Raw genomic sequence first — 49,822 nt, forward strand, 5'->3', positions numbered from 1 at the left:
TGGGGGCGGTGCCGGGTGCCGCGCCGCCATGCAGCTGGTCGAGCAGGGCCTCGAATTCGTCGTCCTCGATCATCGCGTCCGCCGACGGCGCAGGGGCAGGCGGCGGTGCCGCCGCGGGCGCGCCCTGCAGCTGATCGAGCAGCGCCTCGAACTCGTCGTCGCTGATCAGGTCTCCGCCGCCCGACGGCGACGCGGCGGCCGCCTGCGGCTGTGCCGGCGCAGCGGCCAGGCCGAACTGCGCGATCAGTGCCGGCGGCGCGTGCTGCGGCGCCGCGCCGGCGGAGACCGCGTCCAGCATCGCCTGCAGCCAGTCGATCGACTGCTGGGCGGCATCGAAATGACGCTCTTCCAGGCGCGCCTTGTCGCTGCGCACCGCGCCCAGGGTCTCCTCGGCGGCATGACACAGTTCCACGATCGGTTCGATGCCGAGGAAGCCAGCGCCGCCCTTGAGGGTGTGGAAGGCGCGGAACACGGCATTGAGCTGCTCGCGATCGCCCGGATCCTGCTCGAGCGCGACCAGTTGCTCGCCGAGCCGGTCGAGCAATTCGCGCGCCTCGACGATGAAGTCCGCGGCGATGTCCGGGGAGATCGCGCTCATCGCTACAGCCCCAGCCCCGACAGCAGTTCGTCGGCGTCGTCCTGGCTCACGCCGTGGCGGTCGACGCCGGGCAGGGCCGGGCCGCTGGCGCGGGTGGCGTCCGCGTCCGGCTTCGGCGGAAGCCCCAGCGCGCCGAAGCCCTCGTGCACGCGGCGCACGATCGAAGCCACCCGGCGGATGATCTGCCCGGTCAGGTCCTGGTAGCTCTGCGCCAGGGCCATCTCGCCCAGCTGCCCGCGGATCTGGGTCACCAGTTCCTCCTGGGCCGGGGCAAGGCCGGTCTGGCGCAGCTGCTCGACCAGGCCGCGGCAGGCCTCGGTGAGGTCGAGGGTGCGGTGGCTGGCAAGTTCGGTCATCGCCACCACGTGGTCCAGCCGCGCGCAGGCGTCGTCGAGCTCGCCGGCGGTGGCGGCCCCGGCGGCCGGCAGCTCGCCCAGCGCCTCGTCCAGTTCGCGGGCCAGGCGCCCCAGTCCGCGCACCAGCGGGCGCGCGCGCGCCTTGGCCAGGACGTCCACCTCGCGGCGCCACGCGGCCTCGTCGCCGCTTTCCAGCGCCTCGAGCGCGGTTCGGAGCCGCTCGATCAGGGCGGCATGTTCGTTGACGGTGTCCATCACGCGGCCGCCCCCAGCCGCTCGAAGATCTTCGAGAGCTTCTCTTCCAGAGTCTGCGCGGTGAACGGCTTGATGATGTAGCCGTTCACGCCGCACTGCGCGGCTTCGATGATCTGCTCGCGCTTGGCCTCTGCGGTCACCATCAGCACCGGCAGCGCGCGCAGCGCCGCGTCGGCGCGGATCTCGCGCAGCAGGTCGATGCCGGTCATGCCCGGCATGTTCCAGTCGGTGACCACGAAGTCGAAAGGCGCCTGGCGCAGTGCCGCCAGCGCGCTGTGGCCGTCCTCGGCCTCGGCGGTGTTGGTGAAGCCGAGATCGGCGAGCAGGTTGCGGATGATCCGGCGCATCGTCGAGAAGTCGTCGACGATCATGATGCGCATGTTCTTGTTCACTTGAGGCTCCAGTACTGAAAGGGGTGCAGGCAGGAAGGATCAGTCGTCGTCGCCGCCGAGGCCGGCGTCGGTCGCCTCGAACGCCTTCAGGCGTCCGCGCAGCCGCAGTACCGCCTGGCCATGGATCTGGCACACGCGCGACTCGCTCACGCCGAGCACGGCGCCGATCTCCTTGAGGTTGAGTTCCTGCTCGTAGTACAGCGACAGCACCAGCTGTTCGCGCTCGGGCAGCTGGCCGATGGCGCCGGCCAGTTCGCGGCCGAATTCGCTGCGCTCCAGGGCCCGCTCCGGGGTGGGGCCGCCGCGCGCGCTGGTCTCGACCTCGCCGTGGTCGTCGATGTGCGAATCCAGGCTCAGCACCTGGCCGCGCGCGGCGTTCTCCAGCAGCCGCTGGTACTCGGGCAGCGGCATGTCCATGCGCGCCGCGACCTGCTGCGCGCTGGCGGCGCGGCCGGTTTCCTGCTCGATGCTGCGCACCGCGGATGCGGCCTCGCGGGCGCGGCGGTGCACCGAGCGCGGCACCCAGTCGCCGCGGCGGATCTCGTCGATCATCGAGCCGCGGATGCGGATCGAGGCGTAGGTCTCGAACGAGGCCCCCTGGTCGGCGTCGTAGCTGCGCGAAGCCTCGATCAGGCCGATCATGCCGGCCTGGATCAGGTCGTCGACCTCGACGCTGGCGGGCAGCCGCGCGGCGAGGTGATGGGCGATGCGGCGCACCAGTTCCGAATGGCTGGCGACGTAGTCGCCGGCGGTGGCGCGCTGGACTTCTTTGTATTGCTGGGCGGCGACGTTCATGCCGGAGCTCCCTGCCTGATCATGCGTTCGACGAAGAATTCGACGTTCCCGCGCGGGGCCGCCGGCGCCTGCCAGCGGGAGGCGCGGCGGGCGATCTCGCTCAGCGCGCGCGCGGACGGACTTGCGGGGTAGGCGCGGACCACCGCCTGCTGGCGCTGCACCGCCAGGCGCAGCCAGTCGCACTGCGGCACCGCACCGAGATAGTTCAGCGAGACGTCGCCGATGAAGCGCTCGCAGACCCGCGACAGCTTGTCGTACAGCGCGCGTCCCTCGTTCTGGCTGCGCACCATGTTGGCGATCACCTGCACTCGGTTCACGCCGCGCTCGCGCGACAGCACCTTGATGAGGGCGTAGGCGTCGGTGATCGAGGCCGGCTCGTCGCAGACCACGATCGCCGCATCCTGCGCGGCCTGGCAGAAGGTCAGCACGCTGTCGGTGATGCCGGCGGCGGTATCGACCACCATCACGTCGAGGTCGCGCTCGAGATCGCTGAACACGTTGACCAGGCCGACGTGCTCGGCCGGCCGCAGCTCGGCCATGTGCCGCCGCCCCGAGGCGGCCGGCACCACCAGCAGGCCGGCCGGGCCTTCGATCAACACCTGCTCCAGGCTGCAACGCCCCGAGACCAGGTCGGCCAGGGTGTACTGCGGCGACAGCCCCAGCAGCACGTCGACGTTGGCCAGGCCGAGGTCGGCGTCGAGCAGCAGGGTGCGCTTGCCGAGCTCGGCCAGGGCGACGGCCAGGTTGACCGAGACATTGGTCTTGCCGACGCCGCCCTTGCCGCCGGTCACCGCCAGGGTGCGGATCGGCTGCATGGCGGGGGCGTCGAAACGACGGGACTCAGGCGACGACATGGTCGAGCTCCGGGGAGTTGGGGCGGTCGGCGGCGCGACGAAGATCCTCGAGGCGCAGTACCAGGTGGGCGGCGTTGGCGCGATGCAGATCGCCGGGCACCTGCTGGCCGTCGGTGATCCAGGTCAGGGGCAGCTCGTGGTCGACCACGGTCGACAGGGCGCTGCCCAGCCGTCCGGTCTCGTCGAGCTTGGTCAGCACCACGCCCTGGGGCCTGGCACCGTGGAACCGGCGCACCACCTCGTCGAGATCGGCGTGGTGCGAGTTGGCCGGCAGCACCAGCAGGGTGCGGACCTGGCGCGCGGCGCGCAGCCAGTTGAGCTGACCGGCCAGGGCGCGGTCGCGCTGGCTGAGGCCGGCGGTGTCGACCAGCACCAGCCGGTAGTCCTGCAGGCGCTGCAGCAGCTGCAGCAGGCCGGCCTCGCTGTCGGCCTCGTGCACCGCGATGCCGAGCTGGCGGCCATAGCTGTAGAGCTGCTCGCGGCCGCCGATGCGGGTGGTGTCGGTGGTCACCAGGGCGACGTCGCGGGCCTGGTGCTGGGAAGCGTAGAGCGCCGCGAGCTTGGCGATGGTGGTGGTCTTGCCGGCGCCGGTGGGACCGACCAGGGCGATCACCCCGGCCTCGTGCAGCGGATCGACCGGGCAGATCGGCAGGCGCTTGGAGATCAGCCCGAGCATCAGCCCGCGGCCGCGATGGGCCTCGGTGTCGGCGGGGATCTGCAGGGCCACGTCGCGGGTGATCCCGGCGTCGAAGCCGTAGTCGTCCATCAGCTCCATCGCCTGGGCGCGCACCGGCGAGCCGCGCAGCCGCTCGTCGGTCAGGCGCGCCATCTCGCGCTCGATCATCTGCCGCATCTGCGACAGCTCGTTGCGCATCTCCATCAGCTGCTCGTCGCTCGCGGCCGAGACCGGCGGCGGCGCGGGCGCAGCGACGGGCGTCGGCGCGGCTGCTTCGACCGGCTGCGGGGCCGGCGCCGCCGGGACATCGGCGAAGGCCGGCGCCGGGACGTCGGCCGGGGCGTGCACCGGAGCGGAGGCGACGTCTGCGGCCGTGGGCACACGGGCAGCGGCGAGCGCGGCGGCGAATTCGGGAGCCGGATCCACGGAGCGGACAGGCGGCGGCGCGGGACGGGGCTGCGGCATCGCCGCGGCGGCCGGCGCCGCGTCCCTGCCGCGCAGCGCTGCGAACGCGTCCACCGGCGCGGTGTCGGGGAGCGGAAACACCGCCCGTTGCGGCGCCGTGGCCTGCGGCGCGGCAGGCTCGCTGCGCGCCGTGTCGAGAGCCCGCTGCACCATCGCCTCGTCGTAGTTGCTGGCGGCGACGATTTCCACGCCGTCGTCGGTGCGGCGATTGGACAGGATCACCGCGTCCGGGCCGTGCTCGGCCCGCACCATCTGCAGCGCGGTGCGCATGTCTTGGGCGACGAAGCGTTTGATCTTCATGAGGTAGGGCCGGGAATGGGGAATCGGGAATCGGGAATGGAACAAGCGGGTCGCGCCGGACTTCGGTGGAGGACCCCGCCTCGGGTCGGTTGCTTGGCTATGGTTGCGATCACTGTTCTCTTCCTATTCGCGGGGAGCGCTCTGACGATTCCCCATTCCCGATTCACGATTCCCGGCCCTGTCAACTGATCGTCCCGACCAGCTTCAACCGCTTGTCCTCGGGAACTTCCGTGTAGGCCAGCACCGAGAGCGAGGGCACGCTGTGGCGGACCAGGCGCGCCAGCGCCGCACGGACCGTCGCGGGAACCAGCACCACCGCCGGCTCGTTGCTGGCTTCCTGCCTGCCCGCGCAGTCGGCCAGGCTCTGCTGCAGCCGTTCCGCCAGGCCGGGCTCCAGCGCGGCGCCGGAGCCTTGTGCGGAATCCTGCAAGACCCGTTCCAGCGCCGGCGCCAGGGTGAACACCGGCAGCTCCGGCGCCATGCCGGTGATCTCCTGGACGATGAAGCGGCCCAGCGCCGTGCGCACGGCGGCGGTGAGCTGGGCCGGCTCCTGGCTCTGCGCGGCATGCTCCACCAGCGACTCGACGATGCGGCGCAGCTGGCGCAGCGGGATGCGCTCGATCAGCAGGTTCTGCATCACCCGCACCACCACCGACAGCGGCAGCGCCTTCGGGGTCAGGTCCTCGACCAGCTTCGGCGCGCTCTTGCCCAGGGTGGCGAGCAGCTGCTGCACCTCCTCGTGGCCGAGCAGCTCCGGGGCCTGCTCGCGCACCAGGTGCGACAGGTGGGTGGCCATCACCGTGGCCGGGTCGACCACGGTGTAGCCGAGCGACTCGGCGTGGCTGCGCTGGTGCGGCTGGATCCAGACCGCGTCCAGCCCGAACGCCGGGTCCTTGCCGGGCACGCCCTCGATGGCGCCGAACGCGCCGCCCGGATCGAGCGCCAGCAGGCGGTCGGGATGGACCTCGGCGGTGGCCACCGGCACGCCGTGTACCAGCATGCGGTAACCGGACGGCGGTAGCTCGAGGTTGTCGCGGATGTGGACCGGGGGAATCAGGAAACCGATGTCCTGGGTGAGCTTGCGGCGCACCGCCTTGATCCGGGCCATCAGTTCGCCGCCCTGGGCCTTGTCCACCAGCGGGATCAGGCGGTAGCCGACCTCCAGGCCGAGCGGATCGACCGGGCGCAGCTCGTCCCAGCCCAGCTCCGCGGGGCCGGACTGCTCCGGTGCCGGCAGCGCCGGATCGTTGGCGGCCTGCTCGGCGTCGAGGGTCCGTCGCCGCATCTTCCAGGCCGCATAGCCGGTGAGCGCCGCCAGCGTCAGGAAAGCGACGTTGGGCATCCCCGGAACCAGGCCGACCACCAGCAGGATGCCGGCGGCGATCGCCAAGGCGCGGTACTGGCCGAACACCTGGCCGGTGACCGCGCCACCCATGTCCTGGCTGCGCGAGGCGCGGGTGACCAGCAGCGCCACCGCCGAGGACACCAGCAGCGACGGCAGCTGCGCTACCAGGCCGTCGCCGATCGACAGCAGCACATAGGTGCTGGCGGCGTCGCCCATCGACATGTCGTGGCTGAGCACGCCGATCGCCAGGCCCCCGATCAGGTTGATGAACAGGATCAGGATGCCGGCGATGGCGTCGCCGCGGACGAACTTGCTGGCGCCGTCCATCGCGCCGTAGAAGTCCGCTTCCTGGCGCACTTCCTCGCGGCGCGCCTTGGCTTCTTCGCGGGTCAGCATGCCGGCGTTGAGATCGGCGTCGATCGCCATCTGCTTGCCGGGCATGGCGTCGAGGATGAAGCGGGCGGTGACCTCGGACACGCGTCCGGCGCCCTTGGTGACCACCACGAAGTTGATGATGGTGAGGATCGCGAACACCACCAGCCCGACCGCGTAGTCGCCGCCGATCACGAACTCGCCGAAAGCTTCGATCACGTTGCCGGCGGCGGCGCTGCCATCGTGGCCGTTGAGCAGGATCACCCGGGTCGAGGCGACGTTGAGCGCCAGCCGCAGCATGGTGGTCACCAGCAGCACGATCGGGAAGATGCTGAAGTCCAGCGGCCGCTGCACGTAGACCACCGCCAGCAGCACCACCAGCGACAGCGCGATGTTGAAGCTGAACAGCGCGTCGAGCACCGGCGTGGCCAGCGGCACCACGATCATCGCCAGCAGCGCCAGCACCAGCAGCGGCGCGCCCAGGCCCTGGCGCAGGATGTCGAGGATGCGCCGGGCGTCCATCGGCGGGGCGGCGGCGCTCATCGCGGCGCCGCCCCGCCGCCGTGCTCGTCGACCTCGACGTCGTTCAACTGCGGCTGCGGGCCGGCGCCGGGGCGCCAGTTGCGCAGCTGGTAGACGTAGGACAGCACCTGGGCGACGGCGGCGTACAGCTTCACGGGGATCTCCTGGCCGATCTGGCCTTCCCGATACAAGACCCGTGCCAACGGCGGCGCCGAGACCAGCGCCACCCGGTGGCGCTCGCCGACCTCGCGGATGCGCAGCGCCATCTCGTCGACGCCCTTGGCCACGATCCGGGGGGCGCGCATGCTGCCGCCCTCGTATTTCAGGGCCACCGCGTAGTGGGTCGGATTGACCACGATCACGTCGGCGGTGGGGACGTCCTCCATCATCCGCCGCTGCGACATCTGTTGCTGCAACTGGCGGATGCGGCCCTTGACCTCGGGCTTGCCCTCCAGCTCCTTCATTTCCTCGCGCAGTTCCTGGCGGGTCATCTTCAGCTTCCGCCGCCAGTTCCACTTCTGGTAGGGCGCGTCGATCGAGCCCAGCAGCGCCAGCGCCGCAGCGGTGGCCAGCATCATGGTCAGGGCGAAGCCCAGGCCGCTGCTTGCGGCCTGCTCGAGCGGCTGGTTGAGCATCGAGCGCAGCAGGTGCACGCCGGGCCACATGCACAGCGCGGCGGCGCTGCCGACCAGCAGCACGCGCAACAGCGACTTGAGCAGTTCGGCCAGGCCTTCCGGCCCGTAGATGCGCTTGAGCCCGGCCAGCGGGTTGAGACGCTTGAAGTCCGGCACCAGCGATTTGCTGGCGAAGTTCAGGCCGCCCATCAGTACCGGTGCGGCGAAACAGGCCACTACCGCCACCGCCATCAGCGGCGCCATCGCCAGCAGCAGCCGCAGCAGCAGCAGCCCGGCGTGGCCGAACATTTCGGTGGGCGCGTCGCGCAGGCCGAGGTCCGGGCTGAGCGCGGCCCGCATCCATTCCAGCGCGCCGCGCGCCATCATCCCGCCGCCGCCCAGCAGCGCCAGCACCGCGCCGCCGAACACCGCGGCGGTGCCCAGTTCGCGCGAGCGCGGCACATCGCCTTTCTCGCGCGCCTCGCGCAGGCGTTTTTCGCTGGGCTGTTCGGTCTTTTCCTGGCCGTTCTCGTTCTCGGCCATCGCCGGGCGTCCTGCAGGGGAGGGGAGGGGTCACTCCACCGTGCAAGGCCCGTGCCGTCGCGGCATGCCCCGGGGCGGCGCGCCGCCGATGGCGGGCGGCTCAGGGGGCGTAGACGCGACCGGAGGCCTCGAACGCCTGGTCGAACAGCCGCTGCACCGGCGGCCCGAGTTCGCCGGCCAGCAGCGCCAGCAGGAACATGCCCAGCAGCACCGCCACGGGCAATCCCAGCTGGATCGGGTTGAGCGCCGGGGCGGCGCGCGCCAGCACCCCGAACGCCAGGTTCGACGCCAGCATCGCCACCATCACCGGCAGCGCCAGGCCGAGCGCGCCGCGCAGCACGGCGGAGAAGAACGCAGGCGCCACCTCCAGCATCGCCTGGGTGTCGGGCAGGCCGACGCCGATCGGCAACGCCTCGTAGCTGCGCACGAGCAGCGCGATCATCGCCAGATGGCCGTTGGCGGCGAAGAACAGCAGCCCGAACGCCATGTAGAACCACTGCCCGATCACGCCGGAGTTGACCCCGCGCAGCGGGTCGCTCATCTGCGCGAACGCCAGCCCGGTGCCCTGCGAGATCAGTTCTCCGGCAAGGGCCCCGGCCTCGAACACCAGCCGCAGCATGAATCCCATGGCCACGCCGATCGCCAGCTCGCGGGCGACGGTCAGCACCGTGGCCGCGTCGAAGCCGGTCCAGTCGGGCACCGGCGGCAGGATCGGCGCCAGCGCCGCGGCCAGCGCCAGCGATGCCAGCACCCGGATCCGCGCGGGAAGCGCGCGGGTGCCGATCAGCGGCATCGCCATCAGCAGCGCGCCGACGCGCAGGCCCGTCCACAGCAGCGCCCCGATCATGGCGAAGGCCTGCTGGCCATCGATGGCCATGGCGGTGGCGGTGTCCATCAGCCGATCAGGTGCGGGATCCGCTGGAACAGCGTCACCGTGTAGTCGACCAGATAGATCAGCAGGAAGCTGCCGAGCGCGAACAGCGCCGCGGTCAGTGCCGCCGCCTTGGCGATGAAGGCGATGGTCGGCTCGTTGAGCTGGGTGGCCGCCTGCACCACGCCGACGACCACGCCGACCACCAGCACCGTCATCAGCAGCGGACCGCCGACCCACAGCGCAACCTGCAGGCCGAGGCGAAGTTCGGTGAGGGCGAGTTCGGGAGTCATCGAAGGGCCGGGAATCGGGAATCGGGAATGGAAAATCGGAAAACGAGCGCGAAGCCGGTGATCGGAATCGGAAGGAGATGGTGGAATTCGTTGGATTTCACGATTCCCGATTCCCCATTCCCGCTAGCTTCAGTTGAAACTCGCCGCCAGCGTGCCGACGGTAAGAACCCACCCGTCGACGAGCACGAACAGCAGGATCTTGAACGGCGCCGAGACCAGCATGGGCGAGAGCATCATCATGCCCATCGACATCAGCACGCTCGCCACCACCAGGTCGATGATGATGAACGGGATGAAGATCAGGAAGCCGATCTCGAAGGCGGTCTTCAGCTCGCTGGTGACGAACGAGGCCACCAGCACCTGGAACGGTACGTCGGCGGGGCCGGAGTAGGTGTCGTGGCCGGCCAGGCCGGCGAAGGTCATCAGGTCGGTCTCGCGCACCTGAGCCAGCATGAAGTTGCGCAGCGGCTCGCTGCCCAGGGTCCAGGCCGCGCGGAAGTCGATCTCGCCGTTGAGATAGGGGCCGAACCCGGCGCTCCACGCCTGCTCCCACACCGGGGTCATCACCAGCGCGGTGAGGAACAGCGCCAGACCCACCAGCACCTGATTGGAGGGCGTCTGGCCGGTGCCGAGCGCCTGCCGCAGCAGGCCGAGCACGATGATGATCCGGGTGAACGCGGTGAGCACCAGCAGCATCGACGGGATCAGGGTGATCGCCGTCATCACCAGCAGTGTCTGCAGCGGCAGGCTCACCGGTTGCTCGCCGATGTTGGCCACGGTGATGTCGGGCAGCGCCGGCAGCTGCGGCGCGGCGGCGGGCGCCGCCAGCGACAGCAGCGGCAGGGCGAACAGCAGCAGCCCGGAGAGGGCGATCGGCCAGCGGCGGAACATGTCAGGAATCCTTGCGCAGCCGCTGGGCCAGCAGCTGGGAGAAGTCGGGAAGTTTCTTGAACTGCGGCATCTGCGCCGGCGCAGGCTCGGGCAGCGGCTGCGCGAGCCGGTACAGGGTGCTCACCGAGCCGGGCCCGACGCCGAGCAGCAGCTGGTCGTCGCCGACCTGCACCACCACCGCGCGCTCCTTGGCGCCGAGCTGCAGGCTGGCGACGATACGTAGCCCGTCGGCCTGGCGAAAGCCGCCGCCCGGCATGCGCTTGAGCAGCCAGGCCAGGCCGACGATCAGGCCGAGCACCAGCACCAGGGCGAAGAACCCGCCGACCAGGCCGGGGCCCGAGGGCGCGTGGGCACCGACCTTGACGGCGGCCGGCGCCGCGGTCGTGGCTGCGGCAAGGATCACCGCAGCCTCCGGATCCGCTCGCTCGGGCTGACCACGTCGGTCAGGCGCACGCCGAAGCGATCGTTGATCACGACCACCTCGCCGTGGGCGATCAGGGTGCCGTTGACGTAGACGTCGAGCGGCTCGCCGGCACCGCGCTCCAGCTCGATCACCGAGCCGCGGTTGAGCTGCAGCAGGTTGCGGATCGGCATGCGGGTGCGGCCGACTTCCAGCGACAGCGCCACCGGCACGTCGAGGATCATGTCCAGGCTCAGGTCCTGGGCCTCGCCGCCGGCGTCGGGCTGCAGGTCGTCGAACTGGGCGGGGCTGGCCGCCATGGCGTCGTTGGGGCTCATGCTTGCGATTCCTGGGTGTCTGGGAGGCGCGCCGGCTCGGTGCCGGGCGGTTTGGTGGCGACGATCTTCACGACGTTGTTGCCGTTGGCGGTGCCGAACTCTCCGGTGAACACGGGGATGTTCTCCACGCACACCGGCACGTGACGCGGCAGGTCGATCGGCAGGATGTCGCCGACCTTCAGGCGGGTGAGCTGGCGCAGGTCGATGCGCTTCTTCGCCAGCACGCTGGAGACGGTGACCTCGGCCGACTGCAGCTGCTCGCGCAGCATCTCGTTCCAGCTGTCGTCGCGGTCGATGCGGTCGCTCTGGATGCCGGCGTCGAGCAGCTCGCGAATCGGCTCGAGCATCGAGTAGGGCAGGGTGACGTGGATCTCGCCACCGCCCCCTTCCAGCTCGACGTGGAAGCGGCTGACCACCACGTACTCGCGCGGGGTGACGATGTTGGCGAAGTGCGGGTTGACCTCGGAGTTGATGTACTCGAACTGCACGTCCAGCACCGGCGCCCAGGCCTCGGCCAGGTCGGCGAAGGTCTGCTTGAGCATCAGCTGGATCACCCGCATTTCGGTCGGGGTGAACTCGCGCCCCTCGATCCGGGTGGGGTAGCGGCCGTCGCCGCCGAAGAAGTTGTCGACCACGCTGAAGACGAGCTTGGGCTCGAACACGATCAGCCCGGTACCGCGCAGCGGCTTGAAGCGGATCAGGTTGAGATTGGTGGGCACGTAGAGCTGGTGCAGATAGTCGCCGAACTTGACCAGCTCGATGCCGCGCACCGACAGGTCGGCGGAGCGACGGATCAGATTGAACAGGCCGATGCGCCAGAGCCGCACGAAGCGCTCGTTGACCATCTCCAGGGTCGGCATCCGGCCGCGGATGATGCGGTCCTGGCTGGCGAAGTCGTACGAGGCGACCTCGCCGGGGGCGGGCTCCGGCTCGGTATCGACGACGCCAGAGTCCACGCCGTGGAGCAGCGCGTCGATCTCGTCCTGGGAGAGCAGGTCGTTGCTCATGGAGTGCCTACTGGGTGACGAAGCTGGTGAACAGGAGCGCGTCGGCGCCGGGGCGGCCGGTCTCGGCCTCGAGCAGTTGCTGCACCTCGGCCAGCGCCGCGGCCTGCAGGCGTTCCCTGCCGGCGCGGTCGGCGATGCCGGCGCTGGTCTGCTGCGAGAACAGCATCAGCAGGTGCGCGCGGATCGCCGGGGCGTGCTGCTCCAGCGCGGCGAACGCGACCGGGTCGCGGGTCATCAGCTGCACCTCGACCTGCAGGTAGCGCGGGCCGTTAGCGGGGCCGGAGAGGTTGACCACGAACGGCGGGTTGAGCGGGAAATACTGCGCCGGGGCGGGCAGGGCCGCGGCCGGGTCGGCTCCGGCGCCGCGCGCGAACAGGAACCAGGCGGCTCCGGCGGCGATGGCGACGGCCACGGCGACGGCGGCGATGACGAGCAGCTTGCGGCTGCCCTTCTTCGGGGCGGCGGTCTCGGGTTTGGCGGTGTCTGCGGCTGCGGCCACGTCGGGGTCTCGTTGCGGGGTACGCCAGACAGATGCAATCGGCGTGCCGCGACGGCGGCGGAAATCCGGCGGCCCGCGGCCGCGGGCGGAAATCCTCGTTTTCGGGTTCTCGCCCAGGAGGCGCCGCGGTACCGGAGGCGTTCGGCGCGCCGGAATCCCGACGCGGCGGCGGCCGTCGCAGCGCGCGCCGACGGCGGATGGCCTCCCGTGTAGGAGCGTGCCATGCACGCGAAGGCCGGCGCGGTCGCCCACGCCGGGAATCACCGCCAACTCGGACGAAGCCACCCGCGGCTTTCGCGGCCATGGGCCGCTCCTACAGGGCCGCGGTCGCTCGAGCCGACGGGTGGGCGTCCACCTGGACGGAGAGGCCTGTACCTGCAGGAGCGTGCCATGCACGCGAAGGCCGGCGCGGTCAGCGACACCCGGGAGCGCCGCCACCCCGGCTGGAACCTCCCGCGGCTTCGCGGCCATGGGCCGCTCCTACGGACGAGCCGCCTCGGCCTTCCGCCGGTGCGCCGAGGCCGCCGCTGCGGGACCGCCTGATGCGTGCGTCACGCGTAGGCGTCGACGAGTCCGCGAGAAGCGGGCATCGCCGGCAATGGCGGCTGCGCCGCACCATCCTCGCCGCCGCCGCCGCCGGTAGCGTCGCCCCGCTCACGCGCGGTGGCGCCGTCGTGCCGCGACTGCTGGCCGACGTCGGCGTGGGCGAGCTGGAAGCCGTGGGCGCCGAGCATCTCGCGCAGGCGCGGCAGGCTCGCCTCCAGCGCCTGGCGCACTTCGGCCTGGGCGCTGCTGAAATCGGCGCTGACGCGATCGCCATCCAGGCGGATCCGCACATCGATCGGGCCGAGGTCGTGCGGGGTGATGCGGATCTGGGCGTGGCCGACCTTCTGGTCGGCAAGCCAGTGCAGGCGCGCGCCGACGGCTTCGGCGAAGTCGTCGCCGTGCAGGTTCGGAGTCGGGGTGGGCGGCGGCGCGAGCGCCGCGGGGGCTTCGCGCGCCGCCTGTACCGGGGTTGCCGGCGCGACCAGGAAGCTGGGCGGCGGCGCCTCTCCATCCCCCCCGCCGTCGGCGAGCAAGAGCGGTTCGAACGCCACCGGGGGCGCCGCCGGGGCGGCAACGGGCGCGGCCTGTGGAGCCGGCTGCATCTGCGCGGTGGCGGCGAGGACGCCCGGCGCAGGGGGCTGCCGCGCCGTCAGCGCGGGGACTGCCGGGGCGACTGCAGCCTCTGCATCGCCGTCGGCGTTGGTCGCGGCCAACTGCGCCCACGCGACGGCAGCGGCATCGGCGTCGAGCTCCACTCCGGCGGCCGCGTCCGCCGCGCCGGCTGGCGCCAGGGCGACCAGCCCGAGCGCTGCCAGCCCCTGCGGCGGCCACGGCTGCGCGGCATTGGCGGCCGCGGCGGCGTCGGTTGCGGTCTCGTCGGCTCTCTCGTCGTCGTGCGTGGCAGCGGGGCGTGCCGGGTCGCCGGCGCCGCCGGGGCCATCGTCGCGCGCACCGGCTCGGGCCGGATCGTGCGGGCGCTGCTGCGCCGCGCGGTTGTCGCCGCCGGCGGACGGCCGCCGCTCCGGTCCGCGCTCGATCATGCGCGCGAACGGACTGGGCGCACCGTCGCCGCTACCGCCCCGGTGCGCGCCGGGACCGCGCGCCGCGCCGGTGGCCGCCTGCGCGGCCGGATCGAAGCCGGGCATGTTCATCACTGGTTTCCTTCGTTGGCGGCGATCGCCTGCGCGCGCATGCGGCGCGCGCCGAGATCGTCCATTTCGCGCTGGCTGCGGCGTTCGTCGACCTGGCGTTCCTGCGTCCGGTAGCTGGCGGCGAGCTGTTCGAGCACCTGCTTGTCGCGGCTGGCCAGCAGCAGGCGGGTGCGCTCCACCTCGACCGTGCGGCGGCTGCTGTCGACGGTGCGGCTCTGCTGTTCCACCGCGCTCTCCAGGCGCTCCAGGAACGCACGGTGGTTGGCCAGCTGCGCCGGGCTGGTCGCCGCGCTGCCGTTGCTGCCGTACTCGTCGGCATAGCGGCGCAGTTCCTCCAGGCGCTGCTCGTGCAGCGCCAGGGCGCGCTGGCGTTCGGCGAGATCGCGCGCGATGGCGTCCTCTTGCTCCTGCGCGCGCAGCAGCAGCGGGTCGATCCGGCGGGACTGCATCATGCGGGGACTTCCTCGGTTGAAGCGGATGGCGCCGCGGGCGGCGCCGGTTCGAGCAGGCGGGCGAGCGCGTCGCGGCTGTGGCCGAGGTCGGCAGCGTGGGCGACGTCCTGGCCGAGGAAGGCCATGATCTCGGGCCAGCGCTCCAGCGCCTCGTCCACGGCCGGATCGCCGCCGCGCTGGTAGGCGCCGATGGCGATCAGGTCGCGATGGCTGTTGTAGGCCGAAACCAGGCGCTTGAGCGCACGGATGCGCCCGCGCCAGGCCTCGTCGGCGATCTCGGTGACCACGCGGCTGACCGAGGCTTCGACGTCGATCGCCGGGTACAGGCCGGCATCGGCGATCCGCCGCGACAGCAGGATGTGGCCGTCGAGGATGGCGCGGGCGGCGTCGGCGATCGGGTCCTGGGGGTCGTCGCCCTCGGTGAGGACGGTGTAGAAGGCGGTGATGGAGCCCCGCCCGGCGGCGCCGTTGCCGGCGCGTTCCACCAGTGCCGGCAGCCGTGCGAACACCGACGGCGGATAGCCGCGGGTGGTCGGCGGCTCGCCGACCGACAGGCCGATTTCGCGCTGCGCCTGGGCGAAGCGGGTCAGCGAGTCCATCAGCAGCAGTACGTTCAGGCCCTGGTCGCGGAACCATTCGGCGATCGCGGTGGCGCGGTAGGCGCCCTGCAGGCGCGCCAGCGGCGGACGGTCGGCCGGAGCGGCAACCACGACCGCGCGGCGCAGGCCTTCCTCGCCCAGGGTGCTCTCGACGAAGTCGCGCACCTCGCGGCCGCGTTCGCCGATCAGGCCGACCACGATCACGTCGGCGGCGGTGTAGCGGGTCATCATGCCCAGCAACGTCGACTTGCCGACGCCGGAGCCGGCGAACAGGCCGACGCGCTGGCCGCGGCCGATCGGCAGCAGGGCGTTGATCGCGCGCACGCCGACGTCGAGCGGCTGGATGATCGGCTCGCGCGCCAGCGGGTTGATGGTCTGTCCGGCCAGGCCCACGGTGGCCTCCGAGCGCAGCGGCCCCTTGCCGTCCAGCGGCACGCCGTCGCTGTCGATCACCCGGCCCAGCAGGCCTTCGCCGACCTCGACCCGGCCGCGCCGGCGCAGCGGCACCACCCTGGCGTTGGGCAGCAGGCCGTGCAGCTCGGCGCTGGGCATCAGGTAGATCCGCTCGCCGGCGAACCCGACCACCTCGGCGTCGACCCAGCCGCCGTCGGCGACCTCGACCCGGCAGGTGGCGCCCAGCGGCGCTTCGCAGCCGACCGCCTCCAGGGTCAGGCCGACCGCGCGGCGCAGGATGCCCTCGCGGATCAGGCCGCGGCCGGCGGCCGGGTCGGGACCGGTGGCGCCCAGGCGCGTGGCCAGGCGCAGGTTGCGCGCGGCCAGCCAGTCGGCCGGGATCGCGGTGCCGCTACGGACGGCGGCAGGCGTGGCGGCGCTCATGCGCGCGCCCCGGCGCGGTGGATCACGGTCTCGAGCGCGCCGCGCAGGCGTGCATCCAGGGTGCCGTCGATGCGCACGCTCTCGGCGTGCAGGCGCAGGTCGCCGCGGGCCAGGGCGTGGTCGGCGACCAGCCGCGTGGCCGGCATCAGCGACAGCACCGGGGTCAATGCAGCGATGTCGTCGGGGTGCAGGCGCACCTCGACATCGCGGCCGGCGCCGCCAACGGCGTCGACCGCCTCGCCGACCAGCTCCGAGAGCAGCATCGGGTCGGCCTGGTAGGCGCGCCCGACCAGGCTGCCGGCGATGCGTACCGCCAGGTCGCCGAGCGCGGCGACCACCTCGTCCTCGAGCCGCGCGAGCGGGCGCGAGAAATTGTCGAGGATGCCCTCGATCTGCGCGGTCAGCCGCCGCACTTCGGCCTGGCCCTGGGCATAGCCTTCCGCATGCCCGGCTTCCAGGCCCGCTTCGTGGCCCTCGCGGCGCGCGTCCTCGGCGATCTGCTGGATCTCCTGCAGGCTCGGCGGCCGCGGGATCTCTTCCTCGAACCGGGCCGGATCCGGCGCGGCATCCATCGCCGGCGCCAGCCAGCGCACCGCAGCGCTCATACCAGCTCCTCGGCGGCACCGCCGCTCAGGGCGATGGCGCCCTCGTCGGACAGACGCCGCACGATCGCCAGGATCTCCTTCTGCGCCGCCTCGACGTCGGACAGCCGTACCGGCCCGCGCGCCTCCATGTCCTCGACCAGGATCTCGGCCGCGCGTTGCGACATGTTCTTGGTGATCTTGTCGCGGACCTTGGTGTCGGCGCCGCGCAGGGCGATGCCGAGGCGCTCGCCGTTGACCTCGCGCAGCACGATCTGCAGCTCGCGGTCGTCGAGATCGACCAGGTCGTCGAACACGAACATCAGGTCCTGGATGCGCTGGCCGAGCTGCTGGTCGACCTTGTTGATCGCCCCCAGGATCGACTGGTCCTGGCCCGAGTCCATGAAGTTGAGGATATTGGCGGCCACCTTGATCCCGCCGACATTGGACGACTTCAGGTTCTGGTTGCCGGCGAACTGCCGCTCCATGATCTCGTTGAGCTCGTTGAGCGCGTTCGGCGGGATGCCGTCGAGGGTGGCGATGCGCAGCAGCACGTCGGCGCGGGTGCGCTCGGGCATCAGCTGCAGGGTCTCGGCGGCCTGGTCGCTGTCCAGGTGGGAGAGCACGATGGCGATGATCTGCGGGTGCTCGTTGCGGACCAGATCGTAGATCGCGCGCGGGTCCATCCACTTGAGCGTGTCCAGCCCGGTGGTGTTGCGCCCCAGCAGGATGCGGTCGATCAGCCCGCCGGCCTTGTCGGCCCCGAGCGCCTGGATCAGCACGTTGCGGATGTAGTCGTCGGCGCCGACGCCGAGCGAGGTCTGGCGCTCCAGCTCGCCCTTGAAGTCGTCCATCACCCCGAGCACCTGCTCGCGGGTCACGCCGCTCATGGTGGCCATCGCCAGGCCGAGCTTCTGCACTTCCTTGGCGGCCATGTGCTTGAGCACCTCGGCGGCATCGGCCTCGCCGAGCGAGAGCAGCAGCACGGCGGCGCGCTGCACGCCGGTCATGTCGGAGGTACTAGACTGCGGCTTCATTGCCCAACCATCCCTTCACCACCTGGGCGACCTGCTTGGAATCGGTCTTCACCGCCTCGCGCGCATGACGCAGGCGATCGTCGTAGGCATCGGAGGGCAGGGCGATCGGCTGGGTCGCGGCGATCTTCGCCGTGTCCTCCGCCAGGCCGGGCACCTCGTCCTCGACCACGCTCGCCTGCTCGGTGGCGGCCTTGCGCTTGCCCGGGCCCGGGTCGCTGATCTGCCGCACCGCGGGGCGCACCACGCCGAACAGCAGCGCCACGACCACCAGCGCACCGGCCGCCAGCCGCGCGATGTCGCGCACCTGCGGTTCCTGCCACCAGTTGCCGCCGGTGTCGACGTCGTCGGCCTGCTCGCGCACGAACGGCGCGTTCATCACCGACACGGTATCGCCGCGCTCCTCGCTGAAGCCGACCGCCTGGCGCACCAGCGCCTCGATGCGCTGCAGCTCTGGCTCGCTCAGCGGCTGCAGTTCGGCCTTGCCCTCGGCGCCGGCGCGCGGCACGTGGTCGACCAGGACCGCGACGCTGACGCGGCGGATGCGGCCGGGCGGCTGGCGGGTGTGCTGGAGGGTGCGGTCGAGCTCGAAGTTGCGGGTGGCGCTGCGCGAGACGTCGCGCGGTGCGGCGGCGGGTTCCGCGGCCTCGGCCGCGGCTTCCGCGCCGGCGGCCAGCGCGGCCTCGGGCACGTTGCTGGCGGCGCCGGGCACGCCCTCGGGCCCGTCGATGCCGGCGGTCGAGTTCTCGCTGACCTGCTCGCTGCGCAGTTTGGCCGGGTCGGCGTTGAACATCTCCCGCGCCTCCTCGCTGACCGAGAAGTCCATGTCCACGGTGACCTCGGCGTTGACCCGGCCGGGGCCCGTCATCGGCTCGAGCAGCTCGCGGATGCGCTGGTTGAAGGAGGTTTCCTGGCGCCGCACCTGCTCGAACTGCAGCGCGCTCAGCGCCGATTCGCTGTCGCCGCCGGAGTTGCTGAGCAGGCGGCCGCTCTGGTCGACCACGGTGACGCGTTCCGGGGCCAGGTCGGGGATGCTGGAGGCCACCAGGTGCACGATGGCGTCGACCTGGTTGCCTTCCAGGCGGGCGCCGCTGCGCAGGTCCAGCACCACCGAGGCGCTGGCCACCTCGCGCTGGCGGGTGAAGGCGCTGGGCTTGGGGATGGCCAGGTGCACGCGGGCGTCGCGCACCGAGCGCAACGTGCCGATGGTGCGCACCAGCTCGGTTTCCAGGGCGTGCTGGTAGCGTGCGGTCTCGACGAACTGGCTGACGCCGAAGCCGGGATCGCGCTCCATCAGCTCGAAGCCCAGGCGCCCGTTGTCGGCCACGCCGGACCCGGCCAGCTTCAGCCGGGCGTCGTGGACGTGCTCCTCCGGCACCGAGATCGCGCCGCTGGCCTGGTCGAGGCGGAACGGGATCTGCGCGGCGCGCAGCAGGTCGGCGGCCTCGGACGTCGCCTGCGCGTCCAGGCCGGCGTACAGCGGGGTGTACTGCGGCTTCTGCGACCAGAAGAACACCATCAGCCCGATCGCCACGGCGGCGGCGAGCAGCAGCATCTTGCCCAGGCGCTGCGCCAGCTGCATTTGCTGCAGCCGGTCGAGCATCTGCACCGCCTTGTCGCCGGTCTTGCCGGCGTCGAGCGTGTCCCTGGAAAGCGAAATGGCCATGTGCGATCAGATCCGGTCGGTTACAGCGGCATGTTCATGACGTCCTGGTACGCCTGTACCAGTCGGTTGCGCACTTCTACGGTGGCGCGGAATGCCACCTGCGATTGCTGGGCGGCGACCATCACCTTGGCCAGGTCCGCGCCCGGCTCGCCCAGCTCGAACGCCCGGACCAGTTCGCCGGTCCGCTGCTGGGCGTTGTTCACCCCCTCCATCGCCCCGCGCAGGGTCTCGCCGAAGCTGGCGCGCCCCGGCTGCTGCGCCTGGCCCGGCGCGCCGACCCCGGCGAGACCGCCGATCGCGTCGCCGCGAGGGGCATCGGCCACCCGTGGCGGCACGGCCTGGCCCATCTGGGTCTGGTAGCTGCGGATCTGCGAGAGGACGGAATCGACCGAGTAGCTCATGGGTTGACCGGGACACGGTGGCGTCGCGCTGGACGATGCAATTCGCGTGCCGCGACCGCGCCGGGATCATGACGGCGCGGCCTCAGGCCTCGGCCAGCTCGCCGCTCTCGCGCTCGATCCCGTACTTGCGCAGCTTCTCGGCCAGGGTGGTGCGGCGCAGCCCCAGCAGCTGGGCGGCGTGCGCCACCACGCCCTCGGTGCGCTCCAGCGCCTCGCGGATCAGGGTCAGCTCGATCCGGGCCATGTGGTCGCGCAAGTCGATGCCGTCCTCGGGCAGGCCGGCGGCCGTTCCCGCGGCAGCCGCGGCCGGCACTGGCTCCGCGTCCGCGGCGGGCGCCGGCGCGGGCGCGTCGGCGACGTGCTCGCGATAGCGTTGCGGCAGGTCCTGCACCCGCACCAGGCCGCCGGGGTTGAGCACCGCCAGGCGTTCGACCAGGTTGGCGAGCTCGCGCACGTTGCCGGGCCAGGCGTAGCCGGCCAGCACCGTCAGGGTTTCGGAGGCGAACCGCACCTCGCCCCGGCCGCTGCGCCCGAGCTGCGCGGCGATGGTGGTCACCAGCGCCGGCAGGTCGTCGCGGCGGTCGCGCAGCGACGGCATCTCGATCGGGAACACGTTGAGGCGGTAGAACAGGTCCTCGCGGAACTGGCCGTCGCCGATCCGCGCCTCGAGGTTGCGGTGGGTGGCGGCGATCACCCGCACGTTGCACTTGATGGTCTGGTTGCCGCCGACGCGCTCGAAACAGCGCTCCTGCAGCACCCGCAGCAGCTTGACCTGCATCGGCAGGCTCATGTCGCCGATCTCGTCGAGCAGCAGGGTGCCGCCCTCGGCCATCTCGAAGCGGCCCTTGCGGGCGGTCAGGGCGCCGGTGAAGGCGCCCTTCTCGTGGCCGAACAGCTCGCTTTCCAGCAGCTCGGGCGGGATCGCGCCGCAGTTGATCGCCACGAACGGGCCGTCGCGGCGCGGCGACTGCTGGTGGACGGCGCGCGCCACCACCTCCTTGCCGGTGCCGGACTCGCCCAGCACCAGCACGGTGGTGTCGAAGCCGGCGACCTGGTCGATCATCCGCCGCAGGCGCTGCACCGCGGCGCTGTCGCCGGTGGGGCCGCCGCCCTGGTCGACGCCGGCCTGGTGCTCGGCGTCCAGGCGCTTGAGGCTGGCGCGGCGCAGCAGCGCCTCCAGCTGGGCGTGGCGCAGCGGCTGGTCCAGCGCCCAGATCCCGGCCTCGTGCAGGCCCTGGGCCTTGGCGAACGCGGCCGGCTCGTCCTGCAGCAGCAGCACCGGCGGCGGCAGCGTCGATGCCGACAGCCAGGCGAAGAAGCCGCGTGCGGCGTCGCCATCCTCGAGTCCGCCGACCAGCAGCGCCATCCAGTCGCCGGGACGGTGGCGCTCGGTCGGGATGTCGGCGATGTCCGCGACCCAGCGCGGCTTCATGTCCATGAACTCGAGCAGGGTGCAGACGCGCTCGGCGCGCTCGGCGTCGTTGTCGATCACCAGGATGCGGGGCTCGCTCATGACGCTTCACCTCTGTGCAGGCTTTCCAGGATCGGCATGACTTCCTGGATGTAGGAGAGTTTGCTGACGAAGTTGTCGGCGCCGGCGCGCATCGCGTGCTCGCGGTGCTCGGCGTCGTCGAAGTGGCTGGCGACCACGATGTAGGGCGGATCGTCCTGGGCCTTGATGAGCCGGGTGGCCTGCAGGCCGCCCATCTCCGGCATCGCCAGGTCCATCAGCACCACCGCCGGGCGCAGCGCCTCCGAGCGCTCGATCGCCTCCAGGCCGTTGCCGGCGGTGCCCACCACCTGCAGCCATTCGACCTTGCGGAAGTGGCGCAGCGCGGCGTTGATGAAGCCCTCGTGGTCGTCGACCAGCAGTACGGTGATGTCGTTCATCCGGTAGTGTCCTCAGCCCGCCTGGGCCATCAGCGGTCGGGGGGCGCCGCGGCGGCGCTGGCGCGCCGGGGCGATGGCGAGCTGGTCGCGGTACTTGGCCACGGTGCGGCGGGCGATGTGCACGCCGTTGCGCGCCAGCAGCTCGGCGATGGCGTCGTCGGCCAGCGGCCGCTGCGGCGGCTCGGCGTCGATCAGGCGCTTGACCATCGCCCGCACCGCGGTGCCGGAGACGTTGGCGCCCTCCAGGCGGACCGCGAAGAAGCGCTTCATCTCGATGGTCCCGCGCGGGGTCTGCAGGTACTTGCCGGTGGTGATGCGCGAGACGGTGGACTCGTGCATGCCGATGGCGTCGGCGACCTCCTTCAGGGTCAGCGGCGCCATCGCCTCGTCGCCGCGCTCGAGGAACCCGGCCTGGCGCTCGACGATCACCCGCGCGGTGCGCAGCAGGGTGTCGTAGCGCATCGCCAGTCCGCGGCTGAGCCAGCGCGCCTCCTGCAGCAGGGCGCGCAGCTGGCCGTTGCCGGCCTCGTCGCCGCCGCCGGCGAGGGCGCGCTCGTACATGGGGTTGACGGCCACGCGCGGAGCGGTGGCGCCGTTGAGCGCCACGCGCCACTGGCCATCGGCGAACCAGGCGACCGCGTCGGGCACCACCACGGCGTTGCCGTCGGGGCGGCCGGCCTCGCCGGGGCGGGGATCGAGCGCCAGCACCAGGCGGGCGGCCTCGGCCACGTCCTGCTCGTCCGCGGCCAGGCGCAGGGCGATGGCGGCGTGGTCGTGGGCGGCCAGCAGGTCGAGGCAGCCGGCCAGCATCCGCGCCGCCAGCGGCCGGCCGGCCACCGGCCCGGGCAGGGCGGCCAGCTGCGCCTGCAGGCATTCCTGCAGGCTGGCCGCGGCGATCCCGGCCGGCTCGCCGTGCAGCAGGCGCTGGCGCACCGCCTCGATACGCGCGGCCGGGACGTCGAAGCGCGCGCAGGCGCGCTGCGCCAGCGCCACCGGATCGGCGTCGAGGTAGCCGGCGTCGTCGCAGTGTTCGAGCCAGAAGGCGGCGATCTCCAGCTCGGCCGGGGCCAGCTCGAGGGCGAGATCCTGGAGGATCCGCACCTGCGGATCGCTGGATCCGCCGTCGGCGATCCGCGCCATGCCGTCGTCCTGGCCCTCGCGCCAGCCGGCGCCGGGCACGTCCCACATCGACGACTCTGGCAGTTCGTCGAAGGCGGCGACCTCGACCGCGACCGCGTCCGCGACGGAGCGGTCGGCGTCGGGCGCGGCCTGGGCCTCGGCCTCCTCCTGCAGCTCGAGCAGCGGATTGAGCTCCAGCGCCTGGCGGACCTCCTGTTCGAGCTGCATGCTGTCGAGCTGCAGCAGGCGGATGGCCTGGAGCAGCTGCGGCGTCAGGTTGAGCTGCTGGCCGAGCTGCTGCGACTGGATCTGGCTGCCTTTCATGGTGGCTCCCGGTCGGCACCGGTGGAGCGGTGCCCGTAGAGCGCATCTTGCGGGGGTGGCGACGGGAGTTGAATCGGGACGTTCCCGACGCGCGTCGTCAATTTCCCGACGCGTGTAGGGGCCACCCCTACATGGGCACGGATTTCCGGCGCCGGAATTCCGGCGCGCCCCATTCAGTCCGGCCAGTCAGTCCAGTTCCCGCCCGTGGCGGGCCGCCAGCAGCAGCAGGTCGGTGGCCCGGCGGCAGCCCAGCGCCTCCATCATCCGCGCGCGGTGGGTCTCCACGGTCTTGACGCTGATGCCGAGGTCGGCGGCGATCTCCTTGCTGCTCAGGCCACGGCCTATCTGCGCCAGGATCTGGCGCTGGCGCGGCGACAGTGCCGCCACCCCGACCGGCTTCTCGCGCCCGAACAGCGGTGCCATCATCTTGGACGACAGCCGCGGGCTGAGGAACACCTCGCCGCCGGCGGCGGTGCGCAGCGCGAGTTCCAGCTCCATCGGCGCCGCGTCCTTGACCACGAAGCCGGCTGCGCCGCGCTCCAGCGCATCGCGCACGTGCGCGGCGTCGTCGTGCATCGACATCATCACCACGCGGGTGGCGGGCAGCGCGCCGAGGATCGCGCTCATCGCGTCCAGGCCGCTGCGCCCGGGCAGCGACAGGTCCATCAGCACGATCTCGGGACGGTGCAGCGCCGCCAGGTCCACCGCCTGCTCGGCATTGCTGGCCTCGGCACAGACGTCGACGCCGGCAAAACCCTGCAGCAGCCGGCTCAGGCCGGCGCGGACGAGGGTGTGGTCGTCGACGATCAGTACGCGCACGGGTCCGGTCGGCTGTCCTATCGTGGTCGCGGCCACCATAGCCGAGGCGGGGTCGATAGGGAATCGCGGCGCCGCCGGCCCAGGCCCGGCTTCAACGGCGGCTGGCGGCGATCTGCTTGCGGTGCAGGCGGAACAGATGCTTCTCCAGCGCGTCGGACAGGCCCGCCGGGAACTCTCCGAAGCGCAGCCAGACGCGCTGCATGCCGCCGTCGGCGGCCGTTTCGGCCAGCACCGCCACCGGCAGCTCGAGATGGTCGGGCAGCCACTCCGAAGGCTGCAGGTGCAGCACGCCGGCATCGCCGGCGGCGATGCCGGACCGGGCCGGCGCATCCAGGCGCGCGCCGCGGTGCGACCAGCGCAGCGCGCGCAGGGGCAGCGCGTCGGAAGAACGGCTGACCATGCGTCCGATCAGCATCAGCATCAGGTCGAGCTTGGCGTCCATGCGCTGGGCCAGCAGCGGCAGCTCGCCGCGCTCCTCCCCGGAGTCGTCCTTGCGCAGGTCCTCGACCTGCGCAAGCCCGGCCAGCAGCGCCTCGGCCTGCGGCAGCCTGCCGGGCGCGGGTCCCGGGACCAGCTGAGCGGGCAGGTACAGCTCGCAGCTCAGGGCGTCGCCGAACAGGTCCTGCTCGGCCTGGACCGCGGACACCCCGTTTGCGTTCATCATCCGAGCTCCGAATAGGCCCGCGCCGCATGTCCCGCCTGGCGCATGTCGCGCAGCTCCGCGGCGATGCCGCGCTGCCGCTCCTGCATGCGCGCCGCCAGGGAGTTCTGCATCTGCAGCATGGCACGCAGCGCGCCGAGGGGGGCGTTGCCTCCGACCGTCTCGACGTAGGCGCGCAGGTCGCGATCATACTGCGCCAGCAGCGATCCGGCCGGAGCGAAATCGTCCTGATCGAGCGCCTCGGCCAGCGCGTCCAGACCGGCCTGCAGATGGCCCAGCGTCGGTTCGCTCATGCCGCCCCTCCGTTCGGCTGCAACTGGCGCTGCTGGGCGGGGATCGCGTTCCAGGCGGCATCGACCTCGGCCAGCAGCGATAGCGATTCGCGCAGGCCCTGGCCATCGTTGTGCAGGTTGGCGGCGGTCAGGCGCCGCACCACGTAGTCGTAGAGCGCAGACAGGTTGCCGGCGACTTCGCCGCCGGCCTCGTGGTCCAGGGACCCGTCGAGGTGGCCGACGATGGCGCAGGCCTCGCCGATCGCCTTGCCCTTGCGGGCCTGGTCGCCCTGCTCGAGGCAGGCCTCGGCGAGGCGGATGCGGTCGCAGGCGCCGGCCAAAAGCAGCGACACCAGCTTATGCGGGTCGGCATCCATCACCTTGCCTTCCAGGTGGTTCTGCCGGTACTCGGCGGCGTGGGAACGGGGCGACATCGGAATGCTCCTGGGAATGCGTCAGAGCCGCTGCTGGGCCGACAGGGCGGTCAGCTGCTGGGCGAGGTAGTTGCTGGTGGTGGACATCTGCGCCATCAGAGTGTCGAGGGCGACGAACTGCGCCTGGTAGCGCTTGGCCGTGGCTTCCATGCGCAGGTTCACGGACTCGCGCTGCCGGGCCACGTCCTTGAGCTGGTCGTTGATGCCCTTGGTGCGCAGGGTGAAGCTGCCGTCGGTGCCGACGTAGCCGTTCACCACGCCGGCCAGCCGCGCGGCGAAGCCGTCGCTTCCGGTGAACGCGGCGGTGATCTTGCCCGGGTTCGCCGCCATCGCGGCGTCGAACTTGGCGGTGTCGAGTACCAGGGTGCCGTCGTTGGAAGGATATGCCCGGGTCTGCAGGCCGATGGACTTCGCGTCGAGCCCTTGCGCGGCGAGTCCGCCCAGCAGATCGGCCATCATCCCGCGCAGCTGGCCGGCGGCGCCGCGCATCTGCCCGTCGCCGGTGAGCGAGGAGGGGGTATCGGTTTCCTTGTTGTACGAGGTGGCCGAGGCGATCGCCTTGATGGCGGCGTTGTAGGCCTTGACCACGTCCTCGACCGGCTTGCGGCTGGCGGCCGCGTCGGAGGCGACCGTGACGGTGCTGGTGCCGGTCTTCTTCAGCGTCAGGGTCATGCCGGGCACGGCATCTGCGATCGCGTTTCCGGCCGAGGTGGTGACCAGGCCGTCGATCGACACCCGCGCGTCGGCGGCCGCGTTGGTCTGCTGCATTCCGCCGACCAGGGCCGACAGATCGCCGCCCCCTTCGACGAAGGCGAGCGAGATCGCATTGGCGGCCCCGGTCTTCGTCGACGCGATCGACAGATGCTGGCCGTCGTCCGAGGTCATCAGCGAGACCTGAACGCCGAGGCTGGCGGCCTTGTCGTTGATCGCGCTGCGGATGTCGGCCAGGCTGCTGCCTGTGGCGATGTCGATGGTCACCGATTCGCCGCCCATGCTGAGCGAAAGCTTGCCGGCATCGAACAGCGTGCCGGTCGCGACTGCCGCGCCCATCAGCTTGTGGGCGCTGGCGAGCGACAGCACCTCGATCTGGTACTGGCCGGCCGGCGTTCCCTTGCCGACGCTGGCGCCGAGCACGTTGTCGGTACCGGCGGTACTGTCGGCCGAGACCGAGCTGACCGACCGGGCGCCCATCGCGTCGGACTTCTTCAACGCCTCGAGCGCGGTCTTCAGCGCATCGAACGCCGAACTGACGCTGCCGACGCCGGAGAGCTTGAACTTGGCGGCCGATTCGAGCTTGTTGAGGCGGGCGTCCTGGGGGGCCCGGTCGGCGGCCACCAGTTGGCTGACCATCGAACTGATGTCGATGCCGGAGCCGATGCCGCCGTACCCGAATGAATAGTCCGCCATGTGGATCTCCCGTCTGGCGATCGTTCGATCGCCGCCTGCCGGTGGGCCGGCTCATGAGCAATAGCGGCCCTGGACCGGTGTTCTTTAGGGCCCGGGGGGCGACCGGGTGAGCGGGCGGCGCCCCGAGGACCGGATCCCGGAAAAGCAGATCCCCTCCACGAGGGAGGGGACCTGGGTGTTGCCGGCGGCCGTGGCGGCCCGCCGTCCGGATCTTCCGCGATCAGCGCAGCAGGCTGAGGACGTTCTGCGGGATCTGGTTGGCCTGGGCCAGCATCGCGGTACCGGCCTGCTGCAGGATCTGCGTACGCGACAGCTCGGCGGTCTCCTTGGCGAAGTCGGTGTCGCGGATGCGGCTGCGCGACGCGGTCAGGTTCTCGGCGCTGGTGTTGAGGTTGGCGACCACCGAGGTGAAGCGGTTCTGCACCGCACCCAGGTCGGCGCGGGCCGAGTTGATCTGGTCGAGCGCCGAGTCCACCTGCTTCATGGCCAGCGTGGCGCCGGCGAAGGAGCTGATATCGAGGCCGGAGATGCCGGTGACGGTGGCGTCGGTCGAGACCTGCGCGCCGGCGCCGTCGAAGCCGGTCAGGCTGCCGTCGTCGGTGCCGCCGAAGGTGATGGTGCTCTCCGAGGCCACTTCGATCACGCCGGTGCTGGAGTTGAAGCTGGCGTTGACGCCGGTCTGCGAGGACACGTTGTTGATCGCGTCGACCACCTGCGCAGCACGCTGCGAAGCGGTGCCGACGGCCGACAGCGGGCCGATGTCGACGCCGTTGACGGTCAGCGAGCCGCCCGCGACCGAACCCGTGCCCAGGCCGGAGACGGCCGCGGACTGCGCGGTCGAGGTCGTCACGGCGCCGCCGAGGGCGACGACGTTGGCGTCGACCGGCGAGGTCACGGTGATGGTCTCGTTGGCGTTGGCGCCGACCTGGAACACGAACGACGGTGCGTTGCCGTCGAGCAGCTTGGTGCCGTTGAAGCTGGTCTGGTCGGCCACGCGGTCGACTTCCGACAGCAGCTGGGTGACTTCGGCCTGCAGCGCGGCGCGGTCCGAAGACGAGTTGGTGGCGTTGGCCGACTGCACCGCGAGCTCGCGGATGCGCTGCAGGTTGTTGCCGATCTCGCCCAGCGCGCCTTCGGCGGTCTGCGCCAGCGAGATGCCGTCGTTGGCATTGCGGGCGGCCTGGTTCATGCCGCGGATCTGGGTGGTGAAGCGCTCCGAGATCGCGAGGCCGGCGGCGTCGTCCTTGGCGCTGTTGATGCGCAGGCCCGAGGACAGGCGCTGGATGGTGGTCGACAGGCTGGCGCTGTTGGTGCCCAGGTTGCGCTGGGCGTTCAGCGAGATGGTGTTGGTGTTGATGACGGACATGATGCTGGTCTCCTGGTGAAGGGAATCCGGCGCGGGTCACAGGGCCTGGCCGGTTGCTCCGCAGGGGGATGCCGTCTGTTTCGGCCCTGTCCTCTGCTGGAGACATTAACGACGCCTCGCGGCGAACCTTTAGCGGATTGCGCAAGAAAATCGTTGACTCGGCTATCGGGAGGCGTTATGCGGGCGAACGAGCCGGCGGCGTGATCGCCTGGCGGCAGGTGACGGGGAAAGTTGAGGTTTGTTCGCGGGCGGGCCGGCCCGGGACACTGCGACGTGCCTTCGAGCGCCGTATTCGCCGTCGGTCCGCAACTGGAGAGGCCCTGGAGCGACGGAAGTCGCGACCTCGCGATCGATCAGCGGATCATGTTGAACAGCGACAGCCGCTGCATCTGGGTGAAGCTGAGCTGCGCGGCCTCGAGCGCGGTCTGCTCGAGGCTGAAGCGGCTGATCGCCTCGGCATAGTCGAGATCGCGCATGCCCGACAGGGTGGTCTCGATGGTCAGCGCCTGCGAATCGCGCAGTTCGGCGGCGGTGTCGATGGCCGCGAGCTGGGCGCCGCCGGCGGCGCGGGCGTCGACCAGGTGGGCCTGCGCCGTGGCGACATCGCGCATCGACTGCTGCAGCGCATTCTGCTGGGCGGCCTTCTGCTGGTCGCTGGTGGGCGCGTCGGTGAGCGTCGACATCAGCCGGTCGAGCGTGGCGAACACGTCGCGAGTGCCGGCCGGACCGATCGAGAATTCGTCGCCCGGCGCCGGTGCTCCGCCGATCCGCATCTGCACCCCGGCGAAGGCGATGCTTTCGCCCGCAACATAGGCGCCGCTGGCGATTACCGTGCCGGCGCTGTCGCGGACCTCGTAGGCGTCCGCCGCGGTGAAGCTGACGGTGTGGGTGCCGCCGTTCCAGGCGGTGGAGTCGGTCAGCGCGAACTGGCCGAGCAGGCCGGTGCCGGTGTTGGCCGCGCCGGGGCTGGCGTCGACGCGGCCGTCGCCGGTGCGCACGCGCATGAACACTTCGCTGCCCGGCTGGCTGTCGGCGACGAACATCTGCGGGGCGATCTCGACGCGGCGCTGGACCTGGTCGCCGCCGTAGGCGGCACTGCCGCCGACGATCGAGAACGGCGCAGCGGCATCGGCGGCGCCGGCGAACAGGAACCGCCCGCTGCCGTCGGTGCTGTTGGCCAGGTCCAGCAGGCCGTCGCGGATGCTGCCGATCTCCTTGGCGATGGCGGCGCGGTCGGCGTCGGACAGCCCGGCGCTGTTGGCCTGCACGGTCAGCTCGGTGACCCGGCCCATCATCCCGCCGGCCTGGGCCAGCACGTTCTCCTGCAGGCCGAGGCGGTTCTGCACGTTGGCGGCGTTGGATCCGAAGCGTTCCAGTTCGGCGAGGGCGCGGTCCAGGCCGACCGCGGCGCCGGCGGCGACCGGATCGTCCTTGGCGGTGACCAGGCGCTGGCCGGTGCTGAGCTGCTGCTGGATCTTCGCCAGACTGGCCTGCTTCGACTGGATCGAGGCCAGCGACTGGCTGTACATCATGCCGGTTGAGATGCGGACGTTCATCGGCGCGTCGCGTTGAGGATGGACTGGAACATCGTGTCGGCGGTGGAGATGATCTGCGCCGCCGCCTGGTAGGCCTGCTGGAGGCGCAGCATGTCGGCGGCCTCCTCGTCGAGGTTGACGCCGGAGACCGAGTCGCGTGCGGCCTGCGCCTGGTCGTGGATCACCTGCTGGGCCTCGGCGGAGTACTGCGCCTGGCGCGCGGCCGAGCCCACCGAGGTGGTGAGGCCGGCCACGGCGCCGTTGAGGCTCACGGTGCCGCCGTTGAGGGTGCGTGCGTCGTCCAGGTTGGCGAGCAGCGCGGCATTGCCGTTGTCGCTGGAGCCGGCGCCGGTCGGGCCCACCGTGAATGCATCCCCGGCGGCAGGAGCGCCATCCAGGGTCATGCGCCAGCCGTTGGCGCTGATGGTCTGCCCGGGGGTGTAGGCGTAGGGCCCGGCGCCGTCGACGGTGTACTGGTTGCCGTCGATGAACTCGATGGTGGCCGGCGTCAACAGGTCCGGATGCGAGGCGTCGTCCACCGCCGGCTTGCCGGGCTTGCCGGTGCCGGTATTGGCCAGGTCGGCGGAGACCTTGACCGGCGAGGCGGCGGCGATGCGCGAAGGATCGGTGATCGCCACGGAGATCGCACCGGCCGCACCGGCGGTCGGCTGCAGCAGGAAGCGGTCGCCGTTGGCCGGGGCACCGCCCACCTCGATCTCGACCCCGTTGACGCGCAGCGGGTCGGCCGCGGTGCCGGTGCCGGTCAGCGGCACGCTGGCGCCGGTGTCGGCGCGGGTCGCGCTCCAGCCGCCGGCGTCGAAGCGCAGCACCACGTTGCGGCCGTCCAGCCCGCCGACGTCGCCCAGCGACGCCTGCAGCACCGCGTTGCCGGCGTTGCCGGCATGGGCGTTGACCGCGGGGGAGGGCAGGTCGAAGAACGCGCCCCCCATCTGCCCGTACAGGTCCATGCCGGCGGCATGCGCCCGGTTGAAGGCGTCGCCCAGGCCGATCGCGATGCGGCCGAGTTCGGCGAGCGCCGGATCGAGCACGCTGCTGCGGAACTCGAGCAGTCCGCCGGCGCGCCCGCCGAGGGCGCGTTCGTCCAGGCGGATCTGCTGGCCCTGGCTCTCCAGCGCGAGCTGCTGGCGTCCCGGCTGGAACGGATCGGACACGATGCCCAGCCGCGACGCGGTGGCACCGACCACCAGCGCCTGGCCGCCGGCGGTGACCACGTTGATGGTGCTGCCGTCCTGCGAGACCGCGGTGCCGCCCGTGTAGTCGACCAGCTGCGAGACCAGCAGGTCGCGACGGTCGAGCAGGTCGGGCGCCGCCTTCCCGCCGCTGCTGCCGATCTTGCCGTTGAGCTGGGCGATCTCGGCGGCGAGTCGGTTGATTTCGCCGACCGCGGACTGCAGGCCGGCGTCGACCTCGCGGTCGAGACGGTCGAACTCGCCGTCGAGCTGCGCGAACCGGGTCGCCAGGGCGTTGCCCTGGGCCAGCAGGTTCTCGCGTTCGGCGGTGGAGCCGGCGTTCGAGGACAGCGCGCTCACCGAGTCGAAGAAGTTCGACCACATGCCCGAGATGCCGGTGGCGTTGTTGGACACCAGGCTGTCGACGCGGTTGGACAGTCCCGAAAGCTGCTGCAGCCTTGCCAGTTCGCCGCCGGCGTCGAGCAGGCGCGACGTGGCCAGCGAGTCGCCGACGCGGTGGATGTCCGCGATCTTGGTGCCGCCGCCCACGTAGCCGTAGCCGTAGTCGGTGGGGTTGCGGGTGGCGAAGTCCACCCGCTGCCGGCTGTAGCCGGGCGTGTTGATGTTGGCGACGTTGTGGCTGACCGTCGACAGCGCCCGCTGGAAAGCCATCAACGCGCTGGTGCCGGTGGAGAGGACGTTGGACATGCTGGGCTACCTCAACGACGCGCCGCGTCGCCGAGCGTTTCCACGGCGCCGGCCACCAGGCGCCCGGCGCCGTGGACCGCGTCGCCGGAGCGCGTGGCGAAGCTGCTGATGGCGGACAGCGCCCGGCCCAGGGTCGGGCCATTGGCGATCGAGCTGATCTTGTCGGCGTACGACGGATCGGTGGCGTAACCGGCCTGCTGCAGGGCGCTGGCGAAGCGGCGCACGTCGCCACCGGACTGCAGCGCCTGGCGATAGCGCGGGTTGTTCTTGATCATGCGCACGTAGTCGGCGAAGCTCTCGGCCGGCGAATCGTAGGCGCGGAAATCGGCGCGCTCGCTGTGGCGCACGCCGTTGGTGTATTCATGCGTATTGACGGTGGCGCGCTGACCCTTCCATCCGGTCGCCTTGATGCCGAACAGATTGTTGGCGGTGGCGCCGTCGCCGCGGGTGATCATGCGCTTGCCCCAGCCGGTTTCCAGCGCCGCCTGGGCGACGAGGGCGCGGGCATCCACGCCGAGCTCGCGCGCCGCCTCCTGCGCGTGCGACCAGATCCTGGCCACGAACTGCTCCGGACTGCGCGGCGGGAACGAAGCCGCTGCCTGGCTGGCGGCGGCAGCTTCCGCGGGCGATGCCGGCGCTCTGGAGGCCGCCGGCGCGGCCTGCTGCGAACGCGCCGCGCTGGCGGCCAGGATCCACTCGCGCGCGGTGGAGGGTTCTGCGGTATCGCGCGTAGCGCCGCTGCTGCGCCCGGCGATCAGGTCCAGCACCTGCTCGACGGGGCTGGCCGGCAGATCCAGGGACTGGTTCGCCGCCGGCTCGGTCATTCCGGGCAGCGCCGCCGGCGCCGGGCGCTGGTCGCGGTCCGCGCCGGTGAGCGCATAGGCGCGCGCGGCGCTGGCCGGATCCGACGTCGGCTGCGTGCCGCCGCCCAGCTGGCGCGCGATCACCTCGGCCAGGCCCAGGCCGCGGCCCTGGCCCTGGGTCATCGACTTGGCCAGCTGCTGGTCGTACATCTCGCGGAACAGCTGGTTCTCGCCGGGGAACAGCGCGTCGCCGAAGCTGGCGTCGCGCATGCTCTTGATCAGCATCTGCGCGAACACGCCTTCGAACTGGCGCGCGACCTCGTCGATGCGCGCGGCATCGGGGCGGGTGGCCTGCTGCAGCTCGATGGGCGCGTTGATGCGCATCAGATCACCTCCAGCTCCGCCCGCAGCGCGCCGGCCTGCTTCAGGGCCTCGAGGATCGCGATCAGGTCGCCGGGCGCGGCGCCCACGGCGTTGACGGCGCGCACGATCTCGTCCAGCGAGGTGCCGCCGGCGAACTTGAACATGCGGCTGCCGGATTCGGTCGCGCCCACTTCGGAACGCGGCGCGACCACGGTATCGCCGCCGCCGAAGGCGCCGGGCTGGCTGACGTCGACGCTCTCGGTGATGGTGACGGTGAGCGAGCCGTGCGAGATCGCCGCCGGCATCACCTGGACCTGGGAACCGATCACCACGGTGCCGGTGCGGGAGTTGATGATCACCTTGGCCGCGGCCACGCCCGGGGTCAGCTCGAGGTTCTCGACCTGGGCCAGGAAGCCGATCCGCGCGCTCGGATCGTACGGGGCGCGCACCGAGACGGTGACCCCGTCCACCGCGCGCGCGGTCCCCGGCCCGAACGCCGCGTCCAACGCCTGCACCATCCGCGAGACGGTGGTGAAGTCGTTGCGATTGAGGTTGAGGGTCAGCTCGCCGGCGTTCTCGAACCCGCCGGCGACGGCGCGTTCCACCATGCCGCCGTTGGGAATGCGCCCCACGCTGGGCACGTTCACCGAAACCCGCGAGCCGTCGCGGCCCTGCGCACCGAAGCCGCCGACCACCAGGCTGCCCTGGCCGATCGCGTAGACCTGGCCGTCGGCGCCCTTGAGCGGCGCCATCAGCAGGGTGCCGCCGCGCAGCGAGACCGCGTTGGCGATCGAGGACACGGTGATGTCGATGGTCTGGCCGGGCTTGGCGAACGGCGGCAGCTCGGCGTGGATCGCCACCGCCGCGACGTTCTTCAGCTGCGGGTTGACGTTCGGGGGCACCGTGACGCCGAGCTCGTTGAGCATGTTCTTCAGGCTCTGCACGGTGAACGGCGCCTGGCTGGTGCGGTCGCCGCTGCCGTCCAGGCCCACCACCAGGCCGTAGCCCACCAACGCGTTGCCGCGCACCCCGCCGACGCTGGCCAGGTCCTTGATCCTCTCGGCCTGCGCGGGCAGGGCGGCGAACAGGGTGGCGAAGACCAGCAGCGCGGCAAAGCCGGCGGCTGGGAACGCACGTCCGTGGATCTTGCTCATCACCGTGGTCCTGCTCAGTAGGGATACAGACGCGAGTTGAAGAACCGGCTCAGCCAGCCCATCGAGTTGGACTGGGCGATCGCGCCGCGGCCGCCGTAGGCGATCCGCGCGTCGGCTACCCGGCCCGAGGGCACGGTGTTGTCCGGACCGATATCGGCCGGGCGCACGATTCCCTGAATCTGGACCAATTCGTCGCCCTGGTTCAGGCGCATGTCCTTCTGGCCCTCGACCACCAGGTTGCCGTTGGGCAGCACGTCGACCACGGTCACCGTCAGCTGGCCCTGCAGCTTGTTGCTCTGGGCGCTGCGGCCGGTGCCGTCGAAGTCGCGGCCGCCGCTGACCGAGGCGCTGAGCACGTCGCGGCCGCCGATGGTCACCGGCGCGCCGAAGACCGAGGGCGCCGCCAGGCTGAAGTCGCTTTCCTTGCCGACGCTGGTGCTCGCGGCGGTCTGGGCGGTGGTGTTCTCGACCAGATTGATGGTCAGCAGATCGCCGATGCCCCGCGCGCGGCGGTCGGAGAACAGCGACATCCCGCCGGTATTGCCGGCGTTGGCCTGGTAGATCCCGCCGGCATTGGGGGCCGCGGCGGCGACGGCCGCTTGCTGGCCGGCGCCCGCCTGCGCCATCGGCTGCCCGTAGGCACGGGATTGCGCAAGCGGGGGGTAGGGCCGCATGTCGCCCGCGGCGACGCAGCCTGCCAGCAGGACCGGACAGAGCGCGACGGCCAGCAGCCGCAGGTGGGAGCTTGAAATGTTCATCGCGGCACCGTCAGACGTTGTTGTTGAGGTAACCGAGCATGGAGTCGGTGGTGGAGATCGCCTTGGCGTTCATTTCGTAGGCGCGCTGGGTCTCGATCATGCTCACCAGCTCCTCGACCACGTTGACGTTGCTGCCCTCCAGCGCACCCTGCTCGAGCGCGCCGAGGCCGTTCAGGCCGGGGGTGCCGTTCTGGGCCGGGCCGGAGGCGGTGGTCTCGAGGTAGAGGTTCTCGCCCCGTGCCTGGAGTCCTGCCGGGTTGATGAAGTCGGTGAGGGTGAGCGCGCCGATCTCCAGCGCCTGGGCCTCGCCGCTCATCTGCACGCTGATGGTGCCGTCGTTGCCGATGGTCACCGACTGCGCGCCCTCGGGCACCTGGATGCCGGGCTGCACCGGGTAACCGCTGCTGGTGACCAGCTCGCCCTGGGCGCTGATCTGGAAGCTGCCGTCGCGGGTGTAGGCCGGGGTGCCGTCGGGCATCAGCACCTCGAAGAAGCCGCGGCCGTTGACCATCACGTCGAGGGCGCGGCCGGTCTGCTGCGGGTTGCCCTGCTGGAAGTCCTTGGCGGTGGAGACCACACGCACGCCGGTGCCCAGCTGCAGCCCGGAGGGCAGCTGGGTCTGGTTGGACGTGGCGCCGCCAGGCTGGCGGACCTGCTGGTACAGCAGATCCTCGAAGTTGGCGCGGTCGCGCTTGAACCCGGTGGTGTTGGTATTGGCCAGGTTATTGCTGACCACGGACATGCGCGTCTGCTGCGCGTCCAGCCCGGTCTTGGCGACCCAGAGAGCCTGGTTCATGGTGCGGTTCCTCGGGTTGGCGCCGTGGTGGCGCCGTTATCGGGAGTGCTGCAAGTGGCGTGCCACGGCGCCGGGAATCGGGAATCGGGAATCGGGAATCGGGAATCGGGAATCGGGAATGGGGAATGGGGAATGGGGAATCGGGAATGGGGAATGGGGAATGGGTAATCGGAAGAGCCGAAGCGGCCGTGTCGATTCCCGATTCACGATTCCCCATTCCCGGCTTTTCAGCCCCCCAGCCGCAGCAGGCTGTTCGCCGCCTGGGCGTTGTCGTCGCCGCGCTGGATGATCTTCACCTGCATCTCGAACTGACGCTGCAGCTGGATCATCTGCACCAGCGCGCCGGCGGCATCGACGTTGCTGCCCTCCAGCACACCGGCGGTGAGGGCGTCGTCGCCACCCTGCGCCAGCGGCTGCGCCGGGTCGGTATTGCGCATCAGCCCGTCCAGCCCGCGCGCCAGGCGCTCCGGCGCGGCCTCGACCACGCGCAGCCTGCCGATCACCCCCAGCGTCTGCGGCCCCTCGCCCAGCGGCACGATCGACACCGTGCCGTCCTGGCCGATGTCCAGCGCCTGGTGCGGCGGGATCGCCATCGGATTGCCGTTTTCGTCCAGCAGCGGCCGCCCGCCGGCGGTCACCAGCTGGCCGTTCGGGGTCACCGCCAGGTTTCCGGCGCGGGTGTAGGCTTCGCCGCCGTCGCCGGCCTGCACCGCCAGCCAGTGGTTCTGCTGCAGCGATACATCCAGCGGGTTGCCGGTGACGCGCTGCGAGCCGACCTTGGAGTTGAAGCCCTGGTCGACGTGCATCGCATCGATCCGCGAGGCATGGCCGGTGCCGGGGATCCGGAACGATTCGGTATTGGCCAGCGCAGCCTTGAACCCGGCGGTGTCGGCATTGGCGAGATTGTGGGAGACGGTGCCCTGGGCCTGCAGCGAAGCGCGGGCGCCGGTCATCGCGACGTAGAGTGCTTTGTCCATTGGGCTGCCGTGATTGGTGATGGGTGATGGGTGATTCGGGATCCGGCGATCCGCGGACTGGCGCAGGAGGGGCGGAGCCCCTCCAATCACCAATCACGAGTCGTCATCAACGAATGTTGATGACGGTCTGCGTGACCTGGTCCTGGGTGGTGATCATCTGGGCGTTGGCCTGGAAGTTGCGCTGGGCCACGATCATGTTCACCAGCTGGGCGGTGAGGTCCACGGTGGAGGACTCGAGCGCGCCCGACTGCACCTGGCCGAAGTCCGAGGTGTCGGGGGCGCCGGTGCGCGGAGTGCCCGAGCTGTAGCTCTCGGCCCAGGCATTGTTGCCCTGCGGCTGCAGGCCCTGCGGGTTGGTGAAAGTGGTCAACGCCACCTGGCCCAGCGGAGTATCGGCGCCGTTGGAGTACCGCGCGAACACCACGCCGTCGGCGGAGACGCTGATCTCGTTGAGCTTGCCGGCGGCGTGGCCGTCCTGGCGCGCGTCGCGCAGCTGGAAGCTCTCGCCGTACTGACTGGACCCGGCCAGGTTGAGGGTCAGGTCGAGCACGCCGGCGCCGGTGGCGGGGGTGTAGGGGTCGAGATCGATGGAGCCGCCGGGCGGCGTCAGCAGCTCGCCCGAGTTCGAGAACTGCAGGGTGGTCGGCGCGCCGACCTGCACCCCGTCCACGAAGTTGTACGCCTGCCACTCGTTGGGATTGGCGGTCTTGACGAAGTACGAGGTCTGCACGTGGCTCACGCCCAGCGAGTCGAACACGTTGATGCCGCCGGTCGAATGGTTGTAGCTGTTCGGCTCGCTCGGATCGAACGGCGCGATCGCCGGCGCGGCGGCGTTGCCGGGCAGGGTGAACATCACGTCCACGCTGCCGGTCTGGCGCGGCGGACTGTCGGTGGTCAGCAGCTGCAGGTCGCCGAGGCGGCCGACGTCGAAGCCGTTGCCGTCGGCGCGTGGCGGGAAGACCTGCAGCCTGGCGCCATCGGGGCTGATCACATAGCCCTGGTTGCTGGTCTGGAAGTTGCCGGCGCGCGAGTACAGCGTCGCGCCGTTCTTGTTCAGGGTGAAGAAGCCCTCGCCCTCGATCGCCATGTCCAGGCTGCGCCCGGTCGGGTCGATGTTGCCCTGCGAGAACTGCTGGGCGACGTTGCTCACCCGCACTCCGGTGCCGACCGCGTTCCGCGACAGGCCATAGTTGGTGTAGGAGAACAGGTCGGCGAACTCGGCGCGCGACTCCTTGAAGCCGGTGGTGTTGACGTTGGCGATGTTGTTCGACGTGACGTTGAGGTCGGCGTTGGCCGCGTTGATGCCGGACAGCGAGGTATTGAAGCTCATGACGGACTCCGGTGGATGCTTGGAAGCGCTCAGCTGATGCGGAGCACGTGGTCGATGGGAGCGGTGCCGAGACCGCGCAGGTCGAGATACAGGCCGTCGGAACCGACGGTGACGCTTTCCACACGCGCCTGGACGTAGCTGTCCAGTTGGGTGACGTTGCCGGCGGTGTCGCTGTGCTTGGCGCTGATCGCGTACTTGCCGGGCGGCAGGCGGTTGCCGGCGGCGTCGTTGCCGTCCCAGGCGAACGCCAGTTCGCCGGCCGCCGCGGCCGGCAGGCTCAGCTGCCGCACCGGCTGGCCGTTGGCGTCGGTGATCTCGAACACCACGGTGCCGGGGCCGGGCGCGGCGACCACGCCGCCGGCGCCGCCGTCCTCGCCCAGGGCCAGGCTGCCCGAGGGCACCAGTACCTCGCGTCCGACCAGGGTGGCGCCGCGCATGATCTGTTCGGCGCTCTGCGCCGAGGCGAAGCCTCCGACGGCGCTGTTGAGGTCCTGGATGCCCTGAACGGTGGAGAACTGCGCCAGCTGGCCGAGGAAGGCGCTGTTCTCCATCGGCTTGAGCGGATCCTGGTGCTTGAGCTGTTCGGTCATCAGGCGCAGGAAGTCGGCCTGCCCCATGGACTCGTCCTTCTTGTCGGCCTTGCCGGTATTGGCGCCGGCCAGACCGAGGCTGGCGTAGACGTCGCTGGGAATGCTGCTCACGGGCGGTTCTCCGGGTGGGGGCTCAACGGCCCATGCTCAGGGTGGCCAGGGCGAGCTCCTTGGCGGTGTTGAGGACCTCGACGCCGGCCTGGTAGCTGCGCGAGGCGGAAATGAGATTGACCATCTGCGCCACCGGGTCGACATCGGGCGAGTACACGTAGCCCTGCTCGTCGGCCAGCGGGTGACCGGGTTCGTAGCGCTGGATCGGGGCGGCGTCGCTCTCGGCGATCTCCTTCACCTGGACCCCGGTGATGGTGGGGTCGGTCCGGCTGCGCACGGCCTGGAACACCGGCTCGATCGGCCGATACACGGTCTCGGGCGAACCGGAGACCGAATCGGCATTGGCGAGGTTGCTGGCCAGGGTGCTCAGCCGCACCGATTGCGCCTGCAGCGCGGAACCGGCGACGTCGAAGATCGGCAGGTTGCTCATGGCTTATTGCCCCGTGATGGCGGTGAGCATGGTGCGCACCTTGGATTCGAGGAAGCTGAGCGAGGCGCGGTACTCCAGCGCGGCGCGGCCGTAGGCCGCACGCTCGGCGTCGGGGTCGACGGTGTTGCCGTCGAGACTGGGCTGCGAGGCGGGGCGCGCGAACTGGAACGGCAGCAGGCCCTCCAGCGCGTTGCCGGCCAGGTGCCGCTCGTGGGTGGCGCCCGCGGCCTGCCGGGCGCTGCCTGCGGCCGCGAGCGCGGCGTTGAAGTCGAGGTCCTGGGCGTGGTAGCCGGGGGTATCGACGTTGGCCAGGTTGCTGGCGATCAGCTTCATGCGCTGCTCGCGCAGCGGCAGGGCGTCGGCCTGCAGCCCGAGGTAGGAAGAGATCGGATTGTTCATGGCAGCCTCCGGCGGACCTGTGCCGGGGAAGCTGCAAGCGCCGTGCCAGAACGGCCGCCGGCGGCTGCGGGGCGCGGACGAGCCGAGGCGGTCGGAGCGGGTGGCTGGAACGCCGTGGCGCGGGCGCTACGGGCGCCGCGCCCGGATGGGCGTCAGGCCGCGGCGGCCTGGCGGCTGCGGATACGCGCGGCGACGTCGTGCAGCCGCGCCAGCACGCGCTCGGCGAGGTCGTGCGGGCTGTACTTGGGCACGAAGGCGTTGGCGCCGACCTGCTCGACCATGGAATTGTTGAACACGCCCGACAGCGAGGTGTGCAGCAGCACGTACATCCCCGCCAGCGCCGGCTGGCGACGGATTTCCGTCGTCAGCGTGTACCCGTCCATCGCCGGCATCTCGATGTCGGAGATCACCATGGCGTAGCGTTCGCCGGGATCCTCCCCGCCGGCGTGGATCTGCAGGAGGTGTTCCAGCGCCTGGCGTCCGTCCGAGAGCAGCGTGGCGCCCACCCCGAGCTGGTCGAGCACGCTGCGGATCTGCTGGCGCGCTACCCGCGAGTCGTCCACCACCAGCACCTGCATCGGCGGGGCATCGGCCGGCAGGACCATCTCCGGCGCCAGGCTGGCGTCCATCCGCGTCTGCGCGATCTCGGCGAGGATGCTCTCCACGTCCAGCACCTGGATCAGGGCGTCCTGGAAGCGCGTCACCGCGGTGAGATAGCTGCCTTCCACGCCGAGCTCGGGCGGCGGATGGATGTCCTCCACGGCGATGTTGACGATGCGCTCGACGTCGCTGACCAGGAACCCCTGCACCGAACGGTTGAACTCGGTGACCACCAGGTAGCCGGTCTCCGCCTCCGTGTCGCGGCCGCGCTCGGGATGGCCGATCGACAGGCCCAGGTCGAGCACCGGCACCGAGCGTCCGCGGACGTCCGCCACGCCGGCGAACTGCGGCGGCAACCCGGGCAGCTGGAACAGGGACGGGCGGCGCAGCACCTCCTGTACCTTGAAGACATTGACGCCAAAAAGCTGGCGGCCGCCGAGCCGGAACAGCAGCAGCGCCAGCCGGTTGTGGCCGGCCAGGCGGGTGCGCTGGTCGATGCGGTTGAGCAGGTCCTGGTTCATGCCGCGATATCGGCGCCAGCCCGGCGGACTTGAGCCGTCCGCCGGGCGTCGGGCACCGGGCGCGGCACGCCGCTTGCAGCGGTCGTGGCGACCCCGCCGCCCGGAGGCGCCGATGCGCCCATTCCTGCCAAGAGCCCCGATTCGCCAAGGGCTGCGCCTGCTGCTCATGTTGCTGGCGCTGCTGCCGACGATGCTGTGGGCCGGCGCCGGGTTCCAGCCGGTGGAGTCGATCCGCGCGGCGGCGCTGGCCGCGCTGGGCAGCGATGCCGAGGCCGAGGCCACCCTCGACCCGGCGCTGCGCATGCCGCGCTGCGCCAGCCCGCTGGAGGCGCGACCCGGGGCCGGCACGACGGTGGAGGTCTCCTGCCCCGACGGTTGGCGTTTATATGTGCCGGTCAGGATCCACCGCAGCCAGACCGTACTGGTACTCAGCCGCGGCGTGGCTGCGGGCGAGATCATCGGCCCGGAGATGCTGGCCCCGGAGACCCGCGACGCCGCCCGCATCGTCGGTGCGGCGCTGTCGGAGCCTGCCGCTGCGATCGGCCGGGTGGCGCGCCGGGCGCTGTCGGCCGGCAGCCTGCTGACCGCACGCGACCTGATCGCGCCGCGGTTGGTCAGGCGCGGCGATATCGTCCCGCTGGTTTCCGGCGTGGGCGGACTGGAGGTGCGGATGACCGGACGCGCGCTGGCCGACGCCGGCGAGAACGAACGGGTCAGCGTGGAGAACCTGTCCTCGCGGCGGGTGATCCAGGGAACGGTTGGCGCCGACGGCGCGGTGGTGGTGGCGCGGTGACGGGAAGGGCGAATCCGTCCTAAAGTCTCCCGACCGGGCGCCGATAACCATCACGTACCCGCATTCAGGACGCCACCATGAGCCAGAAGATCGAAGGCAGCCCGCCACCGACGGCGGTCCGCAGCACCGGCCCCGCGAGCGGCCAGGTGGCGCGCGCCGGCGCCGAGCGCACCATCCCGGTCGAGGCCGCCCCGCCTGCCGACAGTCTGCGCCTGACCGGCGAGGCCGCCGGACTGCAGGCGCTGCAGCGCGACCTGGCCGCCGCTCCGGCGATCGACCAGGGCCGCGTCGATGCGGTGCGCGAGGCGCTGCAGAACGGCAGCTACAGGATCGATCCCGAGGCGATCGCCTCGCGGATGCTCGATCTCGACCGGCAGCTGGACGGCTGATGTCCGGCGCCGACGCCAGCCTGGAGTGCCTGGCCGCGGCCCTGGCCGAGGAGCGCCGCGCGCTGCTCGAGCACGACGTGGAGGCGCTGATGGCGTCCACCCAGGCCAAGCTCGCGGCACTGCGCGCGCTCGAGAACCATCCGGCCGACGGCATCGCCACGCGCCTGGCCGAGCTGGCCGAGGTCAACCGCGCCAACGGCGCGCTGCTGGCGCGCCGCCGGCGCGAGGTCAACTGGGCGTTGCGCCACCTCGGCCGCAGCGAGAGCGGCTCCGAATACGATGCCCGCGGCCGCGCGGACGTGGTTCGCGCCACGCGCCAGCTCGCGGTGGCGTAGCGCGGCACCTGCGGCCGGTGGTTCCTGCGCACCGCGGGGGCCCTTAGAATGAGGGCGCCCCTCTCCGAACCGGCGCCGTGACCGCACCTTCCAGAGACGAACCGCTGCCGCAGCCGATGCTGGCCGCCACCCTCGACCGGCTGCGCGAAGGCGTGCTGCTGTGCCGGGCCGACGGCAGCCGTCTCTACACCAACCCCGCCGCCGAGACCCTGTTCCGGGCGCATCCGCTGTGGAGCCCTGGGCTGGGACTGGCGCTGCAGGACATGTTGCCGCCCGAGGCGCTGCAGAAGGCCGACGCGGGCGGGACCTGGAACGACTACGTGCCCTTCGGCGAGGGCCGCATGCTGGCCGCGCGGCTGTCGCTGTGCAGCGAGGGCGGCAGCCACTACCTGCTGCTGCTGCAGGACCCGGGCCTGGTCCGCGACGACCAGGACCTGCTGCGTCGCCACGCCGAGCTCAACGTGCGCCTGACCGCAGCCCAGGAGAAGCTGCTTCAGGCCGAGAAGATGGCCTCGATCGGCCAGCTCGCCGCCGGCGTGGCCCACGAGATCAACAACCCGATCGGCTACGTGCATTCCAACCTCGGCAGCCTGCAGGAGTACCTGAGCAGCCTGTTCGCCCTGATCGACGCCTACGAGCGCGCGCTGCGCTCGCCGGACCCGCGCGCCCAGCTGGCGGAGATCGACCAGACCCGCGAGCGCCTCGACATCGACTTCATCAGCCGCGACCTGCCGCAGCTGATGACGGAGTCGCGCGAGGGCATCGAGCGGGTCACGCGCATCGTCCGCGACCTCAAGGATTTCTCGCGTTCCGACCGCGACAACTCCTGGAAGCTCGCGGACCTGCATGCCGGCATCGATTCGACGATCAACATCGTCTGGAACGAGCTGCGCTACAAGGCCACGCTGGAAAAGCGCTACGGCGAGCTGCCGCTGGTCGAATGCCTGCAATCCGAGCTCAACCAGGTGTTCATGAACCTGCTGCTCAACGCCGGCCAGGCGATTGCCGAGCGCGGCGTGATCACGGTGAGCACCGGCCAGCAGGGCGAGGAGGTCTGGGCGGAGGTGGCCGACACCGGCGCGGGCATCCCCGAAGAGATGCTGCAGCGCATCTTCGATCCGTTCTTCACCACCAAGCCGGTGGGCACCGGCACCGGGCTGGGGCTGTCGATCTCCTACGGCATCGCCGCCAAGCACCACGGCAGGATCGAGGTCGAGAGCAAGCCGGGCGAGGGGTCCCGCTTCAGGGTGGTGCTGCCGATCCGCCAGCCGCAGGATTGAGCGCGGCGTCGCGGTTGCGCTGGCTGCCGTAGGTGGCGAAGGCCTGGCGGATGTGCTCGCGCAGTTCGCGGTCGTCCCAGGGCTTGGTCAGGAAGCGGTATATCGCGCCGCGGTTGATCGCGTCGGTGACCGTGGCCAGGTCGGTATAGCCGGACAGCACCAGGCGGATGGTGTCGGGGTAGAGCATCTTCACCCGGCCGAGGAACTCGGTGCCGTCCATCTCCGACATGCGCTGGTCGGACAGGATCACCTGCACGTCGTTGGTGGCGAGCAGGCCGAACGCGTCGCGGACGTTGCCGGCGGCGAGGATGCGGTAGCCGTCGCGCCGGAACAGCCGCACCAGCGAGCGCAGCACGTTCTCCTCGTCGTCCACCAGCAGCAGGGTGCGGTCCGGCGTCGCGGCCGCGAACAGCTCCGGGCGCAGGTAGCGTCGCCGCAGCACCTGGCCGGCGGCATCGGCGTTCATCGGCTCGCCGAACAGGTAGCCCTGGAACTCGTCGCAGTCGCTGCGGCGCAGGAACCCCAGTTGCGCCTCGGTCTCCACGCCGTTGGCGATTACCTTCATGCCCAGCTGGTGGCCCATGGCGATGATGGCGCGGACGATGGCGGTCTCGCGGCTGCCGGCCGGGGCGCTGTTGATGAAACTGCGGTCGATCTTGAGGCGGTCGGCCGGGTAGCGCACCAGCGCGCTGAGGCTCGAGTCGCCGGTGCCGAAGTTGTCCAGGCTCAGGCCGACGCCCTCGTGGCGTAGCGTCTTGATCGCCTCGTGCACGGCGTTGACGTCGTAGGTGAGGGCGCTTTCGTTGACCTCGAGCACGATGGTCGACGGCGGCAGGCCGGCGTTGCCGATTCTCGTCAGCAGCCGGTTGACGAACTCCGGGTCGAGCAGCTGCAGGGTTGAGACGTTGGCGCCGATGAAGAAGTCGTCGAAGCCCTGCTCGCGCCAGACGCGGGCCTGCTCGACCACGCGCTCAAGCACCCAGTGGCCGATCTGCACGATCACCCCCAGGCGCTCGGCGGTGGGCATGAAGCGCTCCGGCAGCAGCAGCCCGAGGTCGGGGGACTGCCAGCGCAGCAGCGCTTCCATCCCCACCACGCGGCCGTCGCGCGCGCTCACCTTGGGCTGGTAGCGCATGCGCAGCTCGCCGTTGGGCGCGGCATCGACGATCTGGCGGGCGATGACGGTCTCGTTGTGGAGCTTTTCCCCCGCCTGCACCGCATAGAGCTGGATCGGGTCGCTGTCGTGGTGCGAGGCCTGCCGCACCGCCGTCTCCGCCTGCTGCAGCAGCAACGACGCCTCCGCGGCCTGCAACGGACACAGGCTCATGCCGATCCTGGCGTTGAGGAAAAGCGTGTAGGGCAGCACCGAGAGCGGCAGCTCGACTTCGCGCAGCAGGGTCTCGGCCAGTTCGCGCGGCGGCGCCGAACCGGCCGGGTAGGGCACCGCTGCCACGAACTCGTCGCTGCCGTGGCGCCACACCCGGCCGTGTCCGCCGACGCGCGCGGCCAGGCGCCCGGCCAGCAGCCGCAGCGCCTCGTCGCCGACGTCCACGCCCATGTTCTGGTTGATCGAGGCGAAGTGCTCGATGTCGATGTGCAGCACCATCAGCGAGGCGCCGCCGCCCACCGCCTGGCCGACCATGGCGACCAGCTCCGGGTGCCCGGCGCCCAGGCGCGAGACCGCCTCGGCACCGGCGCCGGCCTCCTCGGCGGGACGCATCCTAGCGACCATCGCCGTCGGCGGCTTCGCCGCAGTCGGGCGGGGGCGCGTAGGGCAGCCGCGCGCAGATGCGGGTGCCCGCGCAGGCCGACGATTCGATCCGCAGGCTGCCGCCGACCGTCTGTGCGCGTTCGCGCATGATCACCAGGCCCAGTCCGTTCGCGCTCGACTGCTCGAAGCCGTTTCCGTCGTCGCGCACCTCCAGGCTGAGGGCGTCGTCGCGGTCGCACAGGGCCACCATCGCCGACCGCGCCCGGGAATGGCGCCGGACGTTGGTCAGCGCCTCCTGGGCGATGCGAAAGCAGGCCTGCTCCACCTCGCGCGAGGGGCGCCGCGGCAGCGGCTCGATCCGCAGTTCCACCTCGACCCCGCCCTTGCGGAACAGCTGCAGCGCATGTCCTCGAAGCGCCGCCTCCAGGCCGAGCGCATCCAGTTGCGGCGGGCGCAGCAGGGTTGAAATGTCGCGCAGCTTGTCCAGGGTCGCATCGGCCAGTTCGATGATGCCGGTCAGGTCCTCGCGACGGCGCGCGGGGTCGGCTTCCTCCAGCGCCGCGCTCGCCGACAGCTTGACGGCGGTGATCGACTGGCCGATGTCGTCGTGCAGTTCGCGGGAGATCGCGCGGCGCTCCTCCTCCTGCAGCGAGAACAGGCGGCCGGCCAACGCCTGCAGTTCGCGGTTGCCCAGGGCGAGCGCATCGCGCATCCGTTCGGGTTCGCTCAGGTCGCGGACGATCAGCAGCTTGCATGCCTGGCCGGCGTAGCGGGCGTCGCAGGCCGAGAGCGCGGCGTTGAACAGGCTGCCGTCGCCGCGGCGCATGCGCGGCGCCGGTGCAGGGGTCCCGGCGGCGCGCGGGTCGAGCAGGGCGCCCAGGCGCGGCAGGCCGCCGTCCTCGACCAGGGCGGCCAGAGACTCGCCGGCCAGGGCGTCGGCGCGGTAGCCGAACTGCGCGGCGCAGGCCGGGTTCGCATAGATCACGCGGCCGTCGGCGATCAGCATGACCCCGTCTGGCAGGATCCGCATGAGTTCGCCGAACTGCTGCTCGCGTTCCTGCAGCTGGCGTCGGGCCTGTTCCATTCCGGTCACCACGCGAATCGTACCGGAACCGGTGGCGTCTGGCGCCGGGGCGATGAACGGGGCGCCTCAACTTCCGCGCGACGCCGCCGTTAACGGGAGAATCGAACGCCCGTCACAGCTGTCGACGGCGTCTCGCGCGCCCGCCGCTCCCTGCAGCGGGCTCCAGGTTGCGGCAACGAAGGTAGAATCGATGGACTCCGGCGCGATCACCAGCCTGCTGCGGCATCCGCTTCCGAGCGCGATGCTGGTGCTCGACGCCGATGGCGCCGTGCTGCTCGCCAATTCTCCGGCGCGGGCGCTCGGCCTCGACCAGAGCGCCAGCCGCTACGCGCCGCTGCTGGCGGATCTGCGCCAGCGGCTGCGCGAGGGCGAGACGGCGGTGCCGTGCTCGCTGCCGGGCCCGGCAGGCCGCCTGGACGGCTGGATGCGCGCGGTGGCCGACGACGCCGGCGAAGCGGTCGCCTACACCCTCAGCGTGCCCGAGCCGGACGGCGCCAGCCGCTGGCAGGCGGCGCTCGACAGTGCCGGCCACGGGCTGTGGGACTGGGACGTGGCCGGCAACCGCACCTTCCGCTCGCGCTCGTGGCGGGCGATGCTGGGCTACGAGGCCGGCACCGGCGGGGACGTGCTCGACGAGGGGCTGGACGCCGCCCTGGCCCTGGTCCACCCCGACGATGCCGGCCGGGTGCGCGAGCGCCTGGCCGACCACCTCGAAGGGCGCACGCCCACCTACGTCTGCGAGCACCGCCTGCGCCACCGCGACGGCGGCTGGCGCTGGGTGCGCGACAGCGGCCGGGTGATCGCCAGCGACGCCAACGGCCGCCCGCTGCGCATGGTCGGCACCCATACCGAGATCGGCACCCAGAAGCAGCTCGAGCAGCGGCTGCGCGACCAGCAGCAGCTGCTCGAGGAGACCCAGCGCATCGCCGGGATGTCGAGCTGGGCCTGGGACCCGGCCAACGACCTGGTGTGGTGCTCGCCGGAGCTGCGCAGCCTGGTGGGCCTGGCCGACGAGGCAGCCGGCAGCCGTGCCTGGGTCCGGCGCATCGGCCGACGCTCTGCCGGCGAGCTGCGCAAGGCCTGGCGCAGGATCCGCCAGGAGGGCCAGCTGGCCCGTTTCGAGGTGGAGCTGCCGTCGGACGCGGAGCCGGACGGGCTGCACCTGCTGGTATGGGCGCAGCCGCAGCTCGATGCCGAGGGCAACCTGCAGCGGGTCCTGGCCCAGGTGCAGGACGTCACCGGCCAGCGCCGCATCGATGCGCTGATCCGCAGCCGTACCGAGCTGCTGGCGCGGGTGTCGGCGCTGGGCGGGATCGGCGGCGCCGAGATCGATCCGGCGACCCGGCGCATGCAGTGGACCGAGGAGTGCGCGCGGCTGCACGGCATGGCCCCGGGCCCGGTGCTGCTGGACGAGGTGCTGGCGCTGTATACCACGCAGTCGCGCGAAGCCTTCGAGGCGGCGCTGGTGCGGGCCGCCGACGGCGGCGCCCCGGACCGCGTGGAAGGCTGCTTCTACCGCGGCAACGGTGAGCGCGTCTGGGTGCAGGTGGTGGTGGAGCTGGACCGCGACGAACGCGGTCCGGCGCGCCATATCGTGCTGTTTCGCGACATCACCCGCGAACGCGAGACCAGCGCGCGGATCGAGATGCTCTCGCACTACGACCCGCTCACGGGTTTGCCCAATCGCGGGCTGCTGCGGCGGCAGGCCGAGGAGGCGCTGGCCGCCGACGCCGGCGAATCGCGGCTGGCGCTGCTGCTGGTGGACATGGACGGGTTCCGGAGCATCAACGAGAGCTTCGGCCACGGCGCCGGCGACGCGGTGCTCAAGGCGTCGGCGGCGCGCATGCACCAGTGCCTGGGGGCCGCCGACCTGCTCGGCCGCCTCGGCGCCGACGAGTTCGTGGTGCTGCTGCGCGAGGCGAGCGACCGCGCCGCGGTGGCGGAAGCCGCAGATCGGCTGATCTGCGCGCTCGGCGAGCCGCTCCACGTCGGCACCGAGACGCTCAAGGTCGGCGCCAGCATCGGCATCGCGGTGCGCGAGAGCCCCGGCGACGGCTTCGACGACCTGCTGCGCGCCGCCGGAGTGGCGCTGAGCGCCGCGCGCCACGACGGCCGCGGCAACCATGCCTTCTATACCCGCGAGGCGCTGCAGCAGGCCAGGCGCCGGCTGAAGATCCAGCATGCGCTGCGTGGCGCGGTGGACCGCGACGAGTTCTCGGTGGTCTACCAGCCGCTGGTGCACGTGGACAGCGGCATCGCGCCCGGGATCGAGGCGCTGTTGCGCTGGCATCGCCCGGCAGGCGGCCACTGCGGCCCCGCCGAGTTCATCCCGATCGCCGAGGATTGCGGGGAGATCGTGCGCCTTGGGGACTGGGTGATCGCCGAAGCCTGCCGTCAGGCGGCCGCCTGGGACGAGGCCGGGCTGCGCTTCGGGCGGATGTCGGTGAACGTGTCGGCGGTGCAGCTGCGCGATCGCGGTTTCGCCGAGCGCGTGATCGCCCGCTGTCGGCAGGCCGGCTGGCCTGCGCACCGGCTGGAACTGGAACTCACCGAGTCGGCGCTGGTGCGCGACACGGAGTTGCTGCGCGACTGTTTCGACACCCTGCAGAGCCATGGGGTGAGTCTGGCGGTGGACGATTTCGGCACCGGGTTCTCCAACCTGCACTATCTCAACCGTTTCCCGGTCAGCCGGCTGAAGATCGACCGCAGTCTGATCCTGGACATCCAGCGCAGCGCCGAATCCGGCGATCTCACGCGCGCGATCATCCAGCTCGGCCAGGCGATGCGCATGCAGGTGGTGGTGGAGGGCGTGGAGACGGCGATCGAGGAGCAGCTGCTGCGCGAGCACGGTTGCGACGAGATCCAGGGGTATCTCTACACGCGGCCGCTGCCGCCGCGGGAAATGGCGCAGTGGCTGCGCTCCGGCGTGCCGCTGCGCGCCCCCGGACTGACGGCCGACCCGCAGCCGGCGCCGCTCGTCGTCTGCTGAGCGCGGCGGGCAGTTCCATCCGCTGCGGGGATCCATCGCCGTCGCGCGCCAGGCAGTTCCATCCGTTGCCAGGATCCATCACCGTCGCCACGGGGCTGCGTCAATGAATCGCCGTGTCTGGCAGACAAGAGCGCCTTCGGTTGACTGCGCGGGGCGTGAGCCGCGCCGGGGGTGTTGCTTCGCCCTTCGGTCCGGCCATCCATGGCCGGACTCAGGGCCGCTGCACATCCATGTGCAGCTCTCCGCAAAACCCCCGGCGTGACTCCCGCTTGAACGTTGGTCGGCTTCGGAGGGATGGGCTGCCGGAGATTCGAAAACGAATGACCAGTGCGGCGGCCGGGCCGGGGAAATGTGGAGAGCAGGCCATGGGTGAGCGCCAGGCCGCTTGCGCGGCACTGCCGCGCGGCCTTTGCGAACGCCCGGCGCGCTGCGCCGGACCGGGCCGCGCAGCAGCGCGGGCCTGCGACGGCGAGCCGGGCCGTGGAGGGCCGACCGAGCTGCGGGGTACTCCCTGGGGCGCCGCTGGCTCCGAAGCCCGCGAACCAACCCTGCTGTTCGAGCCGGGAAACGAAGAGCAGCTTCGGTCCCAGGGCTCTATGCAACCCCGCTGGAAGGGGCGCCGGGACTGGCGTCGGCCCTTGCCGACGCCGCCCGAATCCCACGACCTTCAACCGCCATCATCTGGCGTTCGACGACCGGCGCGCTCGGCGTTCGGTGGAACCTCAATCGCCCGATGCGAGACCAGGCGACGGGACGGGACATAGCGCCAGGTCCCAGTCGACGCACGCCTGGAGCGGAGCGGGCCGCACCGCTGCCGCATCGGTGGACAGGGCCGCGAGCTCGTCGTGGCCGCGCATCTCGAGGCGCCGCAGCGCCGCGCGTCGCGTCCCGGACCGGCGCGCGGCCGCATCCGCTTCGCGTGCCGGCGGGTCCGGTGGCTCCGGTGGCTCCGGGCGCGTGCCGGGCCCGCCCAGCGAACCGTCGGCGCTCATGGCGCGCGGCCGGGAGGCGTGGCGCGCGACCCGCCGGAA

Annotated in this window: 50 protein-coding genes and 1 pseudogene; 5 read left to right on the forward strand and 46 right to left on the reverse strand. The window is 71.5% G+C overall.

Annotated features, from left to right (window positions below; translation table 11 throughout):
* The 43 genes from H0E84_RS15980 to H0E84_RS16190 all read right to left on the reverse strand — a co-directional run.
* On the reverse strand, positions 1–598 hold a 598-nt coding region (locus H0E84_RS15980; RefSeq protein WP_180679647.1), incomplete at its 3' end, for an Hpt domain-containing protein.
* A 2-nt stretch (positions 599–600) separates the two neighbouring features.
* Positions 601–1,209, reverse strand: coding sequence for a protein phosphatase CheZ (locus H0E84_RS15985; protein ID WP_180679648.1), 609 nt, complete (start codon positions 1,207–1,209; stop codon positions 601–603).
* The gene (gene cheY / locus H0E84_RS15990; RefSeq protein ID WP_180679649.1) at positions 1,209–1,601 is read right to left on the reverse strand and encodes a chemotaxis response regulator CheY; all 393 of its coding nucleotides are present in this window, start codon (positions 1,599–1,601) and stop codon (positions 1,209–1,211) included. Before cheY ends, H0E84_RS15985 begins: the two co-directional genes overlap by 1 nt.
* A gap of 39 nt (positions 1,602–1,640) precedes the next feature.
* Positions 1,641–2,396 carry an RNA polymerase sigma factor FliA gene (locus tag H0E84_RS15995; RefSeq protein WP_180679650.1) on the reverse strand — a complete coding sequence of 252 codons (756 nt, stop codon included), beginning with the start codon at positions 2,394–2,396 and terminating at the stop codon, positions 1,641–1,643.
* The gene (locus H0E84_RS16000) at positions 2,393–3,250 is read right to left on the reverse strand and encodes a P-loop NTPase (protein ID WP_180679651.1); all 858 of its coding nucleotides are present in this window, start codon (positions 3,248–3,250) and stop codon (positions 2,393–2,395) included. Before H0E84_RS16000 ends, H0E84_RS15995 begins: the two co-directional genes overlap by 4 nt.
* Positions 3,237–4,691, reverse strand: coding sequence for a flagellar biosynthesis GTPase FlhF (gene flhF / locus H0E84_RS16005; RefSeq protein ID WP_180679652.1), 1,455 nt, complete (start codon positions 4,689–4,691; stop codon positions 3,237–3,239). The genes H0E84_RS16000 and flhF overlap by 14 nt, the downstream gene beginning before the upstream one ends.
* Before the next feature lie 181 nt (positions 4,692–4,872).
* Positions 4,873–6,930 carry a flagellar biosynthesis protein FlhA gene (gene flhA, locus H0E84_RS16010; protein ID WP_180679792.1) on the reverse strand — a complete coding sequence of 686 codons (2,058 nt, stop codon included), beginning with the start codon at positions 6,928–6,930 and terminating at the stop codon, positions 4,873–4,875.
* Positions 6,931–6,947: 17 nt separating this feature from the next.
* On the reverse strand, positions 6,948–8,087 hold the full coding sequence (gene flhB / locus H0E84_RS16015; protein ID WP_180679653.1) for a flagellar biosynthesis protein FlhB: 1,140 nt from the start codon (positions 8,085–8,087) through the stop codon (positions 6,948–6,950).
* 100 nt (positions 8,088–8,187) lie between these two features.
* Positions 8,188–8,982, reverse strand: coding sequence for a flagellar biosynthetic protein FliR (fliR, locus tag H0E84_RS16020; protein ID WP_180679654.1), 795 nt, complete (start codon positions 8,980–8,982; stop codon positions 8,188–8,190).
* On the reverse strand, positions 8,982–9,251 hold the full coding sequence (locus H0E84_RS16025) for a flagellar biosynthetic protein FliQ (protein WP_180679655.1): 270 nt from the start codon (positions 9,249–9,251) through the stop codon (positions 8,982–8,984). Before H0E84_RS16025 ends, fliR begins: the two co-directional genes overlap by 1 nt.
* 129 nt (positions 9,252–9,380) lie before the next feature.
* The gene (fliP, locus tag H0E84_RS16030) at positions 9,381–10,142 is read right to left on the reverse strand and encodes a flagellar type III secretion system pore protein FliP (protein ID WP_180679656.1); all 762 of its coding nucleotides are present in this window, start codon (positions 10,140–10,142) and stop codon (positions 9,381–9,383) included.
* A gap of 1 nt (position 10,143) precedes the next feature.
* Complete coding sequence (gene fliO, locus H0E84_RS16035; protein WP_180679657.1) at positions 10,144–10,545, reverse strand: flagellar biosynthetic protein FliO; 402 nt, start codon at positions 10,543–10,545, stop codon at positions 10,144–10,146.
* Complete coding sequence (gene fliN / locus H0E84_RS16040) at positions 10,542–10,880, reverse strand: flagellar motor switch protein FliN (protein WP_180679658.1); 339 nt, start codon at positions 10,878–10,880, stop codon at positions 10,542–10,544. Before fliN ends, fliO begins: the two co-directional genes overlap by 4 nt.
* Positions 10,877–11,887: a flagellar motor switch protein FliM gene (gene fliM, locus H0E84_RS16045; protein WP_180679659.1), complete on the reverse strand. Its 1,011-nt coding sequence runs from the start codon at positions 11,885–11,887 to the stop codon at positions 10,877–10,879. Before fliM ends, fliN begins: the two co-directional genes overlap by 4 nt.
* 7 nt (positions 11,888–11,894) lie before the next feature.
* Entirely contained in the window at positions 11,895–12,386 is a 492-nt protein-coding gene (locus H0E84_RS20555) for a flagellar basal body-associated FliL family protein (protein WP_180679660.1), read from the reverse strand.
* Positions 12,387–12,937: 551 nt separating this feature from the next.
* Entirely contained in the window at positions 12,938–14,083 is a 1,146-nt protein-coding gene (locus tag H0E84_RS20245; RefSeq protein WP_219339785.1) for a flagellar hook-length control protein FliK, read from the reverse strand.
* Positions 14,083–14,535, reverse strand: coding sequence for a flagellar export protein FliJ (gene fliJ, locus H0E84_RS16060; protein WP_180679661.1), 453 nt, complete (start codon positions 14,533–14,535; stop codon positions 14,083–14,085). Before fliJ ends, H0E84_RS20245 begins: the two co-directional genes overlap by 1 nt.
* Positions 14,532–15,971, reverse strand: a complete 1,440-nt coding sequence (fliI, locus tag H0E84_RS16065) for a flagellar protein export ATPase FliI (protein ID WP_180679662.1) — start codon at positions 15,969–15,971, stop codon at positions 14,532–14,534. Before fliI ends, fliJ begins: the two co-directional genes overlap by 4 nt.
* Positions 15,968–16,576 carry a FliH/SctL family protein gene (locus H0E84_RS16070; protein WP_180679663.1) on the reverse strand — a complete coding sequence of 203 codons (609 nt, stop codon included), beginning with the start codon at positions 16,574–16,576 and terminating at the stop codon, positions 15,968–15,970. The genes fliI and H0E84_RS16070 overlap by 4 nt, the downstream gene beginning before the upstream one ends.
* The gene (gene fliG, locus H0E84_RS16075; RefSeq protein ID WP_257644265.1) at positions 16,573–17,562 is read right to left on the reverse strand and encodes a flagellar motor switch protein FliG; all 990 of its coding nucleotides are present in this window, start codon (positions 17,560–17,562) and stop codon (positions 16,573–16,575) included. Before fliG ends, H0E84_RS16070 begins: the two co-directional genes overlap by 4 nt.
* Positions 17,563–17,572: 10 nt before the next feature.
* Positions 17,573–19,252 carry a flagellar basal-body MS-ring/collar protein FliF gene (gene fliF / locus H0E84_RS16080; protein ID WP_180679665.1) on the reverse strand — a complete coding sequence of 560 codons (1,680 nt, stop codon included), beginning with the start codon at positions 19,250–19,252 and terminating at the stop codon, positions 17,573–17,575.
* Between the two features lie 20 nt (positions 19,253–19,272).
* Positions 19,273–19,653 (reverse strand): flagellar hook-basal body complex protein FliE, encoded by a 381-nt coding sequence (gene fliE, locus H0E84_RS16085; protein WP_180679666.1) that lies wholly within the window; start codon positions 19,651–19,653, stop codon positions 19,273–19,275.
* A gap of 82 nt (positions 19,654–19,735) precedes the next feature.
* Complete coding sequence (locus H0E84_RS16090) at positions 19,736–21,166, reverse strand: sigma-54 dependent transcriptional regulator (protein ID WP_180679667.1); 1,431 nt, start codon at positions 21,164–21,166, stop codon at positions 19,736–19,738.
* Positions 21,163–21,543 carry a response regulator gene (locus H0E84_RS16095; protein WP_180679668.1) on the reverse strand — a complete coding sequence of 127 codons (381 nt, stop codon included), beginning with the start codon at positions 21,541–21,543 and terminating at the stop codon, positions 21,163–21,165. Before H0E84_RS16095 ends, H0E84_RS16090 begins: the two co-directional genes overlap by 4 nt.
* A 12-nt stretch (positions 21,544–21,555) precedes the next feature.
* Entirely contained in the window at positions 21,556–22,986 is a 1,431-nt protein-coding gene (gene rpoN / locus H0E84_RS16100; RefSeq protein ID WP_180679669.1) for an RNA polymerase factor sigma-54, read from the reverse strand.
* 186 nt (positions 22,987–23,172) lie between these two features.
* Positions 23,173–23,805, reverse strand: a complete 633-nt coding sequence (locus H0E84_RS16105) for a response regulator (RefSeq protein WP_180679670.1) — start codon at positions 23,803–23,805, stop codon at positions 23,173–23,175.
* Between the two features lie 91 nt (positions 23,806–23,896).
* On the reverse strand, positions 23,897–24,466 hold the full coding sequence (locus H0E84_RS16110; RefSeq protein ID WP_180679794.1) for a PilZ domain-containing protein: 570 nt from the start codon (positions 24,464–24,466) through the stop codon (positions 23,897–23,899).
* The gene (locus H0E84_RS16115; RefSeq protein WP_180679671.1) at positions 24,466–24,759 is read right to left on the reverse strand and encodes a hypothetical protein; all 294 of its coding nucleotides are present in this window, start codon (positions 24,757–24,759) and stop codon (positions 24,466–24,468) included. Before H0E84_RS16115 ends, H0E84_RS16110 begins: the two co-directional genes overlap by 1 nt.
* Positions 24,756–25,172 (reverse strand): flagellar export chaperone FliS, encoded by a 417-nt coding sequence (gene fliS, locus H0E84_RS16120; protein WP_219339787.1) that lies wholly within the window; start codon positions 25,170–25,172, stop codon positions 24,756–24,758. The genes H0E84_RS16115 and fliS overlap by 4 nt, the downstream gene beginning before the upstream one ends.
* A 21-nt stretch (positions 25,173–25,193) precedes the next feature.
* Positions 25,194–26,579 (reverse strand): flagellar filament capping protein FliD, encoded by a 1,386-nt coding sequence (gene fliD, locus H0E84_RS16125; RefSeq protein ID WP_180679672.1) that lies wholly within the window; start codon positions 26,577–26,579, stop codon positions 25,194–25,196.
* A gap of 220 nt (positions 26,580–26,799) precedes the next feature.
* On the reverse strand, positions 26,800–27,948 hold the full coding sequence (locus H0E84_RS16130; RefSeq protein ID WP_180679796.1) for a flagellin: 1,149 nt from the start codon (positions 27,946–27,948) through the stop codon (positions 26,800–26,802).
* A 350-nt stretch (positions 27,949–28,298) separates the two neighbouring features.
* On the reverse strand, positions 28,299–29,501 hold the full coding sequence (gene flgL / locus H0E84_RS16135) for a flagellar hook-associated protein FlgL (protein ID WP_180679673.1): 1,203 nt from the start codon (positions 29,499–29,501) through the stop codon (positions 28,299–28,301).
* Entirely contained in the window at positions 29,498–31,378 is a 1,881-nt protein-coding gene (flgK, locus tag H0E84_RS16140) for a flagellar hook-associated protein FlgK (RefSeq protein WP_180679674.1), read from the reverse strand. The genes flgL and flgK overlap by 4 nt, the downstream gene beginning before the upstream one ends.
* 11 nt (positions 31,379–31,389) lie before the next feature.
* The gene (flgJ, locus tag H0E84_RS16145; RefSeq protein ID WP_180679675.1) at positions 31,390–32,565 is read right to left on the reverse strand and encodes a flagellar assembly peptidoglycan hydrolase FlgJ; all 1,176 of its coding nucleotides are present in this window, start codon (positions 32,563–32,565) and stop codon (positions 31,390–31,392) included.
* Positions 32,565–33,698, reverse strand: coding sequence for a flagellar basal body P-ring protein FlgI (locus H0E84_RS16150; RefSeq protein ID WP_180679676.1), 1,134 nt, complete (start codon positions 33,696–33,698; stop codon positions 32,565–32,567). The genes flgJ and H0E84_RS16150 overlap by 1 nt, the downstream gene beginning before the upstream one ends.
* Positions 33,699–33,712: 14 nt before the next feature.
* The gene (gene flgH / locus H0E84_RS16155) at positions 33,713–34,456 is read right to left on the reverse strand and encodes a flagellar basal body L-ring protein FlgH (RefSeq protein WP_180679677.1); all 744 of its coding nucleotides are present in this window, start codon (positions 34,454–34,456) and stop codon (positions 33,713–33,715) included.
* A gap of 10 nt (positions 34,457–34,466) precedes the next feature.
* Positions 34,467–35,252, reverse strand: a complete 786-nt coding sequence (gene flgG / locus H0E84_RS16160; RefSeq protein ID WP_180679678.1) for a flagellar basal-body rod protein FlgG — start codon at positions 35,250–35,252, stop codon at positions 34,467–34,469.
* 227 nt (positions 35,253–35,479) lie between these two features.
* Complete coding sequence (locus H0E84_RS16165; protein WP_180679679.1) at positions 35,480–36,229, reverse strand: flagellar basal body rod protein FlgF; 750 nt, start codon at positions 36,227–36,229, stop codon at positions 35,480–35,482.
* 106 nt (positions 36,230–36,335) lie between these two features.
* A complete protein-coding gene (gene flgE / locus H0E84_RS16170; protein WP_180679680.1) occupies positions 36,336–37,559 on the reverse strand; it encodes a flagellar hook protein FlgE in 1,224 nt (407 codons plus the stop codon).
* 29 nt (positions 37,560–37,588) lie between these two features.
* On the reverse strand, positions 37,589–38,260 hold the full coding sequence (locus H0E84_RS16175; protein WP_180679681.1) for a flagellar hook capping FlgD N-terminal domain-containing protein: 672 nt from the start codon (positions 38,258–38,260) through the stop codon (positions 37,589–37,591).
* A 22-nt stretch (positions 38,261–38,282) separates the two neighbouring features.
* Positions 38,283–38,690: a flagellar basal body rod protein FlgC gene (gene flgC, locus H0E84_RS16180; RefSeq protein ID WP_180679682.1), complete on the reverse strand. Its 408-nt coding sequence runs from the start codon at positions 38,688–38,690 to the stop codon at positions 38,283–38,285.
* A gap of 3 nt (positions 38,691–38,693) precedes the next feature.
* Complete coding sequence (gene flgB, locus H0E84_RS16185) at positions 38,694–39,089, reverse strand: flagellar basal body rod protein FlgB (RefSeq protein ID WP_180679683.1); 396 nt, start codon at positions 39,087–39,089, stop codon at positions 38,694–38,696.
* Between the two features lie 152 nt (positions 39,090–39,241).
* Positions 39,242–40,210 carry a chemotaxis protein gene (locus tag H0E84_RS16190; protein ID WP_180679684.1) on the reverse strand — a complete coding sequence of 323 codons (969 nt, stop codon included), beginning with the start codon at positions 40,208–40,210 and terminating at the stop codon, positions 39,242–39,244.
* Positions 40,211–40,361: 151 nt separating this feature from the next.
* On the opposite strand from H0E84_RS16190, the gene flgA reads away from it, so the two are divergent.
* From flgA to H0E84_RS16210, 4 genes are all read left to right on the forward strand, one after another.
* Positions 40,362–41,003 (forward strand): flagellar basal body P-ring formation chaperone FlgA, encoded by a 642-nt coding sequence (gene flgA, locus H0E84_RS16195; RefSeq protein WP_180679797.1) that lies wholly within the window; start codon positions 40,362–40,364, stop codon positions 41,001–41,003.
* A gap of 77 nt (positions 41,004–41,080) precedes the next feature.
* A complete protein-coding gene (flgM, locus tag H0E84_RS16200; RefSeq protein ID WP_180679685.1) occupies positions 41,081–41,392 on the forward strand; it encodes a flagellar biosynthesis anti-sigma factor FlgM in 312 nt (103 codons plus the stop codon).
* The gene (locus H0E84_RS16205; RefSeq protein WP_180679686.1) at positions 41,392–41,727 is read left to right on the forward strand and encodes a flagellar protein FlgN; all 336 of its coding nucleotides are present in this window, start codon (positions 41,392–41,394) and stop codon (positions 41,725–41,727) included. Before flgM ends, H0E84_RS16205 begins: the two co-directional genes overlap by 1 nt.
* Positions 41,728–41,843: 116 nt before the next feature.
* Positions 41,844–43,007 carry an ATP-binding protein gene (locus H0E84_RS16210; RefSeq protein ID WP_180679798.1) on the forward strand — a complete coding sequence of 388 codons (1,164 nt, stop codon included), beginning with the start codon at positions 41,844–41,846 and terminating at the stop codon, positions 43,005–43,007.
* Here the strand turns inward: H0E84_RS16210 and H0E84_RS16215 are convergent.
* Both H0E84_RS16215 and H0E84_RS16220 read right to left on the reverse strand, forming a co-directional pair.
* Positions 42,970–44,727 carry an EAL domain-containing protein gene (locus H0E84_RS16215; protein ID WP_180679687.1) on the reverse strand — a complete coding sequence of 586 codons (1,758 nt, stop codon included), beginning with the start codon at positions 44,725–44,727 and terminating at the stop codon, positions 42,970–42,972. The two genes, H0E84_RS16210 and H0E84_RS16215, sit on opposite strands and share 38 nt — an antisense overlap.
* Position 44,728: 1 nt before the next feature.
* Positions 44,729–45,826 (reverse strand): annotated as a pseudogene (locus H0E84_RS16220) (PAS domain-containing sensor histidine kinase); the annotation flags it as partial.
* Between the two features lie 166 nt (positions 45,827–45,992).
* Here H0E84_RS16220 and H0E84_RS16225 point away from each other — a divergent pair.
* Positions 45,993–48,791, forward strand: a complete 2,799-nt coding sequence (locus H0E84_RS16225; protein ID WP_180679689.1) for a bifunctional diguanylate cyclase/phosphodiesterase — start codon at positions 45,993–45,995, stop codon at positions 48,789–48,791.
* A 722-nt stretch (positions 48,792–49,513) separates the two neighbouring features.
* Here the strand turns inward: H0E84_RS16225 and H0E84_RS20250 are convergent.
* The coding region (locus H0E84_RS20250) for a hypothetical protein (RefSeq protein ID WP_219339789.1) at positions 49,514–49,822 on the reverse strand (309 nt) is incomplete at its 5' end.

The sequence above is a fragment of the Luteimonas salinisoli genome (genome assembly GCF_013425525.1).
GTDB lineage: Bacteria > Pseudomonadota > Gammaproteobacteria > Xanthomonadales > Xanthomonadaceae > Luteimonas > Luteimonas salinisoli.

Coding starts and splice junctions, on each gene's coding strand:
- fliN (WP_180679658.1), bottom strand. CDS start 10,880: ATGAGCCCCAACGACGCCATGGCGGCCAGCCCCGCCCAGTTCGACGAC.
- H0E84_RS20245 (WP_219339785.1), bottom strand. CDS start 14,083: ATGAACATGCCCGGCTTCGATCCGGCCGCGCAGGCGGCCACCGGCGCG.
- flgJ (WP_180679675.1), bottom strand. CDS start 32,565: ATGCGCATCAACGCGCCCATCGAGCTGCAGCAGGCCACCCGCCCCGAT.
- fliP (WP_180679656.1), bottom strand. CDS start 10,142: ATGTTCCGCCGCTGGCCGATCGCCCTCTCCGGGCTGCTGCTGTTCGCC.
- flgL (WP_180679673.1), bottom strand. CDS start 29,501: ATGAACGTCCGCATCTCAACCGGCATGATGTACAGCCAGTCGCTGGCC.
- H0E84_RS16165 (WP_180679679.1), bottom strand. CDS start 36,229: ATGGACAAAGCACTCTACGTCGCGATGACCGGCGCCCGCGCTTCGCTG.
- fliR (WP_180679654.1), bottom strand. CDS start 8,982: ATGGACACCGCCACCGCCATGGCCATCGATGGCCAGCAGGCCTTCGCC.
- fliD (WP_180679672.1), bottom strand. CDS start 26,579: ATGGCGGACTATTCATTCGGGTACGGCGGCATCGGCTCCGGCATCGAC.
- H0E84_RS16095 (WP_180679668.1), bottom strand. CDS start 21,543: ATGAACGACATCACCGTACTGCTGGTCGACGACCACGAGGGCTTCATC.
- flgC (WP_180679682.1), bottom strand. CDS start 38,690: ATGAGCAACCTGCCGATCTTCGACGTCGCCGGTTCCGCGCTGCAGGCG.
- H0E84_RS16150 (WP_180679676.1), bottom strand. CDS start 33,698: ATGAGCAAGATCCACGGACGTGCGTTCCCAGCCGCCGGCTTTGCCGCG.
- H0E84_RS16090 (WP_180679667.1), bottom strand. CDS start 21,166: ATGAGCGAGCCCCGCATCCTGGTGATCGACAACGACGCCGAGCGCGCC.
- fliM (WP_180679659.1), bottom strand. CDS start 11,887: ATGAGCAACGACCTGCTCTCCCAGGACGAGATCGACGCGCTGCTCCAC.
- fliI (WP_180679662.1), bottom strand. CDS start 15,971: ATGAGCGCCGCCACGCCTGCCGCCGTCCGTAGCGGCACCGCGATCCCG.
- flhA (WP_180679792.1), bottom strand. CDS start 6,930: ATGGACGCCCGGCGCATCCTCGACATCCTGCGCCAGGGCCTGGGCGCG.
- H0E84_RS16215 (WP_180679687.1), bottom strand. CDS start 44,727: ATGCGTCCCGCCGAGGAGGCCGGCGCCGGTGCCGAGGCGGTCTCGCGC.
- H0E84_RS16110 (WP_180679794.1), bottom strand. CDS start 24,466: ATGAACGCAAACGGGGTGTCCGCGGTCCAGGCCGAGCAGGACCTGTTC.
- rpoN (WP_180679669.1), bottom strand. CDS start 22,986: ATGAAAGGCAGCCAGATCCAGTCGCAGCAGCTCGGCCAGCAGCTCAAC.
- H0E84_RS16225 (WP_180679689.1), top strand. CDS start 45,993: ATGGACTCCGGCGCGATCACCAGCCTGCTGCGGCATCCGCTTCCGAGC.
- H0E84_RS16025 (WP_180679655.1), bottom strand. CDS start 9,251: ATGACTCCCGAACTCGCCCTCACCGAACTTCGCCTCGGCCTGCAGGTT.
- H0E84_RS15985 (WP_180679648.1), bottom strand. CDS start 1,209: ATGGACACCGTCAACGAACATGCCGCCCTGATCGAGCGGCTCCGAACC.
- flgH (WP_180679677.1), bottom strand. CDS start 34,456: ATGAACATTTCAAGCTCCCACCTGCGGCTGCTGGCCGTCGCGCTCTGT.
- H0E84_RS16210 (WP_180679798.1), top strand. CDS start 41,844: ATGCTGGCCGCCACCCTCGACCGGCTGCGCGAAGGCGTGCTGCTGTGC.
- fliE (WP_180679666.1), bottom strand. CDS start 19,653: ATGAGCTACTCGGTCGATTCCGTCCTCTCGCAGATCCGCAGCTACCAG.
- fliG (WP_257644265.1), bottom strand. CDS start 17,562: ATGACCGGCGTGCAGCGCGCCGCCGTGCTGCTGCTCTCGCTCGGCGAG.
- flhB (WP_180679653.1), bottom strand. CDS start 8,087: ATGGCCGAGAACGAGAACGGCCAGGAAAAGACCGAACAGCCCAGCGAA.
- flhF (WP_180679652.1), bottom strand. CDS start 4,691: ATGAAGATCAAACGCTTCGTCGCCCAAGACATGCGCACCGCGCTGCAG.
- H0E84_RS15995 (WP_180679650.1), bottom strand. CDS start 2,396: ATGAACGTCGCCGCCCAGCAATACAAAGAAGTCCAGCGCGCCACCGCC.
- flgG (WP_180679678.1), bottom strand. CDS start 35,252: ATGAACCAGGCTCTCTGGGTCGCCAAGACCGGGCTGGACGCGCAGCAG.
- H0E84_RS16205 (WP_180679686.1), top strand. CDS start 41,392: ATGTCCGGCGCCGACGCCAGCCTGGAGTGCCTGGCCGCGGCCCTGGCC.
- fliF (WP_180679665.1), bottom strand. CDS start 19,252: ATGGCCATTTCGCTTTCCAGGGACACGCTCGACGCCGGCAAGACCGGC.
- fliJ (WP_180679661.1), bottom strand. CDS start 14,535: ATGATGCAGTCCCGCCGGATCGACCCGCTGCTGCTGCGCGCGCAGGAG.
- flgB (WP_180679683.1), bottom strand. CDS start 39,089: ATGAACAATCCGATCTCTTCCTACCTCGGGCTGCAGGCCGACGCCCTG.
- flgE (WP_180679680.1), bottom strand. CDS start 37,559: ATGAGCTTCAATACCTCGCTGTCCGGCATCAACGCGGCCAACGCCGAC.
- H0E84_RS16115 (WP_180679671.1), bottom strand. CDS start 24,759: ATGAGCGAACCGACGCTGGGCCATCTGCAGGCCGGTCTGGACGCGCTG.
- H0E84_RS16000 (WP_180679651.1), bottom strand. CDS start 3,250: ATGTCGTCGCCTGAGTCCCGTCGTTTCGACGCCCCCGCCATGCAGCCG.
- H0E84_RS16070 (WP_180679663.1), bottom strand. CDS start 16,576: ATGAGCGCTGCGGTGCGCTGGCTGGCGCCGGCGATGGATGCCGCGCCG.
- fliS (WP_219339787.1), bottom strand. CDS start 25,172: ATGTCGCCCCGTTCCCACGCCGCCGAGTACCGGCAGAACCACCTGGAA.
- H0E84_RS16190 (WP_180679684.1), bottom strand. CDS start 40,210: ATGAACCAGGACCTGCTCAACCGCATCGACCAGCGCACCCGCCTGGCC.
- flgM (WP_180679685.1), top strand. CDS start 41,081: ATGAGCCAGAAGATCGAAGGCAGCCCGCCACCGACGGCGGTCCGCAGC.
- flgK (WP_180679674.1), bottom strand. CDS start 31,378: ATGTCCAACGTCCTCTCCACCGGCACCAGCGCGTTGATGGCTTTCCAG.